Annotated in this window: 53 protein-coding genes and 1 pseudogene (1 of these 54 running past the window's edge); 15 read left to right on the top strand and 39 right to left on the bottom strand. The window is 66.8% G+C overall.

Going from position 1 to position 55,382, the window contains the following annotated elements:
* Positions 1–105, bottom strand: partial view of a hypothetical protein gene (locus AC2FAN_RS25125; protein ID WP_485176783.1) — the beginning only. The gene continues 558 nt to the left of window position 1, outside the view; the window shows 105 of its 663 coding nt (coding positions 1–105); it begins with the start codon at positions 103–105; its stop codon lies off the left edge, out of view.
* A gap of 177 nt (positions 106–282) precedes the next feature.
* On the opposite strand from AC2FAN_RS25125, the gene AC2FAN_RS25120 reads away from it, so the two are divergent.
* From AC2FAN_RS25120 to AC2FAN_RS25110, 3 genes are all read left to right on the top strand, one after another.
* Positions 283–492 (top strand): hypothetical protein, encoded by a 210-nt coding sequence (locus AC2FAN_RS25120; protein WP_265049980.1) that lies wholly within the window; start codon positions 283–285, stop codon positions 490–492.
* 177 nt (positions 493–669) lie between these two features.
* A complete protein-coding gene (locus tag AC2FAN_RS25115) occupies positions 670–990 on the top strand; it encodes a polyhydroxyalkanoic acid system family protein (RefSeq protein ID WP_265049981.1) in 321 nt (106 codons plus the stop codon).
* Between the two features lie 208 nt (positions 991–1,198).
* Entirely contained in the window at positions 1,199–3,070 is a 1,872-nt protein-coding gene (locus tag AC2FAN_RS25110) for a cation:proton antiporter domain-containing protein (protein ID WP_265049982.1), read from the top strand.
* 61 nt (positions 3,071–3,131) lie between these two features.
* On the opposite strand, the gene AC2FAN_RS25105 is transcribed toward AC2FAN_RS25110, so the two are convergent.
* The 3 genes from AC2FAN_RS25105 to AC2FAN_RS25095 all read right to left on the bottom strand — a co-directional run bounded on the left by AC2FAN_RS25105 (position 3,132) and on the right by AC2FAN_RS25095 (position 5,526).
* Entirely contained in the window at positions 3,132–3,548 is a 417-nt protein-coding gene (locus tag AC2FAN_RS25105) for a DUF3830 family protein (protein ID WP_047578809.1), read from the bottom strand.
* Between the two features lie 125 nt (positions 3,549–3,673).
* On the bottom strand, positions 3,674–4,744 hold the full coding sequence (locus AC2FAN_RS25100) for a patatin-like phospholipase family protein (RefSeq protein ID WP_476806198.1): 1,071 nt from the start codon (positions 4,742–4,744) through the stop codon (positions 3,674–3,676).
* The gene (locus AC2FAN_RS25095; protein ID WP_485176781.1) at positions 4,741–5,526 is read right to left on the bottom strand and encodes a 3-hydroxybutyrate dehydrogenase; all 786 of its coding nucleotides are present in this window, start codon (positions 5,524–5,526) and stop codon (positions 4,741–4,743) included. Before AC2FAN_RS25095 ends, AC2FAN_RS25100 begins: the two co-directional genes overlap by 4 nt.
* A 113-nt stretch (positions 5,527–5,639) precedes the next feature.
* Here AC2FAN_RS25095 and AC2FAN_RS25090 point away from each other — a divergent pair, with 113 nt between their 5' ends.
* From AC2FAN_RS25090 to AC2FAN_RS25070, 5 genes and pseudogenes are all read left to right on the top strand, one after another.
* Positions 5,640–6,179: a Fur family transcriptional regulator gene (locus AC2FAN_RS25090; RefSeq protein WP_485176780.1), complete on the top strand. Its 540-nt coding sequence runs from the start codon at positions 5,640–5,642 to the stop codon at positions 6,177–6,179.
* Between the two features lie 13 nt (positions 6,180–6,192).
* Positions 6,193–7,467 carry a flavodoxin-dependent (E)-4-hydroxy-3-methylbut-2-enyl-diphosphate synthase gene (gene ispG / locus AC2FAN_RS25085; protein ID WP_485176779.1) on the top strand — a complete coding sequence of 425 codons (1,275 nt, stop codon included), beginning with the start codon at positions 6,193–6,195 and terminating at the stop codon, positions 7,465–7,467.
* 78 nt (positions 7,468–7,545) lie between these two features.
* A complete protein-coding gene (locus AC2FAN_RS25080) occupies positions 7,546–9,510 on the top strand; it encodes a potassium transporter Kup (protein ID WP_485176778.1) in 1,965 nt (654 codons plus the stop codon).
* A gap of 328 nt (positions 9,511–9,838) precedes the next feature.
* Positions 9,839–10,240, top strand: a pseudogene (locus AC2FAN_RS25075) (IS110 family transposase); the annotation flags it as partial.
* Between the two features lie 197 nt (positions 10,241–10,437).
* Positions 10,438–10,791 (top strand): transposase, encoded by a 354-nt coding sequence (locus AC2FAN_RS25070; RefSeq protein ID WP_485176777.1) that lies wholly within the window; start codon positions 10,438–10,440, stop codon positions 10,789–10,791.
* Positions 10,792–10,806: 15 nt separating this feature from the next.
* Here AC2FAN_RS25070 and AC2FAN_RS25065 read toward each other — a convergent pair whose 3' ends face one another.
* The 5 genes from AC2FAN_RS25065 to AC2FAN_RS25045 all read right to left on the bottom strand — a co-directional run bounded on the left by AC2FAN_RS25065 (position 10,807) and on the right by AC2FAN_RS25045 (position 15,902).
* A complete protein-coding gene (locus tag AC2FAN_RS25065; RefSeq protein WP_265049988.1) occupies positions 10,807–11,682 on the bottom strand; it encodes a DMT family transporter in 876 nt (291 codons plus the stop codon).
* Positions 11,683–11,824: 142 nt separating this feature from the next.
* Positions 11,825–12,307 (bottom strand): MarR family winged helix-turn-helix transcriptional regulator, encoded by a 483-nt coding sequence (locus tag AC2FAN_RS25060; protein WP_265049989.1) that lies wholly within the window; start codon positions 12,305–12,307, stop codon positions 11,825–11,827.
* A gap of 102 nt (positions 12,308–12,409) precedes the next feature.
* Positions 12,410–12,991, bottom strand: coding sequence for an NAD(P)H-dependent oxidoreductase (locus AC2FAN_RS25055; protein WP_485176776.1), 582 nt, complete (start codon positions 12,989–12,991; stop codon positions 12,410–12,412).
* A 161-nt stretch (positions 12,992–13,152) separates the two neighbouring features.
* Complete coding sequence (locus AC2FAN_RS25050) at positions 13,153–14,577, bottom strand: FAD-binding oxidoreductase (protein ID WP_485176775.1); 1,425 nt, start codon at positions 14,575–14,577, stop codon at positions 13,153–13,155.
* Positions 14,574–15,902, bottom strand: coding sequence for a cytosine deaminase (locus tag AC2FAN_RS25045; RefSeq protein WP_485176890.1), 1,329 nt, complete (start codon positions 15,900–15,902; stop codon positions 14,574–14,576). The genes AC2FAN_RS25050 and AC2FAN_RS25045 overlap by 4 nt, the downstream gene beginning before the upstream one ends.
* Positions 15,903–16,093: 191 nt before the next feature.
* Here AC2FAN_RS25045 and folD point away from each other — a divergent pair, with 191 nt between their 5' ends.
* The gene (gene folD / locus AC2FAN_RS25040; RefSeq protein ID WP_485176774.1) at positions 16,094–16,954 is read left to right on the top strand and encodes a bifunctional methylenetetrahydrofolate dehydrogenase/methenyltetrahydrofolate cyclohydrolase FolD; all 861 of its coding nucleotides are present in this window, start codon (positions 16,094–16,096) and stop codon (positions 16,952–16,954) included.
* Positions 16,955–17,125: 171 nt separating this feature from the next.
* On the opposite strand, the gene lpdA is transcribed toward folD, so the two are convergent.
* Positions 17,126–18,526, bottom strand: a complete 1,401-nt coding sequence (gene lpdA / locus AC2FAN_RS25035) for a dihydrolipoyl dehydrogenase (RefSeq protein ID WP_485176773.1) — start codon at positions 18,524–18,526, stop codon at positions 17,126–17,128.
* 222 nt (positions 18,527–18,748) lie between these two features.
* Between lpdA and AC2FAN_RS25030 the strand changes: the two genes are divergently transcribed.
* The gene (locus tag AC2FAN_RS25030; protein ID WP_485176772.1) at positions 18,749–20,416 is read left to right on the top strand and encodes an L-lactate permease; all 1,668 of its coding nucleotides are present in this window, start codon (positions 18,749–18,751) and stop codon (positions 20,414–20,416) included.
* A gap of 146 nt (positions 20,417–20,562) precedes the next feature.
* Here the strand turns inward: AC2FAN_RS25030 and AC2FAN_RS25025 are convergent, their stop codons facing one another.
* The 13 genes from AC2FAN_RS25025 to argH form a co-directional block, all read right to left on the bottom strand.
* Complete coding sequence (locus AC2FAN_RS25025; RefSeq protein WP_485176771.1) at positions 20,563–20,967, bottom strand: MAPEG family protein; 405 nt, start codon at positions 20,965–20,967, stop codon at positions 20,563–20,565.
* An 87-nt stretch (positions 20,968–21,054) separates the two neighbouring features.
* Positions 21,055–21,471 carry a VOC family protein gene (locus AC2FAN_RS25020; RefSeq protein WP_476806207.1) on the bottom strand — a complete coding sequence of 139 codons (417 nt, stop codon included), beginning with the start codon at positions 21,469–21,471 and terminating at the stop codon, positions 21,055–21,057.
* A gap of 42 nt (positions 21,472–21,513) precedes the next feature.
* The gene (odhB, locus tag AC2FAN_RS25015) at positions 21,514–22,791 is read right to left on the bottom strand and encodes a 2-oxoglutarate dehydrogenase complex dihydrolipoyllysine-residue succinyltransferase (protein ID WP_476806208.1); all 1,278 of its coding nucleotides are present in this window, start codon (positions 22,789–22,791) and stop codon (positions 21,514–21,516) included.
* A 129-nt stretch (positions 22,792–22,920) separates the two neighbouring features.
* The gene (locus AC2FAN_RS25010; RefSeq protein ID WP_485176889.1) at positions 22,921–25,878 is read right to left on the bottom strand and encodes a 2-oxoglutarate dehydrogenase E1 component; all 2,958 of its coding nucleotides are present in this window, start codon (positions 25,876–25,878) and stop codon (positions 22,921–22,923) included.
* Positions 25,879–26,088: 210 nt separating this feature from the next.
* Positions 26,089–26,973, bottom strand: a complete 885-nt coding sequence (gene sucD / locus AC2FAN_RS25005; RefSeq protein ID WP_265050002.1) for a succinate--CoA ligase subunit alpha — start codon at positions 26,971–26,973, stop codon at positions 26,089–26,091.
* Positions 26,974–26,982: 9 nt separating this feature from the next.
* Positions 26,983–28,179, bottom strand: a complete 1,197-nt coding sequence (gene sucC, locus AC2FAN_RS25000) for an ADP-forming succinate--CoA ligase subunit beta (protein ID WP_265050003.1) — start codon at positions 28,177–28,179, stop codon at positions 26,983–26,985.
* Between the two features lie 79 nt (positions 28,180–28,258).
* Entirely contained in the window at positions 28,259–29,221 is a 963-nt protein-coding gene (gene mdh / locus AC2FAN_RS24995; RefSeq protein WP_485176769.1) for a malate dehydrogenase, read from the bottom strand.
* A gap of 262 nt (positions 29,222–29,483) precedes the next feature.
* Positions 29,484–30,083, bottom strand: a complete 600-nt coding sequence (locus AC2FAN_RS24990; protein ID WP_265050005.1) for a TetR/AcrR family transcriptional regulator — start codon at positions 30,081–30,083, stop codon at positions 29,484–29,486.
* A 209-nt stretch (positions 30,084–30,292) separates the two neighbouring features.
* A complete protein-coding gene (zapE, locus tag AC2FAN_RS24985; protein ID WP_485176768.1) occupies positions 30,293–31,471 on the bottom strand; it encodes a cell division protein ZapE in 1,179 nt (392 codons plus the stop codon).
* A gap of 206 nt (positions 31,472–31,677) precedes the next feature.
* On the bottom strand, positions 31,678–32,508 hold the full coding sequence (locus tag AC2FAN_RS24980) for an ABC transporter substrate-binding protein (RefSeq protein ID WP_476806213.1): 831 nt from the start codon (positions 32,506–32,508) through the stop codon (positions 31,678–31,680).
* A gap of 36 nt (positions 32,509–32,544) precedes the next feature.
* Positions 32,545–33,339, bottom strand: coding sequence for an amino acid ABC transporter ATP-binding protein (locus AC2FAN_RS24975; RefSeq protein WP_320109511.1), 795 nt, complete (start codon positions 33,337–33,339; stop codon positions 32,545–32,547).
* Positions 33,336–34,229, bottom strand: a complete 894-nt coding sequence (locus AC2FAN_RS24970; RefSeq protein WP_476806214.1) for an amino acid ABC transporter permease — start codon at positions 34,227–34,229, stop codon at positions 33,336–33,338. Before AC2FAN_RS24970 ends, AC2FAN_RS24975 begins: the two co-directional genes overlap by 4 nt.
* Positions 34,226–35,641, bottom strand: coding sequence for an argininosuccinate lyase (gene argH, locus AC2FAN_RS24965; RefSeq protein WP_485176767.1), 1,416 nt, complete (start codon positions 35,639–35,641; stop codon positions 34,226–34,228). Before argH ends, AC2FAN_RS24970 begins: the two co-directional genes overlap by 4 nt.
* Before the next feature lie 96 nt (positions 35,642–35,737).
* Here argH and AC2FAN_RS24960 point away from each other — a divergent pair, with 96 nt between their 5' ends.
* Both AC2FAN_RS24960 and AC2FAN_RS24955 read left to right on the top strand, forming a co-directional pair.
* The gene (locus AC2FAN_RS24960; protein ID WP_485176766.1) at positions 35,738–36,664 is read left to right on the top strand and encodes a LysR family transcriptional regulator; all 927 of its coding nucleotides are present in this window, start codon (positions 35,738–35,740) and stop codon (positions 36,662–36,664) included.
* 53 nt (positions 36,665–36,717) lie between these two features.
* Positions 36,718–37,104 (top strand): SpoIIAA family protein, encoded by a 387-nt coding sequence (locus AC2FAN_RS24955; protein ID WP_476806217.1) that lies wholly within the window; start codon positions 36,718–36,720, stop codon positions 37,102–37,104.
* A gap of 12 nt (positions 37,105–37,116) precedes the next feature.
* Here AC2FAN_RS24955 and phoB read toward each other — a convergent pair whose 3' ends face one another.
* The 7 genes from phoB to AC2FAN_RS24920 form a co-directional block, all read right to left on the bottom strand.
* A complete protein-coding gene (phoB, locus tag AC2FAN_RS24950; RefSeq protein ID WP_265050013.1) occupies positions 37,117–37,815 on the bottom strand; it encodes a phosphate regulon transcriptional regulator PhoB in 699 nt (232 codons plus the stop codon).
* Positions 37,816–37,826: 11 nt separating this feature from the next.
* Positions 37,827–38,546 carry a phosphate signaling complex protein PhoU gene (gene phoU, locus AC2FAN_RS24945; protein WP_265050014.1) on the bottom strand — a complete coding sequence of 240 codons (720 nt, stop codon included), beginning with the start codon at positions 38,544–38,546 and terminating at the stop codon, positions 37,827–37,829.
* Between the two features lie 85 nt (positions 38,547–38,631).
* The gene (gene pstB / locus AC2FAN_RS24940; protein WP_265050015.1) at positions 38,632–39,438 is read right to left on the bottom strand and encodes a phosphate ABC transporter ATP-binding protein PstB; all 807 of its coding nucleotides are present in this window, start codon (positions 39,436–39,438) and stop codon (positions 38,632–38,634) included.
* Positions 39,439–39,478: 40 nt separating this feature from the next.
* Positions 39,479–40,363, bottom strand: a complete 885-nt coding sequence (gene pstA, locus AC2FAN_RS24935) for a phosphate ABC transporter permease PstA (RefSeq protein WP_485176765.1) — start codon at positions 40,361–40,363, stop codon at positions 39,479–39,481.
* Positions 40,364–40,380: 17 nt separating this feature from the next.
* Positions 40,381–41,337 (bottom strand): phosphate ABC transporter permease subunit PstC, encoded by a 957-nt coding sequence (pstC, locus tag AC2FAN_RS24930; protein WP_442865031.1) that lies wholly within the window; start codon positions 41,335–41,337, stop codon positions 40,381–40,383.
* 246 nt (positions 41,338–41,583) lie between these two features.
* Complete coding sequence (gene pstS / locus AC2FAN_RS24925; RefSeq protein ID WP_485176764.1) at positions 41,584–42,609, bottom strand: phosphate ABC transporter substrate-binding protein PstS; 1,026 nt, start codon at positions 42,607–42,609, stop codon at positions 41,584–41,586.
* Positions 42,610–42,722: 113 nt separating this feature from the next.
* On the bottom strand, positions 42,723–43,775 hold the full coding sequence (locus AC2FAN_RS24920) for an ATP-binding protein (protein ID WP_485176763.1): 1,053 nt from the start codon (positions 43,773–43,775) through the stop codon (positions 42,723–42,725).
* Between the two features lie 119 nt (positions 43,776–43,894).
* Between AC2FAN_RS24920 and ppk2 the strand changes: the two genes are divergently transcribed.
* Positions 43,895–44,848: a polyphosphate kinase 2 gene (ppk2, locus tag AC2FAN_RS24915; protein ID WP_476806221.1), complete on the top strand. Its 954-nt coding sequence runs from the start codon at positions 43,895–43,897 to the stop codon at positions 44,846–44,848.
* Between the two features lie 16 nt (positions 44,849–44,864).
* Here the strand turns inward: ppk2 and AC2FAN_RS24910 are convergent, their stop codons facing one another.
* From AC2FAN_RS24910 to AC2FAN_RS24875, 8 genes are all read right to left on the bottom strand, one after another.
* Complete coding sequence (locus AC2FAN_RS24910) at positions 44,865–46,151, bottom strand: TRAP transporter large permease (RefSeq protein WP_265050021.1); 1,287 nt, start codon at positions 46,149–46,151, stop codon at positions 44,865–44,867.
* Entirely contained in the window at positions 46,148–46,663 is a 516-nt protein-coding gene (locus AC2FAN_RS24905) for a TRAP transporter small permease (RefSeq protein WP_476806222.1), read from the bottom strand. The genes AC2FAN_RS24910 and AC2FAN_RS24905 overlap by 4 nt, the downstream gene beginning before the upstream one ends.
* 210 nt (positions 46,664–46,873) lie before the next feature.
* Positions 46,874–47,866 (bottom strand): sialic acid TRAP transporter substrate-binding protein SiaP, encoded by a 993-nt coding sequence (locus AC2FAN_RS24900; protein ID WP_476806223.1) that lies wholly within the window; start codon positions 47,864–47,866, stop codon positions 46,874–46,876.
* A gap of 52 nt (positions 47,867–47,918) precedes the next feature.
* Positions 47,919–48,596: a GntR family transcriptional regulator gene (locus tag AC2FAN_RS24895; protein WP_476806224.1), complete on the bottom strand. Its 678-nt coding sequence runs from the start codon at positions 48,594–48,596 to the stop codon at positions 47,919–47,921.
* 25 nt (positions 48,597–48,621) lie between these two features.
* The gene (locus tag AC2FAN_RS24890) at positions 48,622–49,518 is read right to left on the bottom strand and encodes a dihydrodipicolinate synthase family protein (RefSeq protein ID WP_476806225.1); all 897 of its coding nucleotides are present in this window, start codon (positions 49,516–49,518) and stop codon (positions 48,622–48,624) included.
* 83 nt (positions 49,519–49,601) lie between these two features.
* Positions 49,602–50,420: a carbohydrate ABC transporter permease gene (locus tag AC2FAN_RS24885; protein ID WP_485176762.1), complete on the bottom strand. Its 819-nt coding sequence runs from the start codon at positions 50,418–50,420 to the stop codon at positions 49,602–49,604.
* Between the two features lie 178 nt (positions 50,421–50,598).
* Positions 50,599–51,525 carry a carbohydrate ABC transporter permease gene (locus tag AC2FAN_RS24880; RefSeq protein WP_265050027.1) on the bottom strand — a complete coding sequence of 309 codons (927 nt, stop codon included), beginning with the start codon at positions 51,523–51,525 and terminating at the stop codon, positions 50,599–50,601.
* Positions 51,526–51,627: 102 nt separating this feature from the next.
* The gene (locus AC2FAN_RS24875; RefSeq protein WP_485176761.1) at positions 51,628–52,965 is read right to left on the bottom strand and encodes an ABC transporter substrate-binding protein; all 1,338 of its coding nucleotides are present in this window, start codon (positions 52,963–52,965) and stop codon (positions 51,628–51,630) included.
* Between the two features lie 201 nt (positions 52,966–53,166).
* On the opposite strand from AC2FAN_RS24875, the gene AC2FAN_RS24870 reads away from it, so the two are divergent.
* The gene (locus AC2FAN_RS24870) at positions 53,167–54,075 is read left to right on the top strand and encodes an amidohydrolase family protein (protein WP_485176760.1); all 909 of its coding nucleotides are present in this window, start codon (positions 53,167–53,169) and stop codon (positions 54,073–54,075) included.
* 108 nt (positions 54,076–54,183) lie between these two features.
* Complete coding sequence (locus AC2FAN_RS24865) at positions 54,184–54,639, top strand: RbsD/FucU family protein (RefSeq protein WP_476806227.1); 456 nt, start codon at positions 54,184–54,186, stop codon at positions 54,637–54,639.
* Here the strand turns inward: AC2FAN_RS24865 and AC2FAN_RS24860 are convergent.
* A complete protein-coding gene (locus AC2FAN_RS24860) occupies positions 54,617–55,132 on the bottom strand; it encodes a hypothetical protein (RefSeq protein ID WP_485176759.1) in 516 nt (171 codons plus the stop codon). The two genes, AC2FAN_RS24865 and AC2FAN_RS24860, sit on opposite strands and share 23 nt — an antisense overlap.
* Positions 55,133–55,382 lie beyond the last annotated feature (250 nt).

Raw genomic sequence — 55,382 nt, 5'->3', positions numbered from 1 at the left:
ATCGGCCGCCTTGCTGCGCAGCGACCGCACGGTCGTCTCGGCCTCGTCCTGGATCTCGTCGGCAGCGTTCTGAACATCGGGCGGGAATCTGTTGGTGATCGCCATGGCGGTTTCTCCGTTTCTGGAAGCGGGCATGTGCAATGAACGAGAGACTCCGGGCCTGTGTTCCCGCGACGGTCGAAAACGCTTGGGTCATCATTCTTCGCCTGTTCGGCCATAACCCGGTCATGTTTGGATGCGATCTATCGCGGAACAGGGGCATTCAACGAGAAGGAGACGCTTATGCACGTTCAGCACCTCCAGATCGCTCATCCTGCAGTTCTCTCGGATCCCGAATGGATCGCGCTGGAGAGCATCGAAGAACAGACCCAGCACTTCATCTTCGACGACACGATGCTGCTTGCCTTGCGGGATCGTGGGCTGGTCGAGTCGGACGGGATCGTCTGGCGCGTCACCCAGACCGGGCACAGGCGCCTCATCGAGCGCGATTGAGCCTCCGGCCGAAGGCCGGGTTCCGTTCCGTATCATCATCATTGTCGATCATCATGCCCGCCTCCCGGCGGGCTTTTCGACGGCGCTGGAAAAACTCCGGCGCCGTCGCCATGTCTGGGCCTCGTGCCATGTCCGGGCCTGGTTTCGCAGCTCGGCTCCGCTTTCCGATGAGGTTCCATGGGTAAACCCGTCTCCATCACCATCTCGCATGACCTCGGCCGCGTGGGCGCGCTCGATCGCCTGCGCAGCGGGCTAGATCGCATTCGCGACAAGCTCGGCATGGTCAGGATGCAGCTCGTCGAGGAGCGCTGGGACGGCGACAACCTGCATTTCGGCGTGGGCGCGCTCGGCCAGACCGTCCATGGCCGCATCGAGGTCGAGGACAGCCTGGTCCGCGTCGAGGTCACACTGCCCTGGATGCTGGCCGTCTTCGCCGAGAAGCTGAAGATCGGCGTCCAGAAGCAGGGCCAGATCCTCCTGGAAAAACCGAAGGCCTGAGCCGGTCGCCCTTGCGCCCGCCAGCAGGCGCGCACTCCGGAGATGGCTTCTGATAATTCGCGGCCGCGGCTCGCGGCCGCGGGCGGAAAACTCGGCAGCGCCGGCCTAAAAGACGTACGTCCTTAGGTTGAAATCGGCGGCTTCAAACCCCATGCTCCGAAGCGTTCCAGCATTTTCGATTACTTGACGTTTCGGACTCGGGAGACCCATGCATCACGGCCCGCTGATCGCCATCATCGTCGCGGGCCTCGGCCTTGCTTTCGTCTTCGGGGCTATCGCCCAAAAACTGCGGATTTCCCCCCTCGTCGGCTATCTCGTCGCCGGCGTCGCCGTCGGCCCCTTCACGCCGGGCTTCGTCGCCGACCAGAACCTCGCCAACGAGCTCGCCGAGATCGGCGTCATCCTGCTGATGTTCGGCGTCGGCCTGCATTTCTCCCTGAAGGACCTGCTCTCGGTGAAGGCGATTGCCGTGCCGGGCGCCGTCGTGCAGATCGGCATCGCGACGCTGCTCGGCCTCGGGCTCGGGACGCTGCTCGGCTGGAACTGGTTCTCCGGTGCGGTCTTCGGCCTGGCTCTTTCGACTGCATCGACCGTCGTTCTGCTCCGCGCCCTGCAGGAGCGGCGGCTGGTCCAGACCGAGCGTGGCCGCATCGCGGTCGGCTGGCTGATCGTCGAGGACATGGCGATGGTGCTCGCGCTGGTGCTGCTGCCGGTGCTGGCCGAGATCATCAACGGCGGCTCGCAGCCGGGCGCGAGCGCGCCGCTGGCGACCCGCTTCGACCTCGGCATCTGGGGCGTGCTCGGCCTGACCTTCGCCAAGCTGATCGGCTTCCTCGCCTTCATGCTCGTCGTCGGGCGGCGCGTCATTCCCTGGGTCCTGCACTGGGTCGCGCATACGGGCTCGCGCGAGCTCTTCCGCCTCGCCGTGCTCGCCGTGGCGCTCGGCGTCGCTTATCTGGCCGCGACCCTGTTCGGCGTCTCCTTCGCGCTCGGCGCCTTCTTCGCCGGCATGATCCTGTCGGAATCGCCGCTCTCGCAGCGCGCCGCCGAGGAGACCCTGCCGCTGCGGGACGCCTTCGCGGTGCTGTTCTTCGTCTCGGTCGGCATGCTCTTCGACCCCGGCATCATCCTGCGGGCGCCCGGCCCCCTAATCGCCACGCTCGCCATCATCCTGATCGGCAAATCCGTCGCCGCCTGGATGATCGTGCGTGCCTTCGGCCGCTCGAACGCGGTTGCGCTGACGATCTCGGCCTCGCTCGCCCAGATCGGCGAGTTCTCCTTCATCCTCGCCGGGCTCGGCAGCGCGCTCGGCATCCTGCCGGCACAGGGGCGCGATCTCATCCTGGCCGGCGCGATCCTGTCGATCCTGTTCAACCCGGTGATGTTCGCGATCGTTGAGCGCCTGGCCCCCGAGGCGCCGGTGGCGAAGCCGAAGCCAGCAGCCGCCCCCGCCGAAGCGGCGGAGCCCGAGCCAACTGCTTCCGAGGCCCAGCCGGAGGCGGCGCCCGAGCGGGACGTCACCCCGACCAGCCTCAAGGATCACATCGTCGTGGTCGGTTACGGCCGCGTCGGCAGCCTGCTCGGTGCCGGGCTGCTGGCCCAGGGCTCGAAGCTGCTGGTCATCGAGGACAATCCCGACGCAGTCGCGACGGCGAAGCGCGACGGCGCGGAGCTGCTCGTCGGCAATGCGGCCGATCCCGAGGTGCTGTCGGCCGCGGCGGTCGGGCGCGCCATCCGCCTCTTCGTCGCCATTCCCGGCAGCTTCGAGGCCGGCCAGGTCTGCGAGCAGGCCCGGGCGGAGAACCCGACGCTTCCGATCGTCGCCCGCGCCCATTCCGATGCCGAGGTCGCCCATCTCACCAAGTGCGGCGCGACGCTGACGATCATGGGCGAGGCCGAGATCGCCCGCGCCATGCTCGGACTCTGCCAGAACCTCGCGGGAGCGGCTCAGCCGGAAGCCTCACCGCCCGAGGCGAAGCCGGAAGACGCCAGGCCGGACGCAGCGGGTGGGCTCCACCTTGTGAAGCCCCGCGCCTCCGCGTCGGACGATTCGCCCGCCGACCCGTCGGCCGCGGCCTGAAAAAAGGGCGGGGCGCCATGCGCCCCGCCCTTTCGATGTCAGCGGATTTGCCGAACCCGGCTCAGTCGACGAGGTCGAAGCGGACGTCCTGCACGCCTTCGTAGAGCGTCTTGCGGCCGAGCGTGTAGAGGTTCTCCAGCCCCGAAGTCAGGGTGATGAAGTGGTTGCCGGAGAGCACGCCAGCCTTGCTGGCGAACTGCACGCCGCCATAGGCCAACAAGATTTCGGTCTCGCTGACGCCGCCCGGATACAGGATGATGTGTCCGGGCGCCGGATAGGCCGTGTTGTTCTCGTAGCCGACGCCGAAATCGAGATCGCCGAGCGGCATCCAGACGCCTTCGCCACTCCAGCGCACATGCACCATCTTGCTGATGAACGGCATCTGCTTTTTGAAAGCGGCGCAGGTCTTCGGGGCGGCCTCCAGCTCGAACTTGGCGTCGAACTTGAACGGCCCGGCAGTGACGATCAGCTTGCTCATGAAATCCCTGTCTTTCTGCAATGGGGTCCCGGATCCGGTGAATGCCATTCCGCTGCGCCCTCGCGCAAGAGTAGCTAGGGGAACAAGAGAGGCGCCGGAAAGCGAAGGATCGTGGCGCCCCTGCCTCAGGTGATCGCGTCCTTGAGATCGAGCGTGCCCGCCTTGCCGATCGCCTCGTAATTGCGCTTGAGCCAGCGCTTCGCCGCCGCGCGCCCCATGTCGCGCAGCCTGAGCAGGAAGGACCATTCGGCGTTCATCCGCGACGAGGAGCTCAGCTCCGCCAGCGGCGGGCCGCCGTCGATCCGGTGCATCAGCACGCGCTTGTATTCGTCGCGTGGCAGCTTGCCGGCATCGACCAGCCGGTTGACGAAATCGATCGCCCGCAGCTCGCGCAGTGTCGAGGCGTTGAAGGTGATCTCGTTCAGGCGATCCTGGATCTCGCGGGCCTTGGTCGGCAGTTCCTTGCGCTGGACCGGGTTGATCTGCACCAGCAGGATGTCGTCGCAATGCGCCTTGTAGAACAGCGGGAACAGGGCGGGATTGCCCATATAGCCGCCGTCCCAATAGGCCTCGCCATGGATCTCCACCGCCTGGAACACCATCGGCAGGCATGCCGAGGCCATCACATGGTCCGCGGTCAGGTCCCCGCCTTCGAACACGGCGATCTTGCCGGTCCGGACATTGGTGGCGGCGATGAAGAGCTTCACCGCATCGTGGGAGCGCACCTTCTCGAAATCGATCAGGTCGGAGATGACGCCGCGCAGCGGGTTGATGTTCAGCGGGTTGACGTCATAGGGGCTGGCGACCTTCGAGAACATCTCCAGGAAGAGCAGGCCGGGCGGCGTGCCGTTGCTGCCCCAGGCGCCGAGCATGGTGTCGAGCAGCGAGCGCTCGGAGCCGCCATACTTGCCGTCGACGCTGATCGCCCGCCAGAACGCCTCCAGCTTGGCCCGCGCGCCATCGGCGCCGCCGTCGACCCAGCCCTCGGCCAGCACGACGGCATTCATCGCGCCGGCGCTCGTGCCGGTCAGCGCCTCGATACCGAGCCGCCCATCCTCCAGGATGACGTCGAGCACGCCCCAGGTGAAGGCGCCATGCGCGCCCCCGCCCTGCAGCGCCAGCGAGATCGTCTTCTCCGCCTTCGGCCCGGCCAGCCCCTTGACCAGCTCGGGCTTGCGGGACGGGCGCCCGCTCATGCGGCGGTCCAGCCGCCATCCATCGGCAGCGTCGCCCCGGTGATCGACTTGGCAGAGTCGGTGCAGAGGAAGACGGCGAGCGCCGCGACCTGCTCGACCGTGACGAACTCCTTGGTCGGCTGGGCGTCGAGCAGCACGTCGTTGATGACCTGCTCCTTGGTCAGGCCGCGCGCCTTCATCGTGTCCGGAATCTGCTTCTCGACCAGCGGCGTCCAGACATAGCCCGGCGCGATGGCATTGACGGTGATGCCCTTGGTCGCGACCTCGAGCGCCACGGTCTTGGTCAGCCCGGCAATGCCGTGCTTGGCTGCCACATAGGCCGATTTGAACGGCGAGGCGACGAAGGCATGCGCCGAAGCCGTGTTGATGATCCGGCCCCAGCCCTTTTCCTTCATCTTCGGCAGGGCGGCGCGGATCGTGTGGAAGGCCGAGGACAGGTTGATCGCGATGATCTGGTCCCATTTCTCGATCGGGAACTCGTCGATCGGCGAAACGAACTGGATGCCGGCATTGTTGATCAGGATGTCGATGGCGCCGAAGGCCTTCTCGCCCTCGGCGATGAAACCGGCGATCTCGGCGGGCTTCGTCATATCGGCCGGCGAAAACACCACCTTGATGCCGAATTCCTGCTCCAGATCGGTGCGCAGCTTCTCGGCATCGGCGGCTGGCATAATTCCGTTGATGACGAGGTTGGCGCCCTCCTTGGCGAGTGCGCGGGCATAGGCGAGCCCGATGCCGGAAGTCGAGCCGGTGATGGCGGCAGTGCGATCTTTAAGGAACATGAGCGTCAAGGCTCCTGACAATCGGGGAGAAAATGCTTAGGTTCGTGTTCGAACAAGGCAATGCAACGATTGGATATCATCGCACGTTGCCCGAGGACTCTTCGCAGCGCAACATGACGAAAATGCAGCCAGAAGCCCATGACCACCACGATCATGTGCACCACGCGCATGACGGACCATGCCGCCACGCCGAGGACCATCGCCGCCATGCGGCTGAGGCCCTGGCGCGGGCGGAGCGCATCTGCCGCGAGCGCGGCCTGCGCCTGACTCCCATCCGGCGGCAGGCGCTGGAAGCCCTCCACGCCGACCATCGCCCGGTCGGAGCCTATGATCTCGCCGACCGGATTTCGCCGGCGGGCGGGCGGCGGCTTGCGCCGATCTCGATCTATCGCGCGCTCGATTTCCTGGTTGAGCAGGGCTTCGTCCACCGCCTGTCCTCGAAGAACGCCTACGTCGCCTGCCTGCACGGCCATGGCGCGCATGAGGTCGTCGCCTTCCTGATCTGCGAGGTCTGCGGCGGCGTCGACGAGGATTCTTCGCCCGCGATGAAGAAAGCGGTGGCGGCCATCGCCGAAACCCGGCAATTCTCCCCCTCGCACCAGATGGTCGAGATCGTCGGCCGCTGCGAACATTGCCGCAACGCCGGTTCGTGATAGAGCAGCCCTCATGAATGAGCGCGCCTTTTCCTATCTGACGCCGGAACGCGCCGGGCCGCTCGCCCGTCAGCTGACCGTGCCGGTCAAGGTCGGCAACGTCACCGTCGGCGGCGGCGCGCCGATCGTCGTGCAGTCGATGACCAATACGGACACCGCCGACATCAGCGCCACGGTGGCGCAGGTCGCGGCGCTAGCCCGGCAGGGCTCGGAGCTGGTGCGCATCACGGTCGATCGCGACGAGGCCGCAGCCGCCGTGCCGAAGATCCGCGAGCGGCTGGACCGTGTCGGCATCGACGTGCCGCTGGTCGGGGACTTCCACTATATCGGCCACAAGCTGTTGGCCGACCACCCGGCCTGCGCCGAGGCGCTGGCCAAGTACCGGATCAACCCCGGCAATGTCGGCTTCAAGGACAAGAAGGACAAGCAGTTCTCGCAGATCATCGAGATGGCGATCAGGCACCGCAAGCCTGTCCGCATCGGCGCCAACTGGGGCTCGCTCGACCAGGAACTGCTGACCGCGCTGATGGACGAGAATGCGGTGAGCGCGCGCCCGCTCGACGCCCGCGCCATCATGCGCGAGGCCATGGTGCAATCGGCCCTGCTCTCGGCCGAGCGCGCCGAGGAGCTCGGTCTCGCCCGCGAATACATCATCCTTTCGGCCAAGGTCTCGGGCGTGCAGGACCTGATCACGGTCTACCGCATGCTCGCCAGCCGGGCGAACTACGCCATCCATCTCGGGCTCACCGAGGCCGGCATGGGCTCGAAGGGCATCGTCGCCTCCTCCGCCGCGCTCGGCATCCTCCTGCAGGAAGGCATCGGCGACACCATCCGCTATTCGCTGACGCCGGAACCGGGCGGGGACCGCACGCTCGAGGTCAGGACGGCGCAGGAACTGCTCCAGACCATGGGCTTCCGCGCCTTCGTGCCGCTCGTCGCCGCCTGCCCCGGCTGCGGCCGCACGACCTCGACCGTGTTCCAAGAGCTGGCGCGCGACATCCAGGACTGGATCTCCACCTCGATGCCCGAATGGAAGACGCGCTATCCCGGCGTGGAGACCCTCAACGTCGCGGTGATGGGCTGCATCGTCAACGGACCCGGCGAGTCCAAGCATGCCGATATCGGCATCTCGCTGCCGGGCACAGGCGAGGCGCCGACTGCCCCTGTCTTCGTCGACGGCAAGAAGGTCACGACCCTGCGCGGCACTGGAATCGCGGACGAGTTCAAGACGATGGTTGCGAGCTATGTCGAGCGGCGCTTCGGTGCCGGTCTCGGCGCGGCTGGCTGACCCTGCCTTTGCGTGCCCCTCGCATTATGCTAGAGGCCCCGGCCTTTCGCTGCACCGCAGCACGCGCGGAGATCCCTTATGGGGCATGAGAAGCCGAATCCTGCGACCGTCCGGCCGGAGGATTCCCGTTTCGGGCTCGACGATGGCCACGGCCATGCCGGCGGGCACGGTCACGGCAAATCGGGCTATACCGCGCTCGCGCTCGGTGCGCTCGGCGTCGTCTATGGCGACATCGGCACCAGCCCGCTCTACGCCCTGCGCGAAACATTGCTCGCGGCGACCGGCGGCGCGGAGAACGTCGTCATTCCGCCGACTGTCGTCATCGGCGTCCTCTCGCTGATCCTGTGGTCGCTCGTCATCGTGGTGACGCTGAAATACGTCGTGCTGCTGATGCGGGCCGACAATAACGGCGAGGGCGGCATCCTGACACTCGTCGCGCTCGCCCAGCGCAGCCTCGGCCGGGCGCGCAGCCACATGGCCCTGCTGCTCGGCATGATCGGCGCGGGCCTGTTCTACGGCGACACCGTCATCACCCCGGCGATCTCGGTGCTCTCGGCGATCGAGGGCGTCAAGCTGATCACACCGGCGCTCAACGACTACATCCTCTGGATCGCGTCAGTGATCCTGATCGGCCTCTTCGTCGTCCAGAGCCACGGCACTCAGCGCGTCGCCACCTTCTTCGGCCCGATCATGCTGGTCTGGTTCCTGACGCTCGCCGGGCTCGGCATCTATCACATCGCCGACGATCTCAGCGTGTTCCGCTCGATCAACCCCTATTACGCGCTGCTCTTCTTCCGCGACCATGCCGGCGTGGCGCTGGCCGTCCTCGGCTCGGTCTGTCTGGCGGTGACGGGCGCCGAGGCGCTCTATGCCGATATGGGCCATTTCGGGCGCGGCCCGATCCGCGGCGCCTGGCTCTACGTCGTCTTCCCGGCATTGTGGCTGAACTATCTCGGCCAGGGCGCGCTCATCCTCTCCGACCCCAGCGCCATCGACAATCCGTTCTACCGCCTCGCTCCGGAGGGCCTGCTGCTGCCCTTCGTCGTGATGGCGACGGTGGCGACCATCATCGCCAGCCAGTCCGTCATCACCGGCGCCTTCTCGCTGACGCGACAGGCGATCCAGCTCGGCCTGCTGCCGCGCATGGAGATCCGCCACACCTCCGAGCAGACCTCGGGCCAGATCTATGTGCCCCGCGTCAACCTGCTGCTGCTCGTCGTCGTGCTGATCCTGGTCTGGTCGTTCCGGACATCGTCGAGCCTGTCGCACGCCTATGGCATCTCGGTCTTCGGCACGATGGTGGTCTCTTCCCTGCTCGCCGCCATCGTCATCCGCCGCCACTGGGGCTGGAGCCTGCCGGCCACCGCCGCGCTTATCCTGCCCTTCCTGCTGGTCGACGTGTCCTTCTTCTCGGCCAACATGCTGAAGCTCTTCCACGGCGGCTACGTGCCGGTGCTGCTCGCCATGGGGCTGACGCTGGTGATGTGGACCTGGATGCGCGGCACCAAGATCCTGTTCGACAAGACCCGCAAGACCGACGTGCCGCTGCTCGAGCTCGTCACCATGCTGTCGAAGAGCCCGCCGGCCCGGGTGAAGGGCATGGCCGTCTTCCTGACCAGCGACCCGGAGACGGCGCCGGCCTCGCTGCTGCACAACCTCAAGCACAACAAGGTGCTGCACGAGCGCAACGTCGTGCTGACCGTGCGATCGGCCGATACGCCGCGCGTCCTCGAGGAGGAGCGCGTGCGCCTCGCCCGCATCACCGACGACTTCTGGCGGGTCGACATGGTCTACGGCTACATGGAGAGCCCGAACGTGCCCAAGGGGCTGGCGATGCTGCGCAAGCAGGGCTTCAAGTTCGACATCATGTCGACCTCGTTCTTCCTGTCGCGCCGCTCGATCAAGCCCTCGCCGCAATCGGGCATGCCGATCTGGCAGGACAATCTCTTCATCGGCCTGACCAAGAGCGCGACCGACGCGACGAACTTCTTCCAGATCCCGACCGGCCGCGTCGTCGAGGTCGGCACGCAGGTCACGGTCTGAAAGTCACACACCCGTCATTCTCGGGCGAAGCGAAGCGCAGACCCGAGAATCTCGTGCAGGAAAGGGGCTGGAGCCTCCATGTCACGCGAGCCCGAGCATTGTCTGTTTGTGATGGGGTATTGAGGTTTTGTTCCGCGTGAGCGGGATGTCTGGTCCGGCTGGCCGGCCGGACCAGACGCGACTCGTCGACCGTCCCGAGCCAGGGCTTTCGCCCGTCGTCATCGAGGTTGCGGGTCGCTTCCCTTGTCACGCTTGGTGAGTTGCCAGGGCCTCTTCGCATGAGCCGAACGCCCGCAGACAATCACAAGCCCTTCGAGGATAGCTCCCGATGCCGGTTTGCACCACGGTCCCTGAACCCTCCCGTTTCCTCGGCTGTGATGTCGGCAAGGCCGGGATCGTCGTCTTCGACAGCCGCGGCGACACCCTCGGCAGTCTCCCTAACGAGGCTTCGGCCCTGGCAGCCTTCGCAGCCGGGCTCGGCCCGGACTGCCTCGTCGTCTGCGAGGCGACGGGCGGCTATGAGGACGCCCTGCTGGCGGCGCTCGTCTCAGCCGGCTGCCCGGCCCATCGCGCCGATGCCCGCAAGGTCAAGGCCTTCATCCGCTCCTATGGGACGCTCGGGAAGAGCGATGCGCTCGATGCCAGGGCGCTTGCCCGCTACGGCGCCGAGCGCCACGCTCGGCTGATCCGCTGGCAGGCGCCCGCCCCGGCACGCGAGCGCCTCCAGGTCCTGGTGCGGACCAGAGCCGATCTCGTCGCCCAGAGAACGGCCTGCACCAACCGGCTCAACGCTCCCGGCATCGAACCGGTCAAAGCCCCGCTCCAGGCCCTGCACGACTGCCTCAAAGCCCAGATCGCCGCCCTGGCGCAAACCATCGCCGAGACCCTGCGCACCATCGCCCGCACCGACAGAAGCGAGCAGGCCTTGTGCGCTCCATCCGCGGCATCGGAACGACCACCGCCGCCACCCTCATCGCACTCATGCCCGAGCTCGGACGCATCAGCCGGCGCCAGGCCGCCGCACTCGCAGGCCTGGCTCCTCATCCAAACCAGAGCGGCAGTCGAGACGCCTACCGCCCAACCAGAGGCGGCAGGGCCGAAATCAAGGCCGCCCTGTTCATGCCCGCAATGGCCGCCGCAAGGCACGACCCCGCCATGCGCGACGCCTACACACGCCTCATCGCAAACGGAAAAAAGCCAATCGTCGCTCTCACCGCAATCATGCGACGCATCATCGTCATCGCAAATGCCCGCGTCAGAGACCAAAACAAACTGAGTTGATGACGCGCCGTTTGCTCAATCCAGCCGCGCCGAGGCCGCCTCTTCCGGCACATGCCGCACCCGCTCGCGATAGAGCAGGTAGAGCCCGGAGGCGATGACGATGCCGGCGCCGGCGAAGGTCCAGCCGTCCGGCAGCTGGCCGAAGACGAACCAGCCGAGCAGCACCATCCAGACGATCTGCGAGTAGATGAAAGGCGCGAGCACGGTCGCCGGCGCCAGCCTGTGCGCGAGGATCAGGAGCCAGTGGCCGAAGCCGCCGAGCACGCCGACAAGGATCATCAGAAGCCAGGGCAGCAGGCCCTGCGGCGTCTCCCAGATCCAGGGCAGCAGCGGGATGGTGGCGAGCGTTCCGGCGGCGCCGGAATAGATCATCGTCGTTTCCGATGAATCATGGCCCGAGAGCATGCGCGTCGACAGCGCGTAGAAGGCGAAGCAGAAGCAGCCGAGCACGCTGAGCAGCGCCGCCGGATGCATGCCGCCGATGCCCGGCCGCGTCACCACCAGCACGCCGATGAAGCCGACGGCGATCGCCGCCAGCCGGCGCGGTCCCGGCCATTCCCCGAGCAGCGGCCCGGAGACCAGCGCCACCAGCAGCGGCGCCGCGAACATGATCGAGATCGTCTCGGCGAGCTGGAGATAGCGCAGCGCCACGAAATTGAGCGCCGTCGAGCCGAGCAGCAGCAGCGAGCGCCCCCATTGCAGCCAGGGACGCTTCGTCCGCAGCACGCCCGGATGCGACCACGGATTGATGAGCGCGAGCACCAGGATCATGCTGCCGGCATAGCGCGCGAACACCACCTGCAGCGGGTTCATCGACTGCCCCAGCCATTTCGCGCTCGCATCGAGCATCGAGAACAGCAGGACGGCGACGCCCATCAGGCCGATGGCCATGAGGCGCGCTCGCCCCGCGTCGGACGGAGCCTGGGATTGCAGGGGCACGTGGTTTCGCCATGCTCTGGAGGAATGACGAAGCCAGATTGAACCGATTTAGAGGCCTCCGCCAGCTCAGGAGCGCATGCGCTCCATGCGCAGATCAGGCGTCGCTATCGGCCTCGTCGAGATCGGTGTCGGGATCGTCATGATCGGCGCCGGCCCGGGAAAGGCCCTTGGCGGCCTTGCGCAGCAGCTTGCGCAACTGCTTGCGTTCCTTGCCGTCGAGCTTGTCGAGAAGCTCTTCCTCGACGTCGTTCCAGACCGCGTCGAGTTCCGCGGCGGTCTTCTGCCCGGTTTCCGTCAAGGCGACCTGGACCAGCCGGCCGTCGCGATTGCCGCCCTCGCGCGTCACGAGGCCCTGGAGCGAGAGGCGCCCGATCGTCTTCGACACCGTCGGCGGCTTCACGCGCAGCAGCGAGGCAAGCTCGCCCATCGTCATCGGCGCCGGCTGCAGGGCTTTCAGCGCCTGCTCCTGCCCGGGGAACAGTCCGAGCCCGTTCAGCCGCTCGCCCATCCGCGATCGATGCAGACGCGCGGTGACGAGCAGGGCACGGCCAACGCTTTTCTCGAGTGCCTTGGTCATGGGTCGATCCTTCGGGCCGATCCTTGGACGGATAAGGAGACGCTTCGCCGGCTGCGTATTCGCGCGCGAACATGACAGACGGATGACAATGCAATGTCAGAGCTAAAAGACTGTGAGTTTCGCGGCGACTTTTTGCAGGAAAGCGTCCCGGCTCTCGGGCGTCGAGAGATTCATGTCATAATGCGCCAGATAGGTCGTGCGGGCCAGCGGGTGACAGACCGCACGCAGCGCGCGGCAGACCGCCTTGCGCGGCGGATCGCCCATCAGCAAGGCGCGCCAGCGTGAGCCGCCATAGCTCGTGACGGCCGCAAGCCGGCGGATATTGTGTAGCGCCGGCTGCGCTTTCCCATCGGCCATCCTGAACGAGACTCCCGGCAGGAAGACCCTGTCGAGGAAACCCTTCAGGATCGCCGGATAGCCGAAGTTCCAGACGGGGAAGCACAGCACCAGCGCTTCGGCGGCCCGCACGCGTTCAACATAGCCGGCAACCGGCAATGTGTTGCTGGCGATGTCGTGATAGCCGCGCCGCTCCTCCCGGCTCAGCACCGGGTCGAAGCTCTCGGCATAGAGATCGCAATCATCGACCTCGTGCCCGGCCTGCCTCAGTGTTGCGACCACCGTCTCATGGACCGCGGCACCGAAGCTCTCGGGAACGGGATGGGCATAGAGGACGAGCACGCGCATTGCTGAGGCTCCGAGTGCGGGCTGTTTTTGACGGAACCACAACGTCAGCCCGGACAAGCCGCGTCAGCGGCGCCGATCCGGGATCCATCATAGAGTTCCGGTGTCCTTCGATGGATTCCGGGTCAAGCCCGGGATGACCGAGCGGCCCGTTCGCAAGCGTTCTAGCCGACTCCGGCCTCGGTGAGGCTGCGGAACAGGAAGGTCTTGCCCGAGCGATAACCGTAGCTCGGGTCCTCCCAGGCGATCATCTTGCCGGGGTTGAGCAGGCCCTGCGGATCGGCCTCGCGTTTGAAGGCGAGCTGCGTCTCGTCGGTCTGCTTCATGCCGCCCTCCTCCAGCGTGTAGCGATGCGGGTTGAAGATCGGCGCGCCCATCTCCTCATGAACGGCGATGATCTCCTCCAGCCGCTCTTCCGTGGTGAAGCGCACCAGCGGCAGGCCGAAGCAGGTGATCTTGCCGTCGAAGCGCACGAATTCGAGATGGGCGACCACCTCGTCGCCGAAGCGGGCATGGATCTTGTCGACGAGGTCGATCTGGTTCGGGAAGGGATAGAGCACCTGCAGATAGGTGATCGCGGGGTCGACACGCAGCGCCCGCAGCGTCGTGTGGTTCCAGCCGAGCTCGTAAGCCGGCGGCAGGCCCTTGGCATCTTCGGGCGACAGCTTGTCGGTGCGCAACAGCAGCTCCGCGCCCTTGAAGCGCCGAGCATAGGCGCAGAGCGCATCCACCGCGAAATCGGCGGCCATGACGATGACGAGATGGCTGTCGCGCGGCAGGAACTTGCGATGCCGCAGGAAATAGTCGTGCGGCGCGGGCGCGGCGACGACGCAGAGGTTCTTGAGTGCGAGCCCATCCTGCTCGCCCACCGCATTGGCGAATTCGGTGGCGGCGCGCAGGCTGTCGAAACCGACGATGACGTCGACCCAGTCATAGGCCGGGCCCAGCGGCATCTCGACCTCGGTGATGATGCCGTTGGTGCCATAGGCATGCGCGACCTTGTGCAGATCCTCGCCGGAGAATTCGAGGATGCGAGGGCTTGCCTCCATCGTCGCGACCTTGAGCCGGATGATGTTGCCCCAGTCGCGCAGGCCACCCCATTTGATCGAACCGACGCCGCCCGAGCCGCCGGCGATGAAGCCGCCGATCGAGGCGGTCTGGTAGGTCGAGGGATGCAGGCGCAGTTCCTGGCGCGAATGGGCACGCGTCTCGTCGTCGATCCGCGCCATGATCGCGCCGGGCTCGGCGACATAGCGGCCGGCGCCGATCTCCTTGACCTTGTTGAAGCCGGAGAGGTCGAGCAGCACGCCGCCCGACAGCGGCATCGCCTGGCCATAATTGCCGGTGCCCGTGCCACGCGGCGTGACGGGAATGCCGAGTTCGTGGCAGGCGGCAAGAACCTGCACGACCTCCGCCTCGCTCACCGGCGAGACCACGATATCGGCCACGACATGATCGAGCTGGCGCTTCAGCACCGGCGAGTACCAGAAGAAGTCGCGGCTCTTCTGCTTCACCAGCGCCGGGTTCTCCTCGGTGCGGATGCCACCGAGGCGGCTCTTCAGCGTGGCGATGTCGTAACGTCCGGTCATGATGCTCTGCCCATCAGATGGTCGAGTTCGCGGTAATCCGGCAAGGTCCGGTCGATCGCCTTGCCGGCGACCAGCACAGTGCGATCGGCCTGCGGCCGGGAGAAGATCTCCGTCCAGTCGCGCGCCCGCGTCAGGATGAGATCGGCCGGCGCCCCCACCGCGATGACGCCGGCGCCACGCAGGCCCATCGCTTCCGCCGGTGTGCGCGCCACGGCCGCAGCCCAGTCCGAGCCAGAATGATCGAGCTGGAGGATGCGCGTGCCCTCGCGCAGCACCTCGACGAGGTCGAGATCGCCATAGGCATAGAACGGGTCGCGCGTGTTGTCGGATGCGATCATCACCGGCACACCGGCCGCCTTCAGCTCGTGCAGTGCCGTAATGCCGCGCCAGCGCGGCGTCCGGCCCGCCTGCCTGTCCTGCAGATACATGTTGCACATTGGCAGCGAGACCACGCCGATGCCGGCCTCGCGAACCTTGGCGATGATCCGCGCCTCGTCCTCCGGCGCCTGCAAAGCGAGCGAGCAGCAATGCCCGCACAGGATCTTGCCTGAAAAGCGATGGCGCAGCGCCGCATCCGCGATGTGCTCCAGCGAGCGGGCCGCGGGATCGTTGGTCTCGTCGACATGAAAGTCGAGATCGAAGCCGTTCTCGATCGCCGCCTGAAAGAGGGTGTCGAGCGCCCGGTCGAGCTCCGGGATCATGTAGGTGACGCAGCCGAGGATGCCGTCGCCATGCGCCTTCACCGCCGCGATCACCGCCGCCATATGCGCCGGATCGAGCGCCGCATCGGCCCCGAACAGCGGCGAGGCCTGCAGCGCGATACGCCCGGCCCATTCCGCCCTGATCTCGGCATAGGCAGGCCAGGAGATGCCGATCTGCTTGCCGACGGAATCGATATGGGTTCGCATCGCCGCCGTGCCATGCGCGAAGGCGGTGCGCAGCGAGAAATCCATCCGCGCCCGCACATCCTCGGCGGACCAGTTCGCCTCGCGGTCGGCTGCGACCGTCGTCAGCGCGCCCGGAAAGGTGCCATCCGGATTGGCGCTGCGCGGCCAGATATGGCCCTTGTCGAGATGAACGTGACAATCCACCAGCCGGGGCAACGCGATCCCGCCGTCGAGATCGACGGCCGGCACCGACCCCGCGGCCACCATGCCGGCCGGCTCGATCCTTTCGATCCGGCCCTTGGCAATGACGAGATCGATGCGCGCCAGCCCGTTGCGGTCAGCCGCGACGTCGCCACCCTCGATCAGGCAGGCAGGAGCGCGGAGGTCGGCAAGGCGGAAGGCCGGGGCATCGGGCATGCGGGCGAAACCGGTCGTCACGTTGTCCCTGCCCCTTCCAGCCTCGCGTCTTGGTTCGTCGATACCGGGCGGCCCGTAAGCCCGCAAGCCGCGACGGACGCCCCTCCCCTGCCGCATGGCACCCGTGGCCATGCCGCCGTCGCATTCGGGCTTGTCCGGGCCGGCCGGATCGCGCATGAGGGCGGCGTCACCCATAAGGACGAGGTCGGACCATGACCGGTGAAGCCCGCATCATCGACGGCAAGGCCGCCGCCGCCGCGCTCAGGGCCGAGATCGCCCGCGAGGTCGCCGCGATCAAGGCCACCAGCGGGCTCGTGCCGGGGCTGCATGTCGTGCTCGTCGGCGAGGACCCTGCGAGCAAGGTCTATGTCGCTTCCAAGGAGAAGCTGGCGGTCGAGATCGGCATGAACTCGGTGGCGCATCGTCTGCCGGCGGAAACGACCGAAGCCGAGCTTCTCGCCAAGCTCGCCGAACTGAATGCCGACGACAATGTCGACGGCATCCTGGTCCAGCTCCCCCTGCCGAGGCATATCGACACCGGCCGCATCATCGACGCGATCGATCCGGCCAAGGATGTCGACGGGCTGCACCCGATCAATGCCGGTCTGCTTGCCGGCGGCAAGAACGGGCTCGTGCCCTGCACGCCGCTCGGCAGCATGCTGCTGCTGAAGCAGGCGCTGCCCTCGCTGTCCGGACTGGATGCGGTCGTCATCGGGCGCTCGGAACTGGTCGGCCGGCCGGTTGCGCAATTGCTGCTTCAGGCCGACTGCACCGTCACTATCGCCCATTCACGCACGCGCGACTTAGCCGCCGTGGTCCGGCGAGCCGATATCGTCATCGCCGCCGTCGGCCGCCCGCGCATGGTCAAGGGAGACTGGATCAAGGCCGGCGCCACCGTCATCGATGTCGGCATCAACCGCCTGCCCGACGGCAAGCTCACCGGCGATGTGGATTTTGCCGAGGCCGTGAAAGTGGCCGGCGCAATTACGCCCGTGCCGGGCGGCGTCGGCCCGATGACCATCGCCTGCCTGCTCCGCAATACGCTGACGGCGTTCAAGGCGCGGCGGGGTTAAATATCGCCGCCGTCATTCCGGGGCATCGCGAAGCGATGATCCCGGAACCCATGAACACCGCTTGAAAAGAAAATGAGCCGCGATGGACGCGGCTCATTTGAAATATCGTGTTCATGGATTCCGGGATCGCGCGTGATGGCGCGCCCGGAATGGCTGAAAAGCGCCTGCCGATCACATATGGATCTGGCGCTTCTCCACCGCCATCGCCGCTTCCTTGACTGCCTCGGCCAGCGTCGGATGTGCGTGGCAGGTGCGGGCGAGGTCTTCGGCCGAGCCACCGAACTCCATCAGCACGGTCACCTCGGCGATCAGGTCGCCGGCATGCGGGCCGATGATGTGGCAGCCGAGCACGCGGTCGGTCTTGGCATCGGCCAGCACCTTCACGAAGCCGTCGGTATGGCGGATGGCGCGGGCGCGGCCATTGGCCGTGAAGGGGAACTTGCCGATCTTGTATTCGACGCCGGCCGCCTTGAGCTCTTCCTCGGTCTTGCCGATCGCGGCGACTTCCGGCGCGGTGTAGACGATGCCGGGAATGGCGTCGTAGTTCACGTGGCCCGCCTTGCCGGCGATGATCTCGGCCACCGCGACGCCCTCGTCCTCGGCCTTGTGCGCCAGCATAGGCCCGCGCACCACGTCGCCGATGGCATAGATGCCGGCGACATTGGTCTTGAAGTGATCGTCGATGACGACGCGGCCCTTCTCGGTGGCGACGCCGGCCTTGTCGAGGCCGAGGCCCTCCGTATTCGGGCGGCGGCCGATCGCAACCAGCACGATATCGGCATTGAGCGTCTTGGCCTCCCCCCCGGCGGCGGGCTCGACGGTGACGGTCGCGCCGCCCTTCTTGGCCGGCTCGACCTTGGTGACCTTGGATCCCAGCTGGAAGGTGAAGCCCTGCTTCTCCAGGATGCGCTGGAACTGCTTGGCGATCTCGCCATCCATGCCGGGCAGGATGCGGTCGAGATATTCGACGACGGTGACCTTCGCGCCGAGACGGGCCCAGACCGAGCCGATCTCGAGGCCGATCACGCCGGCGCCGACGACGACGAGCTCCTTCGGGACAATGCCGATCTCGAGCGCGCCGGTCGAGGTCACCACGGTCTTCTCGTCGATCTCGACGCCCGGCAGCGGCGCGGATTCGGAGCCCGTCGCGATGACGATGTTCTTGGTCTCGAGTTCCTGCGTCTTGCCGTCCTCGGCGGTGACGACGACCTTGCCGGCGGCCGGGATCGCGGCCGTGCCGTGGAAGGCGTCGATCTTGTTCTTCTTGAGCAGGAAGCCGACGCCGTTGACGTTGGCGTCGATCGTCTCCTGCTTGTGCGCCATCATCGCCTTGAGATCGAGCTTCGGCTTGCCGACGACGATGCCCAGCTTCTCGAAGGTGTGGCCGGCTTCCTCGAACATCTCGGAGGCATGCAGCAGCGCCTTGGAGGGAATGCAGCCGACGTTCAGGCAGGTGCCGCCATGCGTCTTGCGCTTCTCGACGACGGCGACCTTCAGCCCGAGCTGGGCGGCCCGGATGGCGCAGACATAGCCCCCGGGGCCGGTTCCGATGACGACGAGATCGTAGGCCATGACGCCCTTCCGCTGATGGTTTCAAGGCCGCGGGCGACGCCGCGGCGGATGGCGGTCGGCATACATCGGTTCTGCGGCAAGCGCTACGTCATTCATGCGTTGACGGCATGCCGCGGCGCTTGCCGCGACTCAGACAGCGGCGCTTACTGCCGGATCACAAGAAAAGGATGAAACGCCATTCGCTGAACATTGCAGATCAGCCCGCTGGAGGGGCACGCCGTCATGTGGAATCAGGTCTACGATCCATTCGGCAACAGCGTCCTGTCGACGCTCGCAGCCGCGCTACCCGTCGTCGTTCTGCTCGGTCTCATCGCATCCAACGCCATCAAGGCGCACATAGCCGCCGTCATCGCGCTCATCGTCGCCAATCTGGTCGCGATCTTCATCTTCACCATGCCGGCCGGGATGTCGCTGCGCGCGACGCTGCTCGGCGCCGTCACTGGTTTCTTCCCGATCGGCTGGATCGTCCTCAACGTCATCTTCCTCTACCGGCTGACGGTCGAGAAAGGTGCCTTCAAGACCTTGCAGACCACGATCGGCGGCGTCACCGACGACCGCCGCATCCAGCTCCTGCTGATCGCCTTCGCCTTCGGGGCCTTCTTCGAGGGCGCGTCCGGCTTCGGCACGCCGGTCGCCGTCACCGGCGCCATCCTGATCGGGCTCGGCTTCTCGCCGCTGGCGGCATCGGGCCTTTCGCTCATCGCCAACACCGCCCCCGTCGCCTATGGGGCGCTCGGCACGCCGATCCAGGGCCTCAGCCAGGTCACCGGCATCGACCCCTTCCTGCTCGGCGCCATGGTCGGGCGTCAGCTGCCCTTCTTCTCGGTGCTGGTTCCCTTCTGGCTGATCTGCGTCTTCGCCGGCTGGCGCGGGATGCTGCAGATCTGGCCGGCGATCCTCGTCACCGGCGTGTCCTTCGCCGTGCCGCAATTCCTGATCTCGAACTTCATCAATCCCTGGATCGTCGATATCGGCGCCTCGCTGATCTCGATGGCTTGCCTGATCGGCTTCCTGCAGGTCTGGAAGCCGAAGGAGATCTGGACCTCGCCTAAGCTGCGCGGCCACGACATCTCCGACGACGGCAGCCTCGTCCAGCCCACCGCCGGGGCCAAGCCGAGCTCATCGCAGGTCTGGATGGCGCTGACGCCCTGGATCATCGTCTGCATCATCCTGCTGGTCTGGGGCACGGGCTGGTTCAAGAGCGCGGTCAATCCCTGGGCGACCTGGAACTATGCGGTTCCCGACCTCCACAACCAGATCAACAAGGTCGCGCCCGTCGCCGCCAGGCCGACCCCGGAGGGCGCCATCTTCTCCTTCACATGGCTGTCCTATACCGGCAGCGGCATGCTGATCGCGGCGGTCATCTCCGGTTTTGCGCTGGGTTTCGGCCCGGGCAAGATGCTCTCGATCTACGGCAGGACGATCAGGCTCTGCGCCTATTCGCTGATCACCATCGCCGCGATGCTGGCGATCGGCACGCTGACGCGGCTTTCGGGCATCGACGCCACGCTCGGCCTCGCTTTCGCAGGCACCGGCGTGCTGTATCCCTTCTTCGGCACGCTGCTCGGCTGGCTTGGCGTCGCACTCACGGGCTCGGACACGGCGTCGAACGTGCTCTTCGGCAATCTGCAGAAGGTCACCTCCGAACAGCTCGGCCTCTCGCCGATCCTGATGGGCGCGGCGAACTCCTCGGGTGGCGTCATGGGCAAGATGATCGACGCCCAGTCGATCGTCGTCGCCTCCACCGCGACGGGCTGGTTCGGCCATGAAGGCACGATCCTGCGCTTCGTGTTCTGGCACTCGATCGTGCTGGCGAGTCTGGTCGGCGGCTTCGTGATGCTGCAGGCCTATGTCCATCCCTTCTCGGCGATGGTGGTGGTGCAGCCCTGATCTCGAGCATCTTCGAGCGAAGTGAATACCGTTTCGCGTGAGGGCAATCGATAAAACAAGAAGCTGGGGCATGTCCGCGATGCAGAGAACGCGAACATGCTCCAGGATGAGTCCGCCGGGGCGGATCGGACCGGCGCGCCGATGCGTCACATCAGCAGTCGCCAGAGCATCATCGCGAGGCCGACGACCGAGGCCAGCCAGACGACGGTGCGGACCACCGGGATGCCGGTGGCATAGAGGATGACATAGACGAACCGCGCGGCGAGGTAGAGCCACGCCCCGGTCGCCGCGATGCCGCCGGCCTTGCCCGTGACGGTGAGCGCAAGCGCGAGTGCCACAAAGGCCGGATAGGTTTCGAGCAGGTTGTCGAGCGCGCGCTTCAGCCGCTGCGCGACGATGCTCTGCGGTTCGCGCCGCTCGTCGCGCGGGCTGAACAGATAGGTCGGCCCGAGATCGGCGGACGTTCCCGCCTGCAGGACGACCTGCACGAGCAGGAGCAGCACGCTCCAGCCGAGAACGGTGATTTCGGTCGTCATGGGAAGTGCGGTCATGGTCCCCTCCAGCCCGGATAGGCGGGGAGCATGACAGCTTGTCGAGTTCAGGCCAATCCGATCAGGGGCGCGTCGGCGCAGGCGCGATCACAGCGGCGCGTTGAACGCCCAGACATGGCCGAAGGGGTCGCGCAGCCTGCCATAGCGGGCGCCCCAGAACACGTCGCTCGCCGGCATGAAGATTTCGGCGCCGGCGGCCTCGGCCCTGGCCAGCGCGGCATCGACATCGGCCGGCGCCGGCAGGTTGATGCTGATCGCGACGCCGGTGCCCTTGAGGCTCGTCGGCGCCATGACATGCCCGCCGAATTCGGGGAACTCATCATGCAGCATGATCTCGCTGCCGAACAAGGCGAGGTTGGCGTGCATCACGCGCTCGCCATCCTCGGCCGCCTGCATCAAGGTGCACTGCGCGCCGAAGGCCTTCTCATAGAAGGCGATCGCCGCCTTGCCGCCCCTGACGCAGAGATGTGGCTGCAGCGGCGGAACATTCGGTGGAAAAGCCATAGCTCATCTCCTCCTGCCCCGCCGTCGCGGGTCTGGCTGTCCTCAGAGATCGAGGACGAGGCGCGCCGGGTCCTCCAGGCCTTCCTTGACGCGGACGAGGAAGGTCACGGCCTCCTTGCCGTCGATGATGCGGTGGTCGTAGCTGACCGCGAGATACATCATCGGCCGGATCTCGATCTTGCCACCGACCACGACCGGGCGCTCCTGGATCTTGTGCATGCCCAGGATCGCCGATTGCGGCGCGTTCAGGATCGGGGTCGACATCAGCGAGCCGTAGACGCCGCCATTCGAGATCGTGAAGGTGCCGCCCTGCATCTCCTCGATCGAGAGCTTGCCGTCACGGGCCTTCTTGCCGAACTCGCCGATCTTCTTCTCGACACCGGCGATGGAGAGATCGTCGGCATCGCGCACCACCGGGACGACGAGGCCCTTCTCGGTGCCGACGGCGACGCCGATATGGTAGTAGTTCTTGTAGATGATATCGGTGCCGTCGATCTCGGCATTGACCGCCGGGATCTCCTTCAGCGCTTGCACGCAGGCCTTCACGAAGAAGCCCATGAAGCCGAGCTTCACGCCGTGCTTCTTCTCGAAGACGTCCTTGTACTGGTTGCGCAGCGCCATGACGTTGGTCATGTCGACCTCGTTGAAGGTCGTCAGCATGGCGGCGTTGGACTGCGCCTCCTTCAGGCGGCGCGCGATGGTCTGGCGCAGCTTCGTCATCTTGACGCGCTCTTCGCGCGAGGCGTCGTCCGGCGCCGAGGGAGCGCGGACCTGCACCGGAGCGGGCGCGGCGGCCGGAGCGGCAGCGCCGCCGGTCGCGATCGCGGCCAGCATGTCGCCCTTGGTGACGCGGCCGTCCTTGCCCGAGGCCGGGACGGAAGCCGGGTTGACGCCGCTCTCGGCGGCGAGACGCGACACGGCCGGGCCGGAATCGGCAGCCTTGGTCGCCGGCTTCACCTGCGGCTCGCCGGCGATGGCGGCCGTCTTCTTCTCGGCATCGGCGACCGTGCTGGAGCCGGCCTTGCCGGAAGCCTGGGCGACGGCGGCGTCGTCCTTCTTCGGCGCGGCGGCAGCAGCAGCACCGCCTTCGGCGATCGTGCCGAGCAGGGCGCTGACGCCGACCGTCTCGCCTTCCTTGGCGACGATCTCGCCGAGCACGCCGGCGGCCGGGGCGTTGACCTCCAGCGTCACCTTGTCGGTTTCCAGCTCGACGAGAGGCTCGTCGGCCTTCACCGCCTCGCCCGGCTTCTTGAACCACTTGCCGATCGTGGCCTCGGAAACGGATTCGCCGAGGGTGGGTACGCGGATTTCGGTCGCCATGTCAGGCCTCTGTTGTCTCGTTCTCTGGCGGTCGGCTCGGCATCGGCTCGGGAACCCGGATCGGTCCCCGGAAACACCGGTGCGGCATGAAAGCCCGGCGGCGCCATAAGAGCGCTGCCGGGAGAATAATCAGCCCGCGAAGGCCTCGTCGAGGAAGGCGTTGAGCTGCGCGACGTGCTTCGACATCAGGCCGGTCGCGGTCGCGGCCGAGGCCGGACGGCCGACATAGCGCGGCCGCTTCGACTTCGAGCCGGCATGGCCCAGCACCCATTCGAGATAGGGCTCGACGAAGGTCCAGGAGCCCATGTTCTTGGGTTCCTCCTGGCACCAGACCACGTCGGCGCCCTTGAAGCGCGCCAGCTCCTGCGCCAGCGTCTTCAGCGGGAACGGATAGAGCTGTTCCACGCGCATCAGATAGACGTCGTCGAGGCCGCGCTTCTCGCGCTCCTCCAGCAGGTCGAAATAGACCTTGCCCGAGCAGAGCACGACCCGGCGGATCTTCGAGTCCTTGACCAGCTTGGTCGACGAACGGCCGCGCTCGGCATCATCAGCCAGCACGCGGTGGAAGGTCGAACCCTCGGCCAGCTCGCTGAGCTCGGAGACGCAGCGCTTGTGGCGCAGCAGCGACTTCGGCGTCATCAGGATGAGCGGCTTGCGGAAGTCGCGCTTCAGCTGCCGGCGCAGGATGTGGAAGTAGCTCGCCGGAGTCGAGCAGTTCGCGACCTGCATGTTGTCCTCGGCGCACATCTGCAGGAAGCGCTCGAGGCGCGCGGAGGAGTGCTCCGGACCCTGGCCCTCATAGCCATGCGGCAGCAGGCAGACGAGGCCGGACATGCGCAGCCACTTGCGCTCGCCCGAGGAGATGAACTGGTCGAACACGACCTGCGCGCCATTGGCGAAGTCGCCGAACTGCGCCTCCCACATCGTCAGCGCGTTCGGCTCCGACAGCGTATAGCCGTACTCGAAGCCGAGCACCGCCTCTTCCGAGAGCATCGAGTTGATGACCTCGTAGCGCGCCTGGTCCTCGCGGATATGGTTCAGCGAGGTGTGGCGCGCCTCGGTCTCCTGGTCGATCAGCACCGAATGGCGCTGCGAGAAGGTGCCGCGCTCGCAATCCTGGCCGGAAAGGCGGACCGGGTTGCCGTCGAGCAGCAGCGAGCCGAAGGCCAGCGCCTCGGCGGTCGCCCAGTCGATGCCCTCGCCCGCCTCGACCGCCTTCTTGCGGTTGTCGAGGAAGCGCTGGATCGTGCGGTGCGCGTTGAAGCCGGCAGGCACCGCGGTGATCTTCTCGGTGATCTCCTTGAGCACCGCTGCCTCGACGCCGGTGGCGCCGCGGCGCGGATCGTCCTCGTCCGCGCGGATCGCCTTCATGCCGGCCCAGCGGCCGTCGAGCCAGTCGGCCTTGTTCGGCTTGAAGGACTGGCCAGCGTCGAACTCGACCTCGAGCTTGCTCTTCCAGGCGGCGCGGATCTCATCGATCTCGCCGGCGTTGAGCACGCCCTCGGCCTCGAGCTTGGCGGCGTAGAGCTCCAGCGTCGTCTTGTGGCCGCGGATCTTGCGGTACATCAGCGGCTGGGTGAAGCCCGGCTCGTCGCCCTCGTTATGGCCGAAGCGGCGATAGCAGAACATGTCGATCACGACCGGCTTGTGGAACTTCTGCCGGAACTCGATCGCGACCTTGGCGGCGAAGACGACCGCTTCCGGATCGTCGCCGTTCACATGGAAGACGGGAGCCTCGACCATCTTCGCCACGTCGGACGGATAGGGCGAGGAGCGCGAATAGCGCGGATAGGTGGTGAAGCCGATCTGGTTGTTGATGATGAAGTGCAGCGAGCCGCCGGTGCGGTGGCCCTTGAGGCCCGACAGGCCCAGGCACTCCGCCACGACGCCCTGGCCGGCGAAGGCCGCGTCGCCATGGATCAGCAGCGGCAGCACATTGGAGCGCTCGACGATGTCGCCGAACTGGTCCTGCTTGGCGCGCACCTTGCCGAGCACGACGGGGTCGACGATCTCGAGATGCGACGGGTTGGCGGTCAGCGAGACGTGCACGTTGTTGCCGTCGAACTCGCGGTCGCTGGAGGCACCGAGATGGTACTTCACGTCGCCCGAGCCCTCGACGTCATCAGGCGCGAAGGAGCCGCCCTTGAACTCGTGGAACAGCGCGCGGTGCGGCTTGCCGAGCACCTGCGTCAGCACGTTGAGGCGGCCGCGATGGGCCATGCCGAAGACGATGTCGCGCACGCCGAGCGCGCCGCCGCGCTTGATGATCTGCTCCAGCGCCGGAACCAGCGACTCGCCGCCGTCGAGGCCGAAGCGCTTGGTGCCGGTGAACTTCAGGTCGAGGAACTTCTCGAAGCCTTCGGTTTCGACCAGCTTGTTGAGGATCGCGCGCTTGCCCTCGCGGGTGAAGGCGATCTCCTTGTCCGGCCCCTCGATGCGCTCCTGCAGCCAGGCCTTCTGCTCGGGGTCGGAGATGTGCATGAACTCGATGCCGACCGTGCCGCAATAGGTCCGCTGCAGGATCGCGACCATCTCGCGGACGGTCGCGAACTCCATGCCGAGGACGTTGTCGATGAAGATCTTGCGGTCGAGATCGGCCTCGCCGAAGCCGAAGGCGGCCGGCGACAGCTCTTCCGTATCGTCGCGGCTCTCGATGCCCAGCGGGTCGAGCTTGGCATGCAGGTGGCCGCGCATGCGGAAGGCGCGGATCAGCATGATCGCGCGCACCGAGTCGCGCGTCGCCTGCTGCACGTCGGCGGCCGAGATCGTGGTGCCCGCGGCCTTGGCCTTGGCGCCCAGCTTGTCGGAAATCACCTTCTCGACCACGGCCCAGTTGCCGTCGAGCGCCGAGATCAGCTCGCTATTGGCGGTGACCGGCCAGTTCGGCTTCTTCCAGGACGCACCCTTGGCGTTCTCCAGCACGACCTGCTTGTCGTCCTGCAGCGCGCCGAAGAAGCTCTGCCACTGCTCGTCGACCGACTTCGGGTCGGCCTCGTAGCGGGCATAGAGATCCTCGATATAGGCCGCGTTGCCGCCATAGAGGAAACCGGTCTGCGCGAGAGCCTCGTTGATGTCCTGGCGAGCCATGATGCTCCTGCCTTCCTTCGCCGCTTGCGTCACGTCCGAGCCCTTGCCCGGACATCCTTCAGGTTCCGTCATGCCCGGGCTCGGCCCGGGCATCCTGGCGTCATGCTCGGGCTTGACCCGAGCATGACCTGCCATTTTGCCGTCGCATCCGCCGGGACGAGATGGTCGGGTCAAGCCCGGCCATGACGTGCTCCGGCGAGCCGACGCACATCAGCCCTTCAACACTTCGACCAAGGTCTTTCCAAGGCGCGCCGGCGAGGGCGAGACCTTGATGCCGGCCGCTTCCATCGCCGCGATCTTGTCCTCGGCGCCGCCCTTGCCGCCCGAGATGATCGCGCCCGCATGGCCCATGCGGCGGCCCGGAGGCGCCGTGCGGCCGGCGATGAAGCCGACCATCGGCTTCTTGCGGCCGCGCTTGGCCTCGTCCTTGATGAACTGCGCCGCGTCCTCTTCGGCCGAGCCGCCGATCTCGCCGATCATGACGATCGAGGTGGTCTTGTCGTCGGCCAGGAACATCTCGAGCATGTCGATGAACTCGGTGCCCTTGACCGGGTCGCCGCCGATGCCGACGGCCGTGGTCTGGCCGAGGCCCTCGCGCGTGGTCTGGAACACCGCCTCATAGGTGAGCGTGCCCGAGCGCGAGACGATGCCGACCGAGCCGGGCTTGAAGATGTTGGCCGGCATGATGCCGATCTTCGACTCGCCGGCGGTGACGACGCCGGGGCAGTTCGGCCCGATCAGGCGGGTCTTCGAGCCGACCAGCGAGCGCTTGACCTTGACCATGTCGAGCACCGGGATGCCCTCGGTGATGCAGATCACCAGCGGGATCTCGGCGTCGATCGCCTCGCAGATCGCATCGGCCGCGCCCGGAGGCGGCACATAGACGACGGACGCCGTGGCGCCGGTCTTGTCCCTGGCCTCGACGACGCTGTCGAAGACCGGCAGGCCGAGATGCAGAGAGCCGCCCTTGCCCGGCGAGGTGCCGCCGACCATCTGCGTGCCATAGGCGATCGCCTGCTCGGAGTGGAAGGTGCCGTTCTTGCCGGTGAAGCCCTGGCAGATGACCTTGGTGTTCTTGTCGATCAGGATGGACATGTCTGCTCCTCAGGCCTTCTTGACCGCAGCGACGATCTTCTGTGCCGCGTCGTCGAGGTCGTCGGCGGGGATGACGTTGAGGCCGGAGGACGAGATGATGTCCTTGCCTTCCTGGACGTTGGTGCCTTCCAGGCGCACCACCAGCGGGACCTGAAGGCCGACCGCCTTCACCGCGGCGATGACGCCGCGTGCGATGACGTCGCACTTCATGATGCCGCCGAAGATGTTGACGAGGATGCCCTTCACCTTCGGGTCGGCGGTGATGATCTTGAACGCCGCCGTCACCTTCTCTTCGGAGGCGCCGCCGCCGACGTCGAGGAAGTTCGCGGGCGATTCCCCGTAGAGCTGGATGATGTCGAGCGTCGCCATGGCGAGGCCGGCACCGTTGACCATGCAGCCGATCGTGCCATCGAGCGCGATATAGGCGAGGTCGTACTTGGACGCCTCGATCTCCTTCTCGTCCTCTTCCGTGGTGTCGCGGAGCGCAACGACCTCGGGGTGACGATAGAGCGCGTTGGAGTCGAACGAGATCTTGGCGTCCAGGCACTTGATCTGGCCCTGGGTCGTCACGATCAGCGGGTTGATCTCCAGCATGTCCATGTCCTTGGCCACGAACGCGGTGTAGATCTGGCTGAGCACGGTGCCGGCCTGCTTGGCGAGGTCGCCCGAGAGCCCGAGGATGCGCGCCATGGCGCGGCCGTGATGCGGCATGATGCCGGTGGCCGGATCGACCGAGAAGGTCTCGATCTTCTCGGGCGTGTCATGGGCAACGGCCTCGATGTCCATGCCGCCTTCCGTCGAGACGACGAAGGCGATGCGCGAGGTCTCGCGGTCGACCAGCGCCGAGAGGTAGAACTCCTTCTCGATGTCCGAGCCGTCCTCGATATAGAGGCGGTTGACCTGCTTGCCGGTTTCGCCGGTCTGCACGGTGACCAGCGTGTTGCCGAGCATCTCCTTGGCGTGGGCCTCGACTTCCTCGACCGACTTGGCCAGGCGCACGCCGCCCTTCGCGTCGGGGCCGAGTTCCTTGAACTTGCCCTTGCCGCGTCCGCCGGCATGGATCTGCGACTTCACGACATAGAGCGGCCCCGGCAGCTTCCTGGCGGCCTCGACCGCCTCCGCCACCGTCAGTGCCGGGAAACCGGCCGAAACGGGCGCGCCGAATTCCTTGAGGATGGCTTTGCCCTGGTATTCGTGGATGTTCATGTGCTCGGTTTCCCTGACAGCGACCGAAAATTGACGAGAGGGCGACGGCGCGAATCCGCGCCGTCGCCCTCACTTAAGCTCACGCGAGTGACGGATCGACGTTCTTGCAGGCGTCGATGAGGCCCTGCACCGAAGCCACCGACTTCACCAGCATTTCCTTCTCGGCGCCGTTGAGGCGGATCTTGACGACGCGCTCGACGCCCTTGGCGCCGATCACGACGGGAACGCCGACGAACATGTCCTTGACGCCGTACTGGCCCTTGAGCGCGGCGGCTGCCGGCAGCACGCGCTTCTGGTCCTTGAGATAGCTCTCGGCCATCGCGATGGCGGAGGCGGCCGGAGCGTAGAAGGCCGAGCCGGTCTTGAGCAGGTTGACGATCTCGCCGCCGCCCTTGCGGGTGCGCTCGACGATGGCGTCCAGCTTCTCCTGCGTGGTCCACTTCATCTTGACGAGGTCCGGCAGCGGGATGCCGGCGACGCCCGAATAGCGGACGAGCGGCACCATGTCGTCGCCATGGCCGCCGAGCACGAAGGCCGAGACGTCCTTGACCGAGACCTGGAACTCCTCGGCGAGGAAGTGGCGGAAGCGGGCGGAGTCGAGCACGCCGGCCATGCCGCAGATCATGTTCGGCTTGATGCCGGAGAACTTCTGCAGCGCCCAGACCATCGCGTCGAGCGGGTTGGTGATGCAGATCACGAAGGCCTTCGGAGCATACTGCTTGATACCCTCGCCGACCGCCTTCATCACCTTGAGGTTGATGCCGATCAGGTCGTCGCGGCTCATGCCGGGCTTGCGCGGCACGCCGGCGGTGACGATCACGACGTCGGCGCCCTTGATGTCCTCGTAGGAGCTCGTGCCCTTGTAGCCGGCGTCGAAGCCGTCGACCGGCGCGGACTCGGCGATGTCCAGACCCTTGCCCTGCGGGATGCCGTCGGCGATGTCGAACAGGACGATGTCGCCCAGTTCCTTGAGGCCGGCGAGGTGGGCGAGCGTGCCGCCGATCTGGCCGGAGCCGATGAGGGCGATCTTCTTACGGGCCATTGCCTAGTCCTTTTTGTCCTGGCGCTGCAAAATGCCGGCGAGCCGGCCAAACCGTGCGTTCCTTTGGCCCAAACCGGGCTTTTGCCGCAACCCTTGCCCGAAAAGCGGCTTTTCCGGGGCGCCCGCCCTGCCTCGCGCGAGCGAACAGGGCAGTCCTAGATTTTTCAATGACTTGCGGGAGCACAATTCAACGACCCGGCCCGGCATGGTCGGAATTCGAGCAGTTACAATTTACGAATTCTGTAATTCGTCACCAGATTTTTCACACGATGCCGCTACCGAGCACCCGCAGGATCACGCGGATCAGGGTGGAGAGTCGCGTATCGACCGAAGCCAGCGGCACATCCGCTTCCAGCGCCAGCGAGGCGGGATGGATGAAGCGGTGCGTGGCGTCGATGACGAAGGCGATGGCGCGGTCGCGGTCGCGCGGCTCGAAGACGCCCGTCGCGATGCCCTCGTCGACGACGCGCTCGAAGAGGGCGCGCACGCGCGTGCGGTTGCGCCGGCTGATGGCATGGCGCTTGGCGACGGCGAGCGACAGCGCCGCGAAGAGATGCGGGTCCTCGCTGAGCAAATCGCGATTGGCCTTGGCCAGCGCCAGGATCAACCGTTCGAGCTTGTCGTCGGCCGGATCAGGCCCGTCGGCGACATCGGCGAGCCTGCGCTCCGTCGCCTTCAGCCAGACATCGACGACAGCATCGATGAGCGCCACCCGCGAGGGGAAGTAGCGGTAGACATTGGCATGCGTCATGCCCGCCTCTTCCGCCACGGCGACGACGGTGAAGCGCTTCAGCCCGAACTTGCGCAGATGCTCGCTGGCGACCGTGAGGATGCGGGTCTCGCTCGGCTCGCGCTGCGGCATGGGTCAGCGATCCATCGGCTCAGATAGCACCGCCGTCATTCCGGGGCATCGCGCAGCGATGAGCCCGGAACCCAGAACCGATGCCCCTCGCGCGGTCGCTGTGCCATCCGATGCCTCTCTCTGGATCGGCGGCGTCGGCTCTGGATTCCGGGCTCGCCCCTGCGGGGCGCCCCGGAATGACGGTGAGGGATTCGCGCCGCCGGCCGTCATCACGTCTCCACCAGTCCCGTGGTATCCCCGCTCGCCGTCGAGTCGGGGCGGCCATGCGGCATGGCGAGATATTCCTCGGAACGCATCTCGATCAGCCGCGAGACGGTGCGGTCGAACTCGAAGGCCTCGCGCCCCTGCCTGGCATGGTAGAGCTCGTGCGGGTCGGCCGCCGCCGAGGCGACGAGCTTCACATGGTGCTCGTAGAGGGTGTCGATCAGGATGATGAAGCGCTTGGCCTCGTTGCGCCGGTCGAAATCGAGGATCGGGATGCCATCGAGCACCAGCGTATGGAAACGCTGCGCCAGCGCGATGTAGTCCGAGGCGCCATAGGCCTGGGCGCAGAGATCGGCGAAGCCCGCTCGCGCCACGCCGCCCGCCGCCTGCGGCAGGACAAGGTCGTGCCCCTGCACATTGAGCACCGTGCGCGGCCCCTGCGCCGTGCCGGACAGTGCCTTGAAGGCCGTGTCGAGCGCGGCCTTCGCCTTGTCGTCGGCCGGCACATGGTAGACCGGCGCGCCGCCGAGCTTCTCCAGCCGGAAATCGGTGCGGGCATCGAGCTTGAGCACCTCGACCTTGGTCTGCAGCAGCTCGATGAAGGGCAGGAACAGCGCCCGGTTGAGCCCGCCCTCATAGAGCCGCGACGGCTCGACATTCGAGGTCGCGACCACCACGACGCCGGCGGCGAAAAGCGCCGTGAACAGCCGCCCGAGGATCATAGCATCGGCGATGTCGGTGACGGTGAACTCGTCGAAGCAGAGCAGGTAGGCCTCGTCCGCGAGTTCGGCGGCGACGGGCGCGATCGGGTCGGCGTCCTTGACCTCGCCGCTCTTGATCTTCTGGCGGTAGATGTTGATGCGTCCGTGCACATCGGCCAGGAACTCGTGGAAATGCACGCGGCGCTTGCGCTTCACCGGCGCGGCCTCGAAGAACATGTCCATCAGCATGGTCTTGCCGCGGCCGACCGAGCCCCAGATGTACAGCCCTTTCGGCGCCTCGGCCGTGTCCGGCTTCTTGCCGAAGAGCCAGCCCAGCGCGCTGCCCTTGCGGGCGAGGCGGCGGGCTGCGAGGGCGGCGGTCAGGACTTCCAGCCGCTTCACCACCGCGACCTGCGCGGGATCGCGCTCGATAGCGTCCGCCTCGACCAGGGCGGCATAACGGTCGGTGATCGAGGCTGTCATGGTGGCGGGCGATGGCGATCCGGATGAGACCAGACCGGGTTACGGCAGCCCTGCCATCATCGCAAGTCCGACGGACCGTTTCGGGAAAAGAGCGTGATTCTCGGGTCGACGCATCGCGTCGACCCGAGAATCTCATGACGAGCGCGCGCCGGTTTCCGAGATGCTCGGGTCAAGCCCGAGCATGACGCGCAGATGCTCCGCAGGACTTACTTGCCCTGGTTGACGGTGATCGGCTTGATCGCGTTGTCGGGCAGGCCGTACTTCTGGATCAGCGCGTCATAGGTGCCGTTCGCCTGGAGCCGGTCGAGCGCGCCCTTGACGGCGTCGCGCAGCTGCGTGCCTTCCGCCGTCTTGGCGAAGGGGATGCCGGCCAGCGAATGGGTGAAGGGCTTGCCAAGCGGGATATAGGTGTTCGGCTCGAGCTTCTGGAAATGGCTCATCGTCTCGCTGCCCTGGACGCCGCCCTGCAGGCGCTGCGTCTTGAGCTGGGTGCGGGCATCGACCGAGCCCTCGGTCTCGACCACGTTGACCGCGGGCTTGCCCTTGGCGACGCAGTTCGCTGCGCTCCACTCGCCGATCTGGCGCGGCCAGTTGGTCGCGCGGCTGGCGCCGACGCTCTTGCCGCAGAGGTCTTCGGGAGTCTTGATCGTGTCCTTGAACGCCGTGACCGTGTAGAATTGCGCGCCGGAATCCAGGTAGTTGATGAAATCGGCGGCCTCGCGCCGCGCCGGCAGGTCGCTCATCCCCGCCATCACCGCGTCGACGCGGCCCGTCTGCAGCGAGGACAGCATCTGGGCGAAGGCGGTCTCCTGCCACTCGACCTTGATGCCGAGCTCCTTGGCGATGGCCTCGCCGAGCTCGATGTCGAAGCCCGAGAGCTGGTTGGTCGCCACGTCCTTGAAGGTGATCGGCGGATAGTTCGGCTGGGTGGCGATGATGATCTTGCCGGCGGTCTTGACGCGGTCCGGCAGGGCTTGGGCCTGTGCGGCGAGCGCGGTGCCGGCAAGCAGCGCGGCGGCGATGGTCAAACGAAGCATGTGGTCTCTCCCTCTAGTGAACTGATGCCGTTGCCGTCACTTCAGGACGGCGGCGATGAAGTCGCGCGTGCGCGCCTGTTTCGGCGCGACGAGAACGGTCTGCGGCGGACCCTGCTCGACGATCTCGCCCTTGTCCATGAAGACGACGTCGCCCGCCACCTCGCGCGCGAAGCCGAGCTCATGCGTGACCACGATCATCGTCATGCCGGAGGCCGCGAGGTCGCGCATCACGTTCAGAACCTCGCCGACGAGTTCGGGGTCGAGCGCGGAGGTCGGCTCGTCGAACAGCATCAGCTTCGGCTTCATCGCCAGCGCCCGGGCGATGGCGATGCGCTGCTGCTGCCCGCCCGAAAGCTCGCTCGGATAGGCGTCGCGCTTCTCGGCGAGGCCGACACGCTCGAGCAGTGCCGTCGCCTCGGCGACGATCTGCTTGCGCGGCCGCTTCAGCACGGTGAGCGGCCCCTCGATGATGTTCTGCAGCGCCGTCATGTGGTTGAACAGGTTGAAGCGCTGGAAGACCATGCCGGTGGCGAGGCGCTGGCGCGCGATCTCCGGGTCGGTCAGCTCGTGCAGCTCGTCGCCGACGCGGCGATAGCCGATCAGTTCGCCATCGACGCGGATAGCGCCCTGGTCGATCTTCTCGAGCTGGTTGATGCAGCGCAGCAGCGTCGACTTGCCCGAGCCCGACGGCCCGATGATGCACTGGACCGTGCCGGGCTCGATCGAGAGCGAGACGTTGTTCAGCGCCTTCAGGTCCCCGAAGAACTTGCTGACATTGGCGATCGTGACGATCGCGCTATCGGCCTCTGCCGTGTTCGCCACCGCGCTCATGCGGGCTCCTCCTGAACCGCGGCGCGTTTGATGCGCCGTCCCACGCGCCCCTTAGAGAAGTGGCGTTCGAGGAAATACTGGCCGATCTGCAGCAGCGTCACGACCAGCAGGTACCAGCCCGCAGCGACGATCAGCAGTTCGATGACCCGGGCATTGGCATAGTAGATCGTCTGCGCGTTGCGCAGGATCTCGGCGTACTGGATCACGCTCGCCACCGAGGTGAGCTTGACCATGCTGATCACCTCGTTGCCCACCGGCGGGATGATGACGCGCATCGCCTGTGGCAGCACGATCCGGCGCAATGTCGTCAGCCGCGTCATGCCGATCGCCTTGGCGGCCTCGGTCTGGCCGGTGTCGACGGAGAGGATGCCGCCGCGCACCACCTCGGCCGTATAGGCGCCCTGGTTCATGCCGAGCCCGAGCAGCGTCGCCATGAACGGCCCGATGATATCGATCGTCCGCCAGGAGAACACACCCGGGATGCCGATGGTCGGGAAGACCAGCGCCAGGTTGAACCAGATCAGGAGCTGCAGCAGCAGCGGCGTGCCGCGGAAGAACCAGATGTAGAACAGCGCCACGCTGCGCAGCACCGGGTTCGGCGACATGTACATGATCGCGAAGACGACGCCGAGCACGACGCCGAGCGTCATCGCGCAGACGGTCATGATCAGCGTGTTGCCGAGGCCAGCGATGATGGCGGGCGCCGTGAAGAACTGCCGGACCACTGGCCAGGCGATGTCGCCCTCGACGAAGGCCATCACAATCCAGGCCAGGATGGCGAGGATCACGGCCGAGGCGAACCAGCGGCCGTAGAAGCGCCGCGGCACGATCCTGAGATGGGCGATCGCAGAGAGATCGCGGCTGCTGATCGGTGAAGTGGCGTCGGTCATCGCCGCGTCTCCCGGCTCCAGGCTTCAAGAGCCGTCAGGTTGTCACGGAAGCGCGCGATCTGCTCGCGCACGCGCTCGGGTGCCGTGCCGCCATGGCCGCTGCGGGCCGCGACGGCGGCATCGAGCGTCAGATGGTCGATCACGCCGGCGTCGAGCCGCGGATCGACGGCCCGGAGGTCGACGGCGTCGAGCGTCTCGAGCTCACGTCCCATTTCCTCGCAATAGCGCACAAGCGTCCCCGTGATCTCATGCGCCTCGGCGAAGGGCACGCCCCTGCGGGCGAGATAGTCGGCCACTTCGGTCGCCAGCGCGAAGCCGGAGCCGGCCTGGGCGCGCATCACCTTGGCGTCGGCGCTCATGCTGGCGATCAGCCCGGCAAAGGCGGGCAGCACCTCCTCCAGCACGTCGACGGCGTCGAAGGCGGCGCGCTTGTCCTCGGCGAGGTCGCGGTTGTAGGAAAGCGGCAACCCCTTCAACGCTCCGAGCATGGCGACGAGATCGCCGGTCAGCCGCGCCGCCCGCCCGCGCGAGATCTCGGCGATGTCCGGGTTCTTCTTCTGCGGCATGATCGAGGAGCCGGTGGCGAAGGCATCGTCCAGCGTCACCCAGGCGAATTGCCGGGAAGCCCACAGCGTCACCTCCTCGGCCAGCCGCGACAGGTTCGTCGTCAGCATCGCCGCGACGAACAGGAACTCCGCGACATGGTCGCGCGCGCCGACCGCATCGACCGAATTCTCGAACGGCCGATCATAGCCGAGCGCCCGCGCGCTGAGCTCGGGATTGAGCGTGATCGCGGAGCCGGCAAGCGCCGCCGCCCCGAGCGGCGACTGGCCGGAGCGCGCTTCCCAATCCTTCAGGCGCGAGGCATCGCGCATCAGCACCTGGCCATGCGCCATCAGCCAGTGGCCGAAGGTGACGGGCTGGGCGCTCTGCAGATGGGTGAAGCCGGGGCTGACCGAGGCCGCGTGCAATTCCGCCTGGTCGGCGATCGCGGTCAGCAATTCGGACAGCATCGCCGCCAGCGAACGCGACTTCTCGCGCAGATAGAGCTTGAGGTTGTTCGCCGCCTGGTCGTTGCGCGAGCGCCCGGCCCTGAGCTTGGCGCCGGTCGAGCCGATCCGCTCGGTCAGGATGCGCTCGATGAAGGTATGGACGTCCTCGTCCTGCGGTCCAGGCGCGATGCGTCCTTCGACCGTGTCCCGCGCGATCGCGTCGAGGGCGGTCAGGATGGTGTCGAGTTCCGAGGCCGTCAGCAGCCCGGCGCGCCCGAGTTCGGCCGCATGCGCCTTGCCGCCGGCGACATCCTGAGGCACCAGCCTGGCGTGCTCGCCGGCTGCGCTGGAGAGCTTCATCAACCGCGCATCCGGCGGCTTGCGGAAACGTCCGCCCCACAGGCGGGTCGTCTGGTTCATGATGCTCGTTCCTCCCCTAGCGGAAGAATGGCCTCTTGACCGAGAGGCCGGCAAACGAAACGATCTCCGCAGAGATAGTCCGAAAAGGAATACCCCATGGCCGCCGGTCGGCCTCCCCCGTCATCGACCGCCCTGCGGGCCTTCACCACCGTCGCACGACTGGGCTCGACGGCCCGCGCCGCGCAGGCGGTCAACCTCACCCAGAGCGCCGTCTCCAAGCAGATCCTCTCGCTGGAGCATCATCTCGGCGCCGTGCTGTTCGATCGCAGCCCGCTCGGCCTGAAGCTGACCGAGGCCGGCGCGATCTATCTGCCCTATGCCGAAGCGGCGCTGGAGCAGATGGATCGCGGCGCGCGGCGCCTGGCCGAGCGCTCCGCGGTCGCCCGGCCGATCCGGCTGCACATGGTCGCCATCGTCGGCGAGCGCTGGCTGATGGGGCGCTTTCCCGCCTTCGCCGAGGCTCATCCCGGCGTCGACGTGCAGTTCACCAACTATGTCAGCGAGAGCGAGACCGAAGAGCCCGATCTCGATATCGCCCACGGCGTCCCGCCCTGGACCGGCAGGGAGGCGCACTACCTGTTCGGCCGCGACGTCGCCCTCGTCGCCGCGCCGAGCCTGATCGAACGCATGGGCGGTTTCCGCCGCGCCGCCGACATCCAGAAGATGACGCTGCTCCAGCACTATCAGATGCCGACCTTCTGGGCCGAGTTCACCGAGGCCCACGACCTGCGCGGAGCCGTGCCCGAGCACACCGTGCGCTACGGCTACTATTCCGTGATTACCAGCGCCGCCGTCGCCGGGCTCGGCGTCGCCTTGACGCCGCGCTGCTATGTGGCGGATGAATTGGCCTCCGGCGCGCTCGTCAACCCGCTCTGTCTCGGCTTCACAAGCGCGACCGGCTGCTGGCTCACCCGCCCGCTCGGCCAGCCGGATCGCCCCGGCCTCGACGAATTCGTCACCTGGTTGCTCAGCGAGGCCGGGCAGTTCGACGCCGCGACACGGGCGCCTTCCGCCGCAGACTGATTTCCCGCGAAACTTCCCTCCGGGCGGGGCGTTGTCTTCGCCGAGGAGGAGACATGCTCACCATTCTGCCCGCCCCCGACCATGTCGGCGCCTACCGCCTGTCGCGGACGCTGACGGCCGATGATCTCGATCAGATCATGGCCGATATCGATGCGAAGCTTGGCCGCCACGAGAAGATCGGCATCCTCGCCGACTTCACCGATTTCACCGACATGACATTGGCCGCCGCCTGGAAGGATGCGCGCTACAGCCTTGGCAAGCTCTGGGAACTCCAGCGTTTTCCCCGCGAGGCCGTGGTCACCGACAAGAGCTGGCTCGCCGCCTTCGTCGACCTGCTCAACCCCGCGATCCCCTTCGTCACGGTGCGCACGTTCAAGCCGGAGGAGTACGACACCGCGCTGGCCTGGGCCGGCGATATCGAGGGCGGTCCCAACGCCTGACGATCGCGCGCGTCAGCTGCGCGCGAAGGTCTCGTCGAAGGCGTAGCCGGCGCCGCGCACCGTGCGCAGCGGGTCCTTGGTGTTGGCAGGCGTGATTGCCTTGCGCAGCCGCCCGACATGGACGTCGACCGTGCGCTCGTCGATATAGACGTCGCGGCCCCAGACGGCATCGAGAAGCTGGGCGCGCGAATAGACCCGCCCCGGTGCCTGCATCAGGAATTCGAGCAGCCGGAACTCGGTCGGCCCGAGATGCAGCTCGCTGCCGGCGCGGCGGACGCGCCGGGTCGTGCGGTCGAGTTCGAGATCGCCCGCGGCCAGCAGCCCCGCGACGTGACCTGGCTTCGCCCTGCGAAGAAGCGCCTGGATGCGCGCGATCAGTTCCGGCAGCGAGAACGGCTTGACGACGTAGTCGTCGGCGCCGGTCGCAAGGCCGCGTACCCGCTCGGTCTCCTCGCCGCGCGCCGTCAGCATGATGATCGGCACGCGCTCGGTGTCGCGCCGCGAGCGCAGCCGCCGGCAGAGCTCGATGCCGGAGAGGCCGGGCAGCATCCAGTCGAGCAGCACGAGATCGGGCGTGTGGTCGCGCAGATGCAGCTCCGCATCGTCCCCGCGCGCGACGCTGTCGACCTCGAAGCCCTCGGCCTCGAGGTTGTAGCGCAGCAGCAGGGTGAGCGGCTCCTCGTCCTCGACGATCAGGATGCGTGCGGCCATGATGTCTTGCCTCAGCTGCCCGTGATCGCCTCGACCTCGATATTGGTCGTGTCGAGCTTCGGCCGGTTCACGTCGAGCGAGTCGCCGGTGATGAGATAATGGATTGTCTCGGCGATGTTGGTGGTGTGGTCGCCGATGCGCTCGATGTTCTTCGCGCAGAACAGCAGATGCGTGCAGAACGTGATGTTGCGCGGATCTTCCATCATATAGGTCAGGAGCTCGCGGAACAGCGAGGTGTAGAGCGCGTCGATCTCGTCGTCGCGGCGCCAGACCTCGAGCGCCTTCTGCTCGTTGCCGGCGGCATAGGCGTCGAGCACGTCCTTTAGCTGCGCCTGGACAAGGCGGCTGATGTGCTCGAGGCCGACGACCGCGCGATGCGGCGGCTGGAACTGCCCGGCGATGGCGACGGCCCGCTTGGCGATGTTCTTGGCGAGATCGCCAACGCGCTCGACATCCGCCGCGATGCGGATCGCCGAGATCAGCTCGCGCAGATCGTTGGCGAGCGGCTGGCGCCGGGCGATGGTCAGCACCGCCTTCTCCTCGACCTCGCGCTGGAGATTGTCGAGGCGCTGGTCGGCCGAGATGATCTTCTGGGCGAGCGCGGTGTCGCGGCGCACCAGGGCGACGGTGGAATCGCCCAGCATGCGCTCGGCCATGCCGCCCATTTCGGCGAGGCTGCGGCGGATGCCCTCGAGATCGGTGTCGTAGGAACGGACGATGTGATCGGTCATGGCGTTATCCTCGAAGCATTTTCAAGCGAAGTGGGCACCGGTTCGCGCGATGAAAATGCGATAAAACAAAGAAGTCCGTCGCCGCTCAGCCGAAGCGGCCGGTGACGTAGTCCTGCGTCTGCTTTTTGCCGGGGTTCATGAAGATCGTGTTGGTCGGCGCGAACTCGATGACCTCGCCCAGATACATGAAGGCGGTGTACTGCGAGATGCGGGCCGCCTGCTGCATGTTGTGGGTGACGATGGCGATGGTGAAGTCGCTCTTCAGCTGCTCCAGCAGGTCCTCGATCTTGCCGGTCGAGATCGGATCGAGCGCCGAGGTCGGCTCGTCGAACAGGATCACCTCCGGCTTCTGCGCGATGGTGCGCGCGATGCACAGGCGCTGCTGCTGGCCGCCGGAGAGGCCCATGCCGGAGCTCTTCAGCTTGTCCTTGACTTCGTCCCAGAGCGCGGCGCGGCGCAGCGCGCCCTCGACGCGGTCGTCGAGCTCGGACTTCGGCGGCCTCTCATAGAGCCGGATGCCGAAGGCCACGTTGTCGTAGATCGACATCGGGAACGGCGTCGGCTTCTGGAACACCATGCCGACGCGCGAGCGCAGCTCGTTCACGTCGACATCGTTGGAGATGATGTTGCGCCCGTCCAGCAGGATCTCGCCGGTCGCCCTCTGCTCGGGATAGAGCGAGTAGATCCGGTTGAAGATGCGCAGCAGGGTCGACTTGCCGCAGCCGGAAGGGCCGATCAGCGCCGTGACGTGCCGGTCGCGGAAGTCGAGATTGATGTTCTTCAGCGCCTTGTGCTCGCCGTAGTAGAAATCGAGGTTTTTCACCGCGATCCGGACGGGCGCCTCGGCATCGAGCGATTGCGGGGAGAGTTCAAGGGTCGAAAGCATCGACATGGTCCTTCAGGATCAGACGCGACCGGGTTGGATTCAAGCTCTACTTGCCGCCGCTGACGATGCGGCGGGCAACGATCGAGAGCAGCAGGATCGACATGGTGATGATGAGCGAGCCGGCCCAGGCCAGCTGCTGCCAGTTTTCGTAAGGGGCCGAGGCGAACTGGTAGATCGTCACGGGCAGGTTCGAGACGCCGCCGACGAGGCTCGCCGAGAACCAGAAATTGTTGTTGAGCGCTGTGAAGATCAGCGGCGCGGTCTCGCCGGCGATGCGGGCAAGAGCCAGCAGGATCCCGGTGACCATGCCGGCCTTGGCCGCCCGCCAGGTCACGCTGGTGATGACGACCGAGGGCGGCGCGCCGAGAGCGGCTCCGGCCTCGCGCAGCGGGCCGGGCACGAGGCTCAGCATGTCCTCGGTGGTGCGCACGATGACGGGGATCGCGATGATGCCGAGCGCGACGCCGCCGGCCCAGCCGGAATAGCCGCGGAACGGCTCGACCAGCAGGACGTAGACGAACAGGCCGATCAGGATCGACGGCGCCGAGAGCAGGATGTCGTTGATGAAGCGGATCAGGTTCGCGAGCTTCGAGCGCCTGCCGTACTCGGCGAGCCAGGTCCCCGCCAGCACGCCGATCGGCGTGGCGATGGCGATGCCCAGGAAGGTCAGCACCACCGAACCGGCGATGGCGTTGGCGAGGCCGCCGCCCTGCGAGCCGGGGCCGGGCGTGACCTCGGTGAAGGTCGCGAGCGAGAGCCCGCCGATGCCCTTCACCACCAGCATTCCGAGGATCCAGAACAGCACGAAGATGGCGCAGAAGGTGAAGCCGGTGGCGATGATCTTCATCAGCCGGTCGGCGGTGCGGCGGGACTGGCGGACGCGCCCCCAGGGGGTATGGGGCAGTTCGCGCGGCGTGGAAGCAGTGGTCATGCTCATCTCCCGGGACCTCAGTAGCGCTTCACCCGCGAGACAAGCAGTCGCGCGATGACGAGGACGACGAAGGTGACGAAGAACAGGATGCAGCCCAGCGCGATCAGCGAGTTGAGCTGGAGGCCCATCGCCTCGTTGAACTCGTTGGCGATGCGCGAGGCGATGGTCGAGCCCGGATCGAGGATCGAGCTCGACAGGCGGTTGGCGTTGCCGACGACGAAGGTCACCGCCATCGTCTCGCCGAGCGCACGGCCCAGGCCCAGCATGACCGCGCCGATGATCGAGACGCCGGCCTGCGGCACCAGCACATGGCGCACGACCTCCCAGGTCGTCGCGCCGATGCCGTAGGCGCTCTCGCGCAGCACCGAGGGGATCTGCTCCAGCATGTCGCGGGTGATCGAGGCGATGAAGGGCACGATCATGAAGGCCAGGATGATCCCGGCCGTGAAGATGCCGAGGCCCGAGGGCGAGCGCGAGTAGAGCACGGTGCCGACGATCGGGATGCCCTCGACGATGTTCGAGAGCGGGATCTGCACATAGGCCGCGAAGAGCGGCGCGAAGACGAACAGGCCCCACATGCCGTAGATGATCGAGGGCACGGCGGCGAGCAGCTCGATCGCGGTGGCGACCGGCCGCTTGAACCAGGGCGGCGCGAGCTGGGTGAGATAGACGGCTATGCCGAGCGAGAGCGGCACGCCGATCAGCAGCGCGATCAGCGCCGTCGAGAGCGTGCCGACGATCGCCGGCCAGGCGCCGTACTGGTCGTTCTGGGTGTCCCAGACGCTGGAGGTGATGAAGCCGAGCCCGAACTCGCGGAAGGCCGGCCAGCCGCCGACGACCATCGAGAGCATGATGCCGGCGAGCAGCACCAGGACGAACAGCGCCGCCGCGAAGCTGGCATTGCGGAAGAACAGGTCGAAGCCTGCCTTCGGCGTCCTGCGGACGATCGGCGCGGCGCCGGGAATGCTCGTCATGTCGGTTGCTGCGGTCATCCGCGGAAGCTCCGGTGTCGTAGCCGAGGTCGTCTGCGGCCGGTCGCCCGGCGCCGATCAACCTCAGCCCTCATCCTGAGGAGCGCTCTGCAGGAGCGCGTCCCGAAGGAGGCTCCCGTGCACTCTGGATCCTTCCTTCGAGACGCCGCGCACCGCGGCTCCTCAGGATGAGGGCTGAATGTATGGGCAAGGCGGGAATATCCCGCCTCGCCTTGTCGGCGGCAGCGATCAGAAGATCGGCTTGCCGGCGGTATCGGTCACGCCCTTCCAGGCGGCGCGGACCTGGTCCTTCACATTCGCCGGCAGCGCGACGTAGTCGAGCTCGCTCGCCAGCTTGTCGCCGCTCTTGTAGGTCCAGTCGAAGAACTTCAGCGCGGACTGGACATCTTCCGGCTTCTCCGGCTTGGCATGGACGAGGATGAAGGTCGCCGAGGTGATCGGCCAGGCTTCCGCGCCCTTCTGGTTGTTGAGCGAGATGCCGAAGCCGGGCTGCTCCTGCCAGTTGGCATTGGCCGCAGCGGCCTGGAACGCCTTCTCTTCCGGAGCCGGGAAGTTGCCGTCGGCATTCTTCACCAGGGCGTGGGCGAGCTTGTTCTGCTTGGCATAGGCGTACTCGACATAGCCGATCGAGTTCGCAACCTGCTTGACGGAAGCCGAGACGCCTTCATTGCCCTTGCCGCCGATGCCGACCGGCCACTGGACCGACTGGTTGGTGCCGATCTTGGACTTCCAGTCGGCCGAGACCTTGGAGAGGTAGTCGGTGAAGACGAAGGTCGTGCCCGAGCCGTCCGAGCGGTAGACCGGGTTGATGTTGGCGTCCGGCAGGGTCACGCCGGCGTTGAGCGCCACGATCTTCGGGTCGTTCCACTTCTTGATGTCGCCCAGATAGATCTGCGCGATGATCTCGCCCGAGAGCTTGAGCTTGCCCGGCTCGATGCCGGCGATGTTGACGGCCGGAACGACGCCGCCCATCACGGTCGGGAACTGGATCAGGCCGTCCTTGGTGAGGTCCTCGCCCTTGAGCGGGGCGTCGGTCGCGCCGAAGGCGACGGTCTTCGCCTTGATCTGGCGGATGCCGCCGCCCGAGCCGATCGACTGGTAGTTCAGGCCGATGCCCGTGTCCTTCTTGTAGGCCTCGGCCCACTTGGAATAGATCGGGAAGGGGAAGGTCGCGCCGGCGCCGGTAATGTCGGCGGCCTGGGCGGAACCGGCGATCCCGGCGGCGACGGCCGCGAGAACGAGAATCTTGCGCATTGAGATGTCCTCTCTGGGTCGCTGTATGCAGCGGCCCTGTCAGAACACCCTCTATATGACAGCCAAATGACATTTCGTCATGAAAGCTGTCATGAAAGGCTGACAGCCGGTCTCTAGCCGGCCTGCTGAGCGCCGAAGCGGGGCAGGATCGCCTTGAAGGTCGCGCCCTCGCCGGGCTTGCTCTCGATCGTCAGCCGGCCGCGATGGCGCAGCACGATATGCTTGACGATGGCGAGGCCCAGGCCCGTGCCGCCCGCCTCGCGGCTCGCCGCGGTATCGACCCGGTAGAAGCGCTCCGTCAGGCGCGGCAGATGCTCCGGCGCGATGCCGGGGCCATCGTCACGCACATGGAAGCCGGCCTCGCCCTCCCCGGCCTCGACGGTGATCAGCACCTCGCCGCCCCGCTTGCCATATTTGATCGCGTTCTCGACGAGGTTCTCCATCAGCCGCAGCAGTTCGTCGCGATCGCCGGGAACCTGGAGCGGCTCGCGCGGCGTGCGCAATGTCAGCGTCACCTCGCGCTCGCGCGCCATCAAGGTGAGCGAGTCGACGATCTCGCGCGCGATGCCGGCGAGATCGACGGGCGTGTCGGGCGCAACATGGGCACGCTGCTCGATGCGTGAGAGCGAGAGCAAGTCATCGACGAGACGCGCCATGCGTAGCCCCTGCTCGCGCATGATCCCGAGGAAGCGCTCGCGGGCGCGCTCGTCGTTGCGCGCCGGCCCCTGCAAGGTCTCGACGAAGCCGAGCAGCGAGGCCAGCGGCGTGCGCAGCTCGTGGCTGGCATTGGCGACGAAATCGACGCGCATGCGCTCGATCACCCGCTGCTCGCTGAGGTCCTGGAAGGTCAGCAGCGTCGCGCGCCGGCGCCCGGCGCCCAGCGCCGCGATATGGATGCGAAAGGCTCGCTCGAACGGCACCCGCTCGACGAGCTCGACGGTCTTGCGATCTCCCCCGAGCGCGACATGCTCGATCGCGTCGTTGAGATCGGGGTCGCGCAGCACCAAGGCCAGCAGCTTGCCGATCTCGAGCCCCGGAATGAGCGCGTGCATCGCCGGGCTCAACGCCTGCGCGAAACCCTGCTCGTCGAGCAGTACGACCGGAGCGCCGAGCGCCTCGATCATGTGCCGCGTCGTCGCGGAGTGGGAAACGGCAATGTCGACCATGGAGCGCCCGAAGCCTGCCGGCGGCGGCCGGCGCGCCCTTCCTGAGCGGAAGAAGCGGAAGCGTCAATTCCCTTCCGCGCGGCAGCCGGCTAGGCTTTGCGCGAAACAAGGAGCCGACGATGGCGAAGAAATTCTCCGGTTCAAATGCGAAGAACGCGATCGAATTGCCGTCGGGGAACCAACCGAAGCCGGCGAAGGCCCGCTCGAAGCCCGCCAAGCTCAAGGACTTCGACATCGAGGCCGATACGCTGCCGGAAGCCATCGTCGATGCCGCCTATCACAGCGGCGACTATCCCTATGGCAAGCGGATGAAGCGCAAGCGCTACAACCGCGAGCTCGAGCCGCTCCAGATCGAATTGCAGAAGCTGACGCGCTGGGCCGCAAAGCAGGGCGAGCGCATCGTCATCGTCTTCGAGGGCCGCGACGGCGCCGGCAAGGGCGGCACCATCGCCCGCTTCACCCAGCATCTCAACCCGCGCCAGGCCCGCATCGTCGCGCTGCCGAAACCCTCCGATACCGAGAAGGGCCAGTGGTACCTGCAGCGCTACGCTGCCGAGATGCCGACGGCGGGCGAGATCGTGTTCTTCGATCGCTCCTGGTACAACCGCGCCGGCGTCGAGCGCGTCATGGGCTTCTGCACGCCGGAGGAAACCGAGCATTTCCTGCGCGAGGCGCCGGTCTTCGAGGGCATGCTGGCGCGGGACGGCGTCCGCCTGATCAAGCTCTTCCTGACCATCGGGCGCGAGATGCAGATCACGCGGCTGCATGCCCGCTGGCACGATCCGCTGAAGCGCTGGAAGCTATCGCCGATCGACTTCGAGGCCCTGCCGCGCTTCGACGATTATTCCCGCGCCTTCGACGAGATGCTCGGCCGGACCTCGACCGAAAGCGCGCCCTGGCACGTCGTGCGCAGCAACGACAAGCTGCGCGCCCGCCTCAACGCCATCCGCCACGTGCTGAAGACGATCCCCTACAAGGACAAGGACGAGGCGGCGATCGGCATACTCGACGAGGAGATCGTCATCCCCGTCGACCGCTATCTCGACCATGGCGGCGAGCCGGAGGGCCGATAGCACCCCGGCCGCCGCCTCACGGCCCCATCACGTGGTTCGGCAGCCAGGTCGTCAGCGGCGGCCAGAGCGTGATCATGGCCAGCACCACCAGCAGCGGCACGAGCCAAGGCAGGATCGCCTTCGACATCGTCTCGAAGGAGACGTTCGCGATCCGCGTCACCACGAAGAGCACGACGCCGATCGGCGGATGGATCGTCCCCAGGATCAGGTTCAGGATCATGATGATGCCGAACTGCACCGGGTCGATGCCGAAGCTGTGGGCGGCTGGCACTAGGATCGGGATCAGGATCAGGAGCGCCGCCAACGCCTCCATGAAGCAGCCGACGACGAGCAGGATGAGGTTGCAGACCAGCAGGAAGACCAGCGGGTCCTTGATCGTGTCGACGATCAGCGGGGTCAGCGTCTGCGGCACGCGCGAGATCGACATGCACCAGCCGAGCGCGCCCGCCGCCATGACCAGCACCGTGACGAGGCCGGTGGTCTCGACGGTCTCGATCAGGATCGGCCAGATCTGCTTCACCTCCAGCGTGCGGTAGACGAAGAAGCCGAGGAAGAGCGCGTAGAGGCAGGCGACGGCCGCGGCTTCCGTCGGCGTGAAGATGCCGGTGAACATGCCGCCGAGGATCAGCGGGGGCGTCATCAGCGCGAAGAAGCCGCTGAGGAAGGTCCGGCCGATCTCGCGGAAGCCCTTGAACTTCTCCTTCCGGAAGCCCTGGCGCTTGGCGATGATCGCGACCATCACCATCAGCGACAGCCCCATCAGGATGCCGGGAATGACGCCGCCGATGAACAGCCGCCCGATCGAGACATCGGCCGTGACGCCGTAGATCACCATCGGCAAGGAGGGCGGGATGATCGGGCCGATCGTCGCGGCCGCCGCGGTGATCGAGGCCGCGGTTTCCGGCCGGTAGCCGGCCTTGCGCATGGCGCGGATCTCGATCGCGCCCGAGCCCGCCGCATCCGCCACCGCCGAGCCGACCATGCCGGCGAAGATCATGCTGGTCAGGATCGAGGCATGGGCATAGCCGCCGCGCAGCCAGCCGAGCACGGCCGTGGCGAAGGCGACGATGCGGTCGGTGATGCGCGCCGCGCCCAGGATGTTGCCCATCAGGATGAAGAGCGGCGCGGCGACGATCGGGAAGGAGTTCATCGCCTGCGCCATCTTCTGCGGCACGATCGAGGCGGAGAAATCGCCGATCAGCACGAAGGCGAAGGCGGCCAGCCCCATCGAGGCGAAGAGCGGGAAGCCCGCCAGGATCGAGAGCAGCCAGACCCCGGAGATCTGGAAGATCAGCGTGCTCACTCGGCCGCCTCCTGCATCGTCGGCACGACCGGCGCGATGGGCGGCGCGTTCCAGTTGCGCAGATTGTCGACGAGATCGGCCACGCCCTGCAGCGCGGTGACGACGCCGGCCAGCAGCATGGGCACATAGAGCACTCCCATCGAGAGCGGCACCGTCGTCGCCTCGAGGTCGTAATTCGCATGGACCAGATGGACGCTGTACCAGGTCACCAGCAGGCCGAAGACGATCATCGCCAGCTGCATCACGGTCTCGGCCGCCCGCCAGCCATGCTGCGGCAGGAGATTGTGGAAGAAGCGGATGCGGATATGGGCGCGCCGCCGGCTCGCCAGGACCCAGCCCGCGACGGCGACCCACAGCATCAGGAAGCGCGAGACCTCGTCGGTCCAGATCAGCGGGTCACCCAGCGCCCGCGTCACGATGCCCAGCGTCACGGTGACGAGGAGCGCGACGAGAAGGATCGCCGCGATCACCTCCATCAGGCGGTCGAATATTGCGCGTACCAATACGGCCATCGGGATATCTCTCAGCCTCGGCTCGGAACCACGCGGTCATTCCGGGGCAGGCCAGCGGCCTGAGCCCGGAACCCAGAACCGCGACGACGACCGCAAAAGACGAAGCGAACGTCCCGCTCTTCCCGGGTGAAATCGGCGGCTATGGATTCCGGGCTCGCTGCTGCGCAGCGCCCCGGAATGACGGCGGAACGATCTTTACGGACGACCGACTCAAAGCGCCTGGATGCGGTCCCAGAGCCCCTTGCCCCATTTGCTCTCGAACTTGGCCGGCACGCTCGCCAGAACCGGCTTGCGGAAGGCCTCGTTGTCGGGCTTGATCACCGTCATGCCGCCCTTCGCCAGCGTGTCGGCGAGGCCCTTTTCCTGCTCCAGGATCTCGTTGTCCTGCCAGGTGGCGGCCTTGTCGACGGCCGCGACGATGACGTCGCGATCGGCCTGGGGTATCTTCTGCCAGGCGCTTTCGTTCACGATCACCAGCCGCGGCGTGATGATGTGCGCGGTCAGCACGAGGTATTTCTGGACCTCGCCGAGCTTGGCGGAAGCGATGGTCGGCAGCGGGTTCTCCTGGCCGTCGACCGCCCCTTGCGACAGGGCGAGATAGAGCTCGGAGAAGTTCAGCGGCGTCGGCCGCGCCCCCCAGGCCTCGGCCATGGCGCGGAAGGTGTCGACCTCCGGCACGCGCAGCTTGAAGCCCTTCATGTCCTCGACCGAGTTGATCGCCTTCTTGCCGCTGGTGAGGTGGCGCACGCCGTAATAGTTGACGCCGATCATGCGCATGCCGCGCTTCTCGACCAGCGCCTTGTTGAGCTCGTCGATCAGCGGGGATTTCAGCGCCCGCGTCATATGCGCCGAATCCTTCCAGATATAGGGCGCCTCGATGATCGAAAGCTGCGGCACGAACTGGCCGAGCTGCGCCGCGCCCTCCGTGACCATGGTCAGCGCGCCCGATGCCACCGACTCGACCATGTCGCGCGAGGAGCCGAGCTGCCCGTTCGGGAAGGACTGGATCTCGACGCGCCCGCCGGTCTTCTCCTTGATTTCGGCGCCGGCCTTCACCGCGCTCTGCGGCGAGGGATGGCTCGCCGGCTGGCCGTCGGCCCAGCGCAGCACCAGCTGCTGCGCCCGCAGGATGTTGGGCGCGGCGATCGTTGCCGCCCCTGCCGCCGTGGCAGCCAGAAAATCGCGCCTCGTCTGCCTCTTCATCGCTGTTCCCTCCGGGAGCGGCCGGTTCTCCGGCTCGTGGTGGTTGCGGATGTCAGTACTGCATCGCCCGTGTCCTGGCGTTGCCGATATGGGCGGCCATCGCCTCGGCCGCGCGCTCGGGGTCGCGCGTCTCGACCGCCGCGATGATCGCGAGATGGTCCTGCATCACCGGCACGATGATGCTGTTGTGGATGCGTGTCTCGTATTGCCGGATCAGGCGGATCTTGAGCCAGGTCACGCGGAAGGCCTGGCTGACGATGTCGTTGTCGAGGTGATCGATGATCGCCTCGTGCATCAGCCGGTCGATGTCCTCGGCGTCTTCGATCAGGCGCTCGTCGCCGCCCGCTTCGGCGCGGGCGACGATCGCCTCGTGCCGCGCCCGCTGCTCGGCGATCTCCTCATCCGTGGCGTTGCGCGCATAGAGCGCCGTCGCCTCCTTCTCGAGGAAGAGCCGGAACTGGAAGGCGTTGCGGATCAGGTTGAGGTCGACATGGGCGACCTGCATGCCGCGCTGCGGCACGGTCTTGATCAGCCCCTCTGCTTCCAGTCGCGGGATCAGCTCGCGGATCGCGCCGAGCGGAAAGCCGGTCATCGCGACGAGCTCGCGCTGGGTCACGAACTGGCCGGGCTTGATCTCGCGCGCCAGCAGCCGCTCGGTGAAGGAGGCATAGGCGCGCTCCCTCAGCTTCAGCGGTTCGCCTTCGCGCGGTTCCTGCTCCGGCTGGTTCACGTCGCCCTCCCTCAGGCCGCCTCCTTCAGGCGGCTTTCGCCTGCGAGATCGAATCGAAGGCGGCGAAGAGCCGCTTGCGGGTCGCCTCGTCCAGCGCCTCCAGCGGCGGGCGCATCGCGCCATAGCCGGGATCGCCATGGATATGGCCGGTCAGAGCCTTCACCGCCGCCAGCACCGGGTGCGAGCAGATCTCGTCGACCAGCGCGTTCACCACCGGGCTGTCCTTGCCCTCGTAGACCATCGGGCGCAGCAGGCCGGGCACCAGATTGGCGAGGCCGCAGATCGTGCCCTCAGCCCCGTTGCGCACCGCCTTGGCAAGCTGGCGCTCGTCGCCGACCAGGATGGCGAGCTCGCCATGCGCCTTCAGCAGCGCCTCGGTATTGGCATAGCTGCCCGAGGAATCCTTGACGCCGATGACGAGCCCGGGGAACGCCGTCTTCAGCCGCTGCACCAGCCCGACGCTGATGTCGACCGCCGTCACCGAAGGGATGTGGTAGAGGATGACGTTGCGGGCCGAGCCGCCCAGTTTCTCGAAGAACTGCGAGAACCAGACATAGAGCCCCTCGTCGCTGACGCCCTTGAAGTAGAAGGGCGGCGCGACCAGCAGGCCCTTCGCCCCGGCATCCAGCGCCAGCCCGGCCTGCTCGACCGCCTCATGCATGGAGGCCGCCGCGATGCCGGCATAGATCTGACGGGCCGGATCGATACCCGCCCCGATCAGCGCGCCCATCATCGCGGTGCGCGCCGGCAAGCCGAGCGCCGCGCCCTCGCCCGTCGTGCCGAACAGCGTGACCGAGTCGCAGCCTTGGGAAAGCACATGTCGCGCATGCTTGACGAGACGCGGCAGGTCGACGCCGCCGCCCTCCCGCATCGGGGTCGTGATCGCGCAGGAAAGGCCGAAGCGGTTCTTGTCGGTGGCCATTTGAGGGAGCTTTCAGGTCTGAACGGTGACTGACATGTTAGTATGAAGACAGAGGTGCCCGCAAGCGCTCGCCAGCGGTTTCGCTAGCCGTCCTTGAGACCTCCGGAGGAGAGCCCGGCGACGATCTGGCGTTGCGCGATCACCGTCACCAGCAGCACCGGCAGCGTCACCAGCAGCGCCGCCGCCGCCAGTGGACCCCAAGAGATCTGCTCGAAGGTCAGCGAGTTGTAGACGGCCGATGGCAGCGTGCGGCTCGCCTTGCCGCCTAGCACCACCGAGAAGATGAAGTTGTTCCAGGAGAAGATGAAGGCGAGGATGCCGCCGACGACGATGCCGGGCTTGGCCAGCGGCAGCGCGACATGGCGGAAGGCCTGCCAGCTCGTGGCGCCGTCGATGCGCGAGGCATCCTCCAGCTCCATCGGCACGTTCTCGAAATACCCGATCATGATCCAGACGATGATCGGGATGGTGATGACGAGATGGGTGATGACGAGCGCCGTGATCGTGCCGACGAGGCCGGTGATCTGGAACAGCAGGAAGAGCGGGATGAGATAGGACAAGGCCGGCGTCATCCGCGCCACCAGGATCAGCACCGCGAACTTGTGCGCCTTGCCGCGCGCGATGCCGTAGCCGGCGGGCACGCCGACCAGAAGCCCGATCAGCACCGCCCCGCCGGTGACGAGGATCGAGTTCCAGAGATAGAGCCCGAAATTGTTCTGCGCGAAGACATCGACATAGTTCTTCAGCGTCGGCGGATCGGGGATGAACACCGGCGGAAAGGCGGTGTTGTCGAGCTCGTTCTTCAGCGACAGCGAGATCATCCAGAGGAAGACCAGCACCGCCGGCGACACCAGCACGAAGACCGAGGCCCAGAAACCGAGCTTTTTGAGCGTGCGGGTCATGACGACCACCCCTCGTCCCGACAGGAAAGGACACCGTCATCCCGGACGCAGCGAAGCGGAGTTCCGGGATCCATCGTAAAGCGCCGAGCCCTCCGATGGATCCCGGGACAAACCCGGGATGACGTCGCGTTCGCAATGACGCGGAGAGACGAGGCAAGGAAGCCGGAAGAGGAGCCCATCACGCGTTCCACTTCGACTTCTGCCGCGCATAGAGCAGCAGCAGCGAGAGCATGATGATGATGACGAAGAAGATCACCACGACGGCCGAGGCGTAGCCGATCTTGTAGAACTGGAAGGCCTGCAGATAGAGGAAGATGTTGAGCGTCTCCGACGCCGTTCCCGGCCCGCCCTGCGTGATCACGAAGATCGTGTCGAAGGCCTTCAGCGCATCGATGGTGCGGATCACGATCGCCACCATGATGAAGGGCCAGACCAGCGGCAGCGTGATGTGCCGGAACATGTGCCAGTCATTGGCGCCGTCGATCAGCGCGGATTCATAAGGCTCGCGCGGCAGGCCGGCTAGGCCACCGAGCACGATCAGCATGACGAGCGGTGTCCAGTGCCAGACCTCGACCATGACGAGGGTCGGGATCACCGTCGCCGGATCGTAGACCCAGCCCTGCGGCCCGATCCCGATCAGCGACAGCAGGTAGTTGAGCACGCCGAGCTGCGGGTGGAACATCATCGTCCAGACCAGCGCGACCGCGACCGGCGTCGCCATCATCGGCATCACGAAGATGGTGCGCAGCAGGCCCCGGAACGGGAATTCGCGATGGAAGACCAGCGCCGCCGCCGTGCCGAACACGATGGGCAGCACCACCGCGAGGACCGTGAAATAGACCGTATGCCCCATCGACTCGAGGAAGCGCTGGTCCTTCGCCAGCTCGGCGAAATTGCCGAGGCCGACGAATTCCACGCCGCCGCCGATCTTCCAATCCTGGCCGGACATGTAGAGCGTGAACAGCCACGGAAAGACGATCACCGCCGTGATCACCAGCACCGCCGGCAGCGAGAACAGCCAGTAGCGCGGCGTGAAATCATGCGACGCGGCAGCGGCCGGAGGCGCTGCACTGGCGAGACTTGCTGGCAGGGACGTGCTGGTCATGCGTTCGAACCGTCATGCCCGGGCCTGACCGGGCATCTCTTTGAAAAAGGCCCAATGGTCGCGAGATGGCCGGGTCGAGCCCGGCCATGACGCCTATGATCCTCACCCCTGCTCGCTCTTGGCGAGCACCGGCGCGAAGGTCTCGGTCGCCTTCTTGAGCTCGGCCGCGACATCCGCGCCACCGATCGCATTGGTCAGCGCCACGCCGAACACGTCGCGGAACTCGGTCACCGGCACGATCTGCGGCAGGCCGGCCCGCGCGATCTTGGCGGAGGACAGCAGGCAGTCGAAATACTGCTTGCCGAACTTCGACTGCTGGATCGTCTCGGTGTCGAGATAGGCCGAGGAACGGCCCGGCGCGCCGGCGCCGGCCTTGAGCATCGCGATCTGGTTCTTCTTGTTGGTCATGAACTGCAGGTAGAGCCAGGCCGCCTCCTTCTTCGAGGAGCCGCGCGAGATGCCCATGCCGTCGGCGAACATGCCGGCGTAATGCGCCTTCGGCCCCGGCGGCGTCACGCCATAGCCGACCTTGCCGACGATGCGCGACTTGGTCGGGTCCTCCAGCGGCGTGGCGAAGCCGATGCCGTCGAGCCACATCGCGGCGCGACCCTGCATGAAGGTGGTCTGGCACTCGTTCCAGTTGAAGCCGACCTGCCCGGCCGGGCCGGTCTCCTTGTTGAGCTTGCGATAGAGATCGGCCGCCCAGATCGCCTCCGGCGTATCGGTGAGCAGCTTGCCCTCCGGCGAGGTCGTCTCCATGCCCTGTCCGAGCATCAGCGAGGTCCACACCGGGACATTGGCGTTCTTCAGGCCGCGCGAGACGAAGCCGGCGATGCCCTTGGCAGGGTCATGCAGCTTCTGGGCGACGGTGAACATCTCCTCCATCGTCTTCGGGTAGGCCACGCCCTTCGCGTCGAAGAGCTCCTTGTTGTAGTAGACCATCCAGTAATCGACGAAGAACGGGATCGTATCGAGCGCCCCGTCGGCCTGCCGCGCATAGGCGACCGGGCCGGCGCCGAAATCGGCGAAGTCGAAATCGGGCGCCGTCAGCGCAGGGTTCTTGATGTAGGGATCGAGGTTCTCGAACCACTTGCCCTTTGCCGCCATGCGCTTCTGGACGTGCAGCGAGATGCCGCTGACGTCGAAGCTCGGCTTGCCCGAGGCGAACTCGATCACCGCCTTCTGGCGCTGCTGCTGCTCCGGCACCTGCTCGGCCGAGACCTTGATGCCGGTGAGCTCGGTGAACTCCTTCTCCGCCGCCTGCATCAGGTCGGAGCGCGGGTTCTTGACCAGCAGCACGTCGATCGACTGGCCGGAGAACTTCTTCCAGTCGAACGCGCCTTGCGCCTGTGCCTTCCGCAGCACCAGCGGCGAGGCGATCGCGGCGGCCGCGCCGCCCAGAAGAACGCGGCGGGTCGGTTTCAGAATGCTGTCGGTCATCGGCGTCCTCCCCAGGACAAAAGGCTGCCCTTTGCGGGCTTTCAGGTCGCGCGGAACTGGAAGGAAGCACCGCTTCCGTCTCCCGCGATCGGGGTGGACGCTAATCCGCTTTCGAGGCGGTTGCAAGCTAACATGTTGGCGTGCACATAGTGGCGCCGCGCCGGCCTTGCCCGGCCTTGAGCCCATCCGCGAGAGCCGCCCGTGAAGAGCCCGCCCCGCATCGATTCGCACCAGCATTTCTGGCGGCTCGCCCGCGGCGATTATGGCTGGCTGACGCCCGCGCTCAAGCCCATCCATCGCGACTTCGAGCCCGCCGACCTCGCCCCGCATCTCGCCGAACACGGCATCGCCGCGACCATCCTCGTCCAGGCCGCCCCGACCGAGGCGGAGACGCGATTCCTGCTCGAAACCGCCGCCGCGACGCCCTTCGTCGCCGGGGTGGTGGGCTGGGCCGATTTCGAGGCACCCGACGCCCCCGCCCGCATCGCCGCGCTAGCCGCCGACCCGCTGCTGGTGGGCCTGCGGCCGATGGTGCAGGACATTCCCGATCCGAACTGGCTCGCGCGGCCGGACCTCGCCCCCGCCTTCGCCGCGCTCAAGGCGCACGGCCTCGTCTTCGACGCGCTGGTGAAGCCGGCGCAGATACCCGCCCTCCTCACGCTGCTGGAGCGCGAGACCGAGCTCCCCGTCGTCATCGACCACGGCGCCAAGCCGGACCTCACCGGCGCCGATCTCTCTGCCTGGCGCGCCGGCATCGCGGCGCTGGCCGCCCGGCCCAACACCGTCTGCAAGCTCTCCGGCCTCGTCACCGAGGCGCCGCCCGGCTGGCGCGAGGCGACGCTGACGCCAGCCGTCGCCCAGCTCCTCGCCTGCTTCGGGCCGCAGCGCCTGCTCTGGGGCAGCGACTGGCCGGTCGCGACGCTTCGCGCCTCCTACGACCAGTGGCTCGCCACGGCCGAGCGACTCACCGCCACGCTCTCCGAAACCGAGCGCGCCGCGATCTTCGGCGGCAACGCCGCCCGCATCTATCTGACGAAGAGGGGGCGCCGCCCGGCAGCCTCGCCATTGCCAACTTCACCTCTCAGCCCTCATCCTGAGGAGCGGCCGTGAGGCCGCGTCTCGAAGGATGATCCAGCTCGCTTAGGAGCCTCCTGGAGCATCCTTCGAGACGGCGCTGACGCGCCTCCTCAGGATGAGGGCTCGCCAAGGAACCCCGCCATGCTGAAGAACCTCGATCCCGTGCTCTCCGCCGATCTGCTCTGGGTGCTTGCCGCCATGGGCCATGGCGATGACCTCGCGCTGGTCGATGCCAACCACCCGGCCGAGACGATCGCCAGTTCGACCACAAGCGGCAGGCTGATCCGCCTGCCCGGCCTGACGATGCAGCGCGCCGCGCGCGCCATCCTCTCTGTGCTGCCGATCGACGATTTCGAGCCGGAGCCGCTGAGGCGCATGGAGGTGGTGGGGGATGCTGCGGCGCTGCCGGACGTGCAGCGCGCTGTGCAAGGCGAGATCGATGCGGCGCTCGGCCGCCCCGCCCCGCTCGCGGGGATCGAGCGTTTCGCCTTCTACGCGGCGGCGCGGGGCGCCTTCGCGGTGGTGCAGGTCGGCGATCCCCGGCCCTATGGTTGCTTCCTGCTGCGCAAGGGCGTCATCGCCGGGGAGCCGGGCTGAGCCCCCGCCCCGGCCGCGACAGGGCGCCGCCCTCGCGCTCGGCGGCCTGCGCCTGCCGCACCCGCGCGGCGCGCGCGGCCTCGCTCTCGGGCGGCTGTGGTGGTCGCGCGGCACGCTTCGCCCTGACCGCCGGCGGCGGCACGGGTTCGGGCGGCGGTGCTGGCGGCATGGGCTCCGTCGTGGCCTGCCGGTGCTCGTCGAGACGCCGCCGCGCCTCGCGATCGGCCTCCTCGGGGCTGAGCCCGGCGCTGCGCGCCTTCACCACGAGACGGAGATATTGCTTCTCGGACTCGGGCATGGCGTCGAAGAAGTCGCGCATGCAGGCACCCGGATCGGGATTTTGGCAGGCGCTGCCGCGGCGGCAGGCCTTGTGCGGGCAGAAGGACCAGACCTTGAACGCGTCGACGATCATGCGGTGCCGGCGATCCATCTCCCGCTTGTAGTCCGCGCTCCATTGCGCCTGCTCGGGCGTCTGCCAGGGTTCCCGCTGCATGTTCCTGCTCCCGCTCGTTGCCCTTGCGATCCGCGTCACGCCCGGCCTCGCATCACGCGTCATGTCCGGGCCTCCCTCTCGCGCCCTGACGGCTTGCGTCCCGCGTCATGCCCGGGCTTGACCCGGGCATCTCTTGACGAGGAGGCTTTGGAGCCTTGTCCGGCCCGAGATTCTCGGGTCTCCCTGCGGTCGCCCGAGAATGACGCGCGTGTTTTCGCCCGCCCGCACTTGCGCGCGAGCGTTTTGAAAT

Source organism: Allobosea sp. RIT-PG3_2 (genome assembly GCF_057321085.1).
Note: the sequence above shows the minus strand (reverse complement) of the source record. Positions and strands in the feature narration are given on the sequence as shown.

Coding starts and splice junctions, on each gene's coding strand:
- AC2FAN_RS24860 (WP_485176759.1), bottom strand. CDS start 55,132: ATGCAGCGGGAACCCTGGCAGACGCCCGAGCAGGCGCAATGGAGCGCG.
- AC2FAN_RS24960 (WP_485176766.1), top strand. CDS start 35,738: ATGGCCGCCGGTCGGCCTCCCCCGTCATCGACCGCCCTGCGGGCCTTC.
- odhB (WP_476806208.1), bottom strand. CDS start 22,791: ATGGCGACCGAAATCCGCGTACCCACCCTCGGCGAATCCGTTTCCGAG.
- argH (WP_485176767.1), bottom strand. CDS start 35,641: ATGAACCAGACGACCCGCCTGTGGGGCGGACGTTTCCGCAAGCCGCCG.
- AC2FAN_RS24975 (WP_320109511.1), bottom strand. CDS start 33,339: ATGAGCGCGGTGGCGAACACGGCAGAGGCCGATAGCGCGATCGTCACG.
- AC2FAN_RS25100 (WP_476806198.1), bottom strand. CDS start 4,744: ATGAGCGGGCGCCCGTCCCGCAAGCCCGAGCTGGTCAAGGGGCTGGCC.
- ispG (WP_485176779.1), top strand. CDS start 6,193: ATGAATGAGCGCGCCTTTTCCTATCTGACGCCGGAACGCGCCGGGCCG.
- phoU (WP_265050014.1), bottom strand. CDS start 38,546: ATGACCGATCACATCGTCCGTTCCTACGACACCGATCTCGAGGGCATC.
- AC2FAN_RS25080 (WP_485176778.1), top strand. CDS start 7,546: ATGGGGCATGAGAAGCCGAATCCTGCGACCGTCCGGCCGGAGGATTCC.
- sucD (WP_265050002.1), bottom strand. CDS start 26,973: ATGTCCATCCTGATCGACAAGAACACCAAGGTCATCTGCCAGGGCTTC.
- AC2FAN_RS24955 (WP_476806217.1), top strand. CDS start 36,718: ATGCTCACCATTCTGCCCGCCCCCGACCATGTCGGCGCCTACCGCCTG.
- lpdA (WP_485176773.1), bottom strand. CDS start 18,526: ATGGCCTACGATCTCGTCGTCATCGGAACCGGCCCCGGGGGCTATGTC.
- mdh (WP_485176769.1), bottom strand. CDS start 29,221: ATGGCCCGTAAGAAGATCGCCCTCATCGGCTCCGGCCAGATCGGCGGC.
- AC2FAN_RS25110 (WP_265049982.1), top strand. CDS start 1,199: ATGCATCACGGCCCGCTGATCGCCATCATCGTCGCGGGCCTCGGCCTT.
- pstB (WP_265050015.1), bottom strand. CDS start 39,438: ATGTCGATGCTTTCGACCCTTGAACTCTCCCCGCAATCGCTCGATGCC.
- AC2FAN_RS24905 (WP_476806222.1), bottom strand. CDS start 46,663: ATGGCCGTATTGGTACGCGCAATATTCGACCGCCTGATGGAGGTGATC.
- AC2FAN_RS25115 (WP_265049981.1), top strand. CDS start 670: ATGGGTAAACCCGTCTCCATCACCATCTCGCATGACCTCGGCCGCGTG.
- sucC (WP_265050003.1), bottom strand. CDS start 28,179: ATGAACATCCACGAATACCAGGGCAAAGCCATCCTCAAGGAATTCGGC.
- pstS (WP_485176764.1), bottom strand. CDS start 42,609: ATGCGCAAGATTCTCGTTCTCGCGGCCGTCGCCGCCGGGATCGCCGGT.
- AC2FAN_RS24885 (WP_485176762.1), bottom strand. CDS start 50,420: ATGACCCGCACGCTCAAAAAGCTCGGTTTCTGGGCCTCGGTCTTCGTG.
- AC2FAN_RS25030 (WP_485176772.1), top strand. CDS start 18,749: ATGTGGAATCAGGTCTACGATCCATTCGGCAACAGCGTCCTGTCGACG.
- phoB (WP_265050013.1), bottom strand. CDS start 37,815: ATGGCCGCACGCATCCTGATCGTCGAGGACGAGGAGCCGCTCACCCTG.
- AC2FAN_RS25025 (WP_485176771.1), bottom strand. CDS start 20,967: ATGACCGCACTTCCCATGACGACCGAAATCACCGTTCTCGGCTGGAGC.
- AC2FAN_RS25090 (WP_485176780.1), top strand. CDS start 5,640: ATGACGAAAATGCAGCCAGAAGCCCATGACCACCACGATCATGTGCAC.
- AC2FAN_RS24880 (WP_265050027.1), bottom strand. CDS start 51,525: ATGACCAGCACGTCCCTGCCAGCAAGTCTCGCCAGTGCAGCGCCTCCG.
- pstC (WP_442865031.1), bottom strand. CDS start 41,337: ATGACGAGCATTCCCGGCGCCGCGCCGATCGTCCGCAGGACGCCGAAG.
- zapE (WP_485176768.1), bottom strand. CDS start 31,471: ATGACAGCCTCGATCACCGACCGTTATGCCGCCCTGGTCGAGGCGGAC.
- AC2FAN_RS25060 (WP_265049989.1), bottom strand. CDS start 12,307: ATGACCAAGGCACTCGAGAAAAGCGTTGGCCGTGCCCTGCTCGTCACC.
- AC2FAN_RS25105 (WP_047578809.1), bottom strand. CDS start 3,548: ATGAGCAAGCTGATCGTCACTGCCGGGCCGTTCAAGTTCGACGCCAAG.
- AC2FAN_RS24980 (WP_476806213.1), bottom strand. CDS start 32,508: ATGCTTCGTTTGACCATCGCCGCCGCGCTGCTTGCCGGCACCGCGCTC.
- AC2FAN_RS25065 (WP_265049988.1), bottom strand. CDS start 11,682: ATGGCCATCGGCCTGATGGGCGTCGCCGTCCTGCTGTTCTCGATGCTC.
- AC2FAN_RS25050 (WP_485176775.1), bottom strand. CDS start 14,577: ATGACCGGACGTTACGACATCGCCACGCTGAAGAGCCGCCTCGGTGGC.
- pstA (WP_485176765.1), bottom strand. CDS start 40,363: ATGACCACTGCTTCCACGCCGCGCGAACTGCCCCATACCCCCTGGGGG.
- AC2FAN_RS24900 (WP_476806223.1), bottom strand. CDS start 47,866: ATGAAGAGGCAGACGAGGCGCGATTTTCTGGCTGCCACGGCGGCAGGG.
- AC2FAN_RS25095 (WP_485176781.1), bottom strand. CDS start 5,526: ATGTTCCTTAAAGATCGCACTGCCGCCATCACCGGCTCGACTTCCGGC.
- AC2FAN_RS24865 (WP_476806227.1), top strand. CDS start 54,184: ATGCTGAAGAACCTCGATCCCGTGCTCTCCGCCGATCTGCTCTGGGTG.
- AC2FAN_RS24970 (WP_476806214.1), bottom strand. CDS start 34,229: ATGACCGACGCCACTTCACCGATCAGCAGCCGCGATCTCTCTGCGATC.
- AC2FAN_RS25055 (WP_485176776.1), bottom strand. CDS start 12,991: ATGCGCGTGCTCGTCCTCTATGCCCATCCCGTTCCCGAGAGCTTCGGT.
- AC2FAN_RS25010 (WP_485176889.1), bottom strand. CDS start 25,878: ATGGCTCGCCAGGACATCAACGAGGCTCTCGCGCAGACCGGTTTCCTC.
- AC2FAN_RS25120 (WP_265049980.1), top strand. CDS start 283: ATGCACGTTCAGCACCTCCAGATCGCTCATCCTGCAGTTCTCTCGGAT.
- AC2FAN_RS24890 (WP_476806225.1), bottom strand. CDS start 49,518: ATGGCCACCGACAAGAACCGCTTCGGCCTTTCCTGCGCGATCACGACC.
- AC2FAN_RS24920 (WP_485176763.1), bottom strand. CDS start 43,775: ATGGTCGACATTGCCGTTTCCCACTCCGCGACGACGCGGCACATGATC.
- AC2FAN_RS24875 (WP_485176761.1), bottom strand. CDS start 52,965: ATGACCGACAGCATTCTGAAACCGACCCGCCGCGTTCTTCTGGGCGGC.
- AC2FAN_RS25020 (WP_476806207.1), bottom strand. CDS start 21,471: ATGGCTTTTCCACCGAATGTTCCGCCGCTGCAGCCACATCTCTGCGTC.
- folD (WP_485176774.1), top strand. CDS start 16,094: ATGACCGGTGAAGCCCGCATCATCGACGGCAAGGCCGCCGCCGCCGCG.
- ppk2 (WP_476806221.1), top strand. CDS start 43,895: ATGGCGAAGAAATTCTCCGGTTCAAATGCGAAGAACGCGATCGAATTG.
- AC2FAN_RS24990 (WP_265050005.1), bottom strand. CDS start 30,083: ATGCCGCAGCGCGAGCCGAGCGAGACCCGCATCCTCACGGTCGCCAGC.